Genomic DNA, 56,561 nt, shown 5'->3' with positions numbered 1-56,561 from the left:
CCAGCATGGTAACCTCTGTTTAATCTGTAATTTTATGAATTTATTTTAAAAATTATTTTTTCTGTCTGTCCGGAGCCAAAAAAAAACCCTCGGAAGAAATCTTCCGAGGGCTCTCTCTTGCATTCTGCGCGCCACTGGAAGATTAAAAAACCGTCTTCCAGCACACATCGCCTGAAAGACTAGTCAGGATGATGGTGATGATGGTGGCTGAACTGAATGCGTGTCATGGTGTTTTCTCTGTATAAAGTCGCTACAAACTCAATTGCTAATTAACCTAAACTATCCGCCGTCTGTCACGCAACCCTTTTTTACGGTCATAAATTTAATTTATTGAAACAGGTTGAGTTATTAGCTGGACGCGACTTTACCTAAGCTTAAACTGGGTGGATTGTATCACTTCACGCAGTGGCGTAGCCTTAATGGGCAAAGCGCAGCGATCTTCAAGAGAGGAAGATGATGAAAAAGGTAGCCATTATTGGTTTGGGCTGGTTGGGCATGCCGTTGGCCCTGTCGCTGATGAGCCGTGGGTTTGACGTCGTTGGCAGTAAAACGACGCCGGATGGCGTTGAGGCCGCACGGATGAGCGGTATTGAATGTTATCAGTTGGAAATGACGCCGGAGCTGATTTGCGAACCGGAAGATCTGGAGTCTTTGCTGCGCGTCGATGCGCTGGTGGTGACGCTGCCCGCGCGCCGCACCGTTGAAGGCAGCGAGAACTATTTCAATGCGGTACGCATGCTGGTGGACAGCGCGATGGCTTTCGGCGTACCGCGGATCCTGTTTACCAGTTCGACCTCGGTATACGGTGAAACTACCGGTACGGTACGCGAGGATTCGCCACTGCAGCCGGTTTCGCCTTCGGGGCGGGTGCTGGTGGAACTGGAGCGTTGGCTGCATGAACTGCCGAACACGTCGGTGGATATCTTGCGGTTGGCGGGACTGGTGGGGGGGGATCGCCACCCCGGCCGTTTCCTGGCCGGCAAAGTCGATGTGAAGGGCGGTTCGCAAGGGGTGAATCTGGTGCATCAGGATGATGTGATCGCCGCGATTCAACTGTTGCTGAAGCTGCCGAAAGGCGGTCACGTTTATAACCTTTGCGCCCTGGCCCATCCCACCAAGCGTGAATTTTACCCGGCGCTGGCCGAACAGCTGCATCTGGCACCGCCGCAGTTCGCCGTTGAGGCAGAGCAGGGAGGGCGTCTGGTGGACGGTAGCCGCATCTGCAATGAGCTGGGGTTCGAATATCAGTACCCCGATCCGGCGCGCATGCCGGTCAATTAATTGCTCTGTCTGACCCCGCGCCTGCGGGGTTTTTTGTCTGTGGCTCTCGCGCCAATCCGATCAAATCCTCTATCAGCGCCAACAGGGCTTCCTTCGGCGCCTCGGGCCGGGTCACCAGGCTCAGCGGTGCCTGGTAGGAGAGCGCCAGCCCGCCTAACTGCCTCAGTGCCCCCTGTTCTACCCAGCGTGCGGCGTAATGGGTTGGCAGATAACCGAGATATTCGCCGCTGAGCACCAGATGGGCGACTCCTTCCATATGGTGGGCGACGGCAGCGAGGTTTAACGGCGCCAACGGGCAGAGTTGCTGCGCCAACAGATAACCGCGCTTGACCCAACGGGCATTTTCAATTTGTTCGCGGCTCGGTTGCTCTGCGGTAAACAGCGGGTGATCGCTGCTGCAGTAGACCGCCTGCGTTTCGCTTATCCAGGGTTGATACTGCAATGCTTCCAACTGCTGGCCAAAATAACCGATGCCCAAATCGAGCTGCTGATTCAGCAGCCCCTGTTCTATTTCACCGGGGGCGCAAATTCGGCACTGCAACTCCACGTCCTGATGGCGACGTTGAAACTGTTTGATAGCACGGCTAAAGGGGTTGCCCGGCAGCGACACCAGATTATCCACCAACCCGATTTGCAGATCGCCGGTCAGCAGACCGTTCAGCGACTGGCTGACCCGGGTGAAGTCGCGTGCGGCGTTAAACAGGGTGCGGCAGGCGATCAATATTCGCTCCCCTTTGGGCGTCAGCATAAAGCCGGAGCGTCCTCGCTGGCACAGACGAAACCCCAGCCGGGTCTCCAGCGTCGCAAGATGGGTGCTGATGGTCGACTGATTCATCAACAGCGGCTCCTGGGCGGCGCTGACGCCATGGGCCTCCGCGACGGCGACGAATACCCGCAGCAGCCGCAGATCGATGTCGCTTAGATTAGTGAGCATCTTTTCCTCCGCAAAACTTCCCTTGTTAACCGATTGGTAACATCCATGGCGTCACCCTGATGGGCCAAAATCACTCTTTTTATGTCACAAATTACAAATAAAACCAACAGTTCAATGCGTTACCAAACATCGGTGTTTTCAATGCTTACATCACAAAGATGGAATGGTAGCTCTGTCGGGCATCGGGGTAGCCTGTATTTGTTATCTAAATGTTGAAATTAAATCATGCCTGAACGAGGAAAACACATGCTCAATCAACCCCAAAGTGGCAACGACATGCCGCGGTTTGCCGGTATCCCTACCATGATGCGCCTGCCCGTTGCCGAAAATGCGCGCGGTCTGGATGCGGCCTTCGTTGGCATTCCTCTTGATATTGGCACTTCAAACCGCAGCGGCACGCGCTATGGGCCACGGCAGATCCGTCAGGAGTCGGTGATGATCCGTCCGTACAACATGGGCACCGGCGCTGCCCCTTTCGAACGGTTGCAGGTTGCCGATCTGGGGGATGTCGCCATCAATCCCTACAGTCTGGCGGACAGCGTTAGACGCATCGAACTGGCCTATAGCGACATTCTGGCCCATGGCTGCATCCCGCTGACGCTGGGAGGCGATCACACGCTGACGTTGCCGATCCTGCGTGCCGCCGCCGGCCGTTATGGCCCGGTCGGTTTAATTCACGTGGATGCGCATTCAGACACCAATGAGGAGATGTTTGGCGAGCAACTGGCGCACGGCACCACTTTCCGTCGCGCTTTTGAAGAGGGGCTGTTGGCACCGCAACGGGTTGTGCAGATTGGGCTGCGGGGCAGCGGCTATGCAGCCGCTGATTTTGACTGGTCGCGCCGACAGGGATTCCGCGTCGTGCAGGCGGAAGAGTGCTGGCATCGCTCTTTAGCGCCGCTGATGGCTGAAGTGCGCGAGCAGATGGGCAATGCGCCAGTTTATCTCAGCTTCGATATCGATGGTCTGGATCCGGCGTTTGCTCCGGGTACCGGCACGCCGGAAGTTGGCGGGCTGTCGGTGTGGCAGGGCCTGGAAATTGTCCGAGGATGCCGGGGGCTGAATCTGATCGGCGCCGACGTGGTAGAGGTTTCACCGCCTTACGATCGTTCCGGTAATACCGCGTTGCTGGCGGCCAACCTGCTGTTTGAAATGCTGTGCGTGTTGCCTGGGCGATAAGGCACCGTCATACCTGACCGGCGGAGCCGTTGCGCCTGGATCCAATAACAATAATAAGCATGCGGAGTGACTCATGAATCTCGATCTGCTGGTAGTAGTGTTTTACTTTTTGGTGATAGGAGCGGTGGGCTGGTTAGGGGTGCGCCGGGCGACGACCAAAGAGGATTATCTGGTTGCCGGGCGTAATCTGGGGCCCTGTTTGTATCTGGGTACCTTGTCTGCGGTGGTGCTGGGCGGGGCATCAACCATCGGCAGCGTTAAACTGGGTTATACCTACGGCATCTCTGGCGTGTGGCTTTGCGGTGCGTTGGGGGCGGGCATTGTGGTGCTGAGCATGGTGTTGGCAAAGCCGTTGCTTAAGCTAAAGCTCTACACCGTCAGCCAGGTGCTGTCGCGACGTTATCACCCGGCGGCCAGGGTCACCAGCGGCGCCATTATGTTGGCCTACGATCTGATGGTGGCGGTGACGTCAATCATTGCCATCGGCAGCGTGATGCAGGTGATGTTTGACTTGTCGTTTACCGTTTCAATTTTGCTCGGCGGCGGTTTGGTGGTGCTGTATTCAACGTTGGGCGGCATGTGGTCACTGACGCTGACCGACATTATCCAGTTTATCATCATGACCGTCGGCATGATGCTGGTGCTGATGCCGATGAGCATCGTCAAAGCCGGGGGCTGGGCAGCGTTCAGCAGCCAACTGCCGGAAAGCTACTACCGGCTATCATCCATCGGCCTGGACACTATCGCGGTGTTCTTCCTGATCTACTTCTTCGGCATTTTGATTGGGCAGGATATCTGGCAGCGGGTATTTACCGCCCGCAGCAGCACCATTGCGCGCTATGCCGGGTTAGGCGCCGGGGTGTATTGCGTGCTGTATTGCGTGGCCGGCGCGTTGATCGGCATGGCCGGCAAGCTGGTGCTGCCGCAGCTGGCTAATACCGACGGGGCTTTTGCCGCCATTGCGCAGGCGGTGCTGCCGCCGGGCGTCAGCGGGTTGGTGGCCGCCGCCGCATTGGCTGCGCTGATGTCAACCGCCAGCGCCTGCCTGTTGGCGTCATCGACCATTGCGCTGGAGGACGTATTGCCGGCGATCCGCAAGCGCCCCTCGGGCGGGCTGGCAGCCGGACGATTCACTACGCTGATCATGGGTTGCATCATGCTGGGGTTGGCGTTTGTAGTTCGGGACGTGATGGCCGCGCTGACGCTGGCTTATAACCTGCTGGTGGGTGGCATGCTGATCCCGCTGATCGGCGCGATTTTCTGGCAACGGGCCACCAGCACCGGCGCGATCGCCAGCATGCTGACCGGCAGCCTGAGCGTTTTGGGGCTGATGTATTATCAGGGTATTGAAGCCAACAGCCCAATCTACGGCGGCTTGCTGGCGGGCGGCGCGGCCTTCGTGATGGGCAGCTTATTGACCCGGCCAAGCCCGCAGCCGCAGGTGCAACCCGAGTAGCCGGTCACCCGGGGCTGCCATGCGCAGCCCCATTATCGTTTACAGCCAGCCGGATCGCTTCAGTTTCTGGTAAAGGAAGAAGCAGCCGACGACGGTGATCCCCAGCGTGGTGTGGTAGGCCCAGGGGAACTTCAGCTCCGGCATATCGGCGAAGTTCATGCCATACAGGCTGAATATCACCGTAGGGATCGCCAGGATCGCCCCCCAACCGGCCAGGCGTTTCACCACTTCATTCTGTTTTACGGTGACCAGCGCCAAATTGACGTGCATCGCGTTAGTCAGCATTTCGCGCATATCGTCGATATTGCTGACCACCTGATGCGCATGGTCCTGAACATCGCGTACGTAAGCGCGCAGTTCTTTCGGGATCACTTCCTCATGCAGGCGGATCAGCTGATTGCAGATTTCGTCCATCGGCATCGCGGCATTGCGCAGCGCCAGCAGGTGCCGCCGCAGGGTATAGACGTTCTCGATGGCGGCCTGATCAAAATCCGATTTGAACATATTGGCTTCGATACCTTCGATGGTCGACTCGAACTTCGCCACCACGGTACGGTAATTATCCACCACAAAGTCCAATACCGAATACAGGGCAAAGCCCGGGCCGCGGCACATTTGCTTGCGGTTCTCTTCGGCTTTGGCGCGGATCGGGGCGTAGCTCGGTGATTCGCCGTGGCGTACCGTGATCAGGAAGTTTTTACCCACGAAGAAGTGCGTTTCGCCGTACTCAATTTCGTCATTGCCCCATTGCGCGGTTTTGACCACGATAAACAGCGAGTCACCGTAGGCTTCAAGTTTCGGCCGCTGGTGGGCACACAGCGCATCCTCAATCGCCAGATCGTGCAGCCCGAACTCCTCCTGCACTTTGCGCATAAAGGCGTCTTCCGGCTGCCACAGCCCGAGCCAGACGAAGGTATCCGGCTGTTTGACCACCTCGCTGATATCATCAATGGTCACTTCGCCCAGCCGTTCACCGGCTTTGTATGCCACGCAATTCACAACCATGGTTGCGGTTTCCATCAGGTCACCTGCTATTCAATAAGGGTTTTGGTAAGAAAGTAACATTCATGTTCCACCGGGTAATTCTGCAGCGTCATCTGCAGCTGATAACCCAGTTTTTCGTAGAACGGCCGCGCCTGAAAACTAAAGGTATCCAAACGAACATAGCGGCAACCGCGCGCTTTCGCCTCCTGTTCCGCCGCCAGCAACACTTTGCGACCCAGGCCGCTGCCGCGTTGCGAATCCGCTACCCACAGCCATTCGACGCTCAGCCAGTTGCCCCAGGTCTCGCCGGTCAGGCCGGCGACCACCTGGCCGGCGGTGTCCCGGGCGTAAACGCCAACTGGTTTACGTTGGCTGGGATCCACATAGGGGCTGTTATGGGCTCGCAGCCCCTGACGGATAGCGTCGAGGGTGTCTTCATTGAGCGTCTCGGTTACGGTGATGTTCATCTTTCCTCCTTGGTGAACCCTTAACTTAAGCACAGTCTGCTCAAAAGGCAACACGTTGAAATTTAAAACAAACGTCAAAATCAGCCTGCTGGGCTACACTGAGTAGGTTGTTTTTTGTCCAGGAGGACGCTATGCACCGATTAACTATGATGACGGCCGCTTTACTGTTGTTCAGCGGCTTGCTGCACGCCGCGCCGACGGTAACGCAATTGCAGGACAAGCTGGAACACCCGTGGTCGCTGGCATTTTTACCCGACGAACAGGGAATGTTAATCACCGAACGGCCGGGGCGTTTACGGCTGTGGCAGCCGGGCCAGGGGCTTTCGGCACCCATCGCCGGTGTGCCGCAGGTGTATGCCCAAGGCCAGGGCGGTTTGCTGGAAGTGTTGCTGGCGCCAGATTTTTCCACCAGCCGGCGCGTTTATCTCAGCTTCGCCGAAGCGGGCGATGACGGCAAGGCCGGGACGGCGGTAGGCTATGGGCAGCTCAGTACCGACAACCGACGCCTGGAGAATTTCAAGGTGATCTTCCGCCAGCTACCCAAGCTGTCGGTCGGCAATCATTTTGGGGGCAAGCTGGCGTTTGATCGTCAGGGGAATTTGTTTATCGCGCTGGGGGAAAATAACCAGCGGCCGACGGCGCAGGACCTGGACAAGTTACAGGGCAAAATGGTGCGCTTAACTGCCGACGGCGCGGTACCGCCGGATAATCCTTTTGTCGGCCAGGCCGGCAAGCGGCCGGAAATTTGGTCCTACGGCCACCGCAATCCTCAGGGGCTGGCGTTGAATCCGTGGAGCGGGGTGATGTGGGAGAACGAACACGGTCCACGCGGTGGCGACGAGGTCAATATTCCGCAGGCAGGGAAAAACTACGGCTGGCCGATAGCCACCTATGGCATCAATTACTCCGGGCTGGCGATCCCGGAGGCGAAAGGACAGAAGGTCGCCGGTACCGAACAGCCCCTGCATTATTGGCCGGTGTCACCGGGTATCAGCGGCATGGCATTCTATGATTCGCCTCGTTTCCCTGCCTGGAAGCATTCGCTGTTTATTGGCGCACTGGCCCAGGAAGCGCTGATCCGCCTGACGCTGCAGGGGGACAAAGTGGTCTCTGAAGAAAGGCTGCTGGAGGATCGTGGAGAACGCATTCGTGAAGTGCGGGTCGGGCCTGACGGCTACCTTTATCTGTTAACCGATGCAAGCAACGGCAAGCTGCTGCGGGTGGGGCTCTAGGCGAAAATGGCGCCCCAGCGGATGCGGGGCGCAGGAAACTCAGGTTAATTCGCTCATCACGCCGCGCTGATAGGCCGGGCGTTCGCTTAGTTGCTTATACCAGCGCTCCATGTTTGGGCGCGGCTGGCGCTTGATCGGCATGGAGAACCAGGCGTAGGCGAAACTGCCCAGCGGGATATCGCCGATGCCGAAGTCTTCACCGGAAAGGTAAGGCTGACGACCCAGGGTGTCTTCCACAATGTCGAAATGCTTTTCCAATGTGGCGATTGCCGCTTCGATCTTCGCCATATCGCGCAGTTCCGGCTTGGTGCGTACCATCCCCCAGAACACCACGCTAAAGTGACTGACAATGGTGGCGGTGGTCCAGTCCATCCATTTTTCGGCACTGGCGCGTGCCTGCAGATCCTGCGGATAGAAAGGTTCAGCGCCAAACTTCGCGGCCAGATAGCGCACTATGGTGTTGGACTCCCACAGCACAAAGTCATCGTCTTGCAGCAGCGGCACCAGGCCATTCGGGTTCAATGAACGGTAGAGCTCGTCGTTCACCTTGCCGAATGCGCCACCGGCGTTGATATGGCTGTAACTCAGCTCCAATTCTGCGGCGCACCACAGCACTTTCCTGACGTTGTTCGAATTTTCACGACCCCAAATGGTCAGCATAGAACGCCTCTTTTACGTGGGTTAATCAACCTAACCAATTATTCCTACTCCACAATTCAGCGCTTGTCACACTGGAAGGCATTTTTTGCCGACGTGGGCGACACATTCAGCGATCCCAGCGGCAGATCTCCCAACCGTGCTCCAGCGCCAGCGCGTTGAGCTCGCTGTCGGGGTTGATCACCGTGGCGCTATCGACATATTCCAGCATCGCTTTGTCGTTGAGGGAGTCGCTGTAGCCATGGCTGTGCTCGAAGCTCAGTTCCGGATGTTCAGCCAACCATTTTTTCAGGCGGATAACCTTGCCCTGTTGGTAGGTCATGGTGCCGTAGGTGTTGCCGGTGAAGCGGCCGTCTTGCACTTCGACGCCGATGGCCAGCGCGCCGTCAGCGCCAAGCTGGGCGGCAATCGGCGCCACCAGGTGCTCGCCCGTGGCGGAAATGACCAGAATGCAGTCGCCGCGCTCGCGGTGCCACAGCAGCCGTTCACGGGCGGCAGGGTAGACTCGCGGCAGAATATCGCGGCGAATATATCGCTGCACCCAGCCGGCCACCGTCTCGGTACTCAGGCCGGCCAGCGGTGCCAACGTGGCCTGCATATAGTCCTCCATGGACAGCTTGCCCTGATAATAGTGCTGCATCAGTTGTTGTTCCTGCTGTTCCAGTTCCGCCGGTGCAAACCCTTCAGTAACCAACCAACGCATCCATAGGCTGGCGCTGTCTTCATCAATCAGGGTTTCGTCCAGGTCGAACAAGGCTAAATCCATCAGTATTTCTCCGGCAGGCAGGGAGGGGGAATGGGGCTGTTTATAGAATAGCGGATAGCGTTAGTCGCCAGCCAGTGGCGACGACGAAATTGCGCAGAGCATAAGTAACATTGATGACAGTTTTGCGACACTTTGTTGAAGGTTTGCATAACTTAGAACGCAACAATATTGGCTCGGGCCTTTGTACGGGTGGTAACTATAGGGGCAATACGCTGGCCATCCAGGAGTTGAAGATGCTGATAATTCGCCTTTATACCGGCCCGATTTTTGTTGGGGATGAAGAGGAACAGGATAATGACACCACCACAGACGCTGAAGAGGCTGCCGCTGCTGGATCTTTCGCAGCTTGATGGCGACGCCGGGCAGCGGCAGGCGTTTCTTGACGGTTTGCGTATTGCGGCGCGTGATGTCGGCTTTTTTTATTTGCGCGGCCACGGCGTTGATAGTGACCTGAATGCGCAGCTGCAACGGCTGGCGAGGCAGTTTTTCGCCCTGCCGGAAGCCGACAAACTGGCGGTGCAGATGGTGCATTCGCCGCATTTTCGCGGCTATAACCGTGCGGCGGCAGAATTGACCCGCGGCCAGCCGGACTGGCGCGAACAGTTTGATATCGGTGCAGAGCGGGCGGCGCTGCAGCTGGCTGAAGACACTCCACGCTGGGCGCGTTTGCAAGGGCCAAATCAATGGCCGGAGGCACTGCCCGAGCTGAAACCGCTGTTATTGCAATGGCAGCAGGCGATGACCGCCATGTCGCTGCGGCTGTTGCGTGCCTTTGCCCTGTCGCTTTCACTGCCGGAACAAGCGTTTGATTCGCTCTACGGCGACAAACCCAATGAACATATCAAACTGATCCGCTATCCAGGGCGTGAAGCGACCGCCAGCGGGCAAGGGGTGGGCGCCCATAAAGACTCCGGTTTTCTCAGCTTTCTGCTGCAGGATCGGCAAAAAGGACTGCAGGTTGAAGTCGACGAAGGGCGCTGGGTTGACGCCGAACCGCTTGAGGATACCTTTGTGGTCAACATTGGCGAATTGCTGGAGTTGGCGACCAATGGCTATTTGCGGGCCACCGTGCACCGTGTGGAGACGCCACCGGCAGGGAGCGACAGGTTGTCGATTGCTTTCTTTCTGGGCGCGCGACTGGACGCGGTGGTGCCCTTGTATCAGCTTCCGGAGCCTCTGGCGGCAGAGGCGCAAGGGCCGGCCAGCGATCCGCACAATCCGCTGTTACGCGATGTGGGCTTTAACTACCTGAAAGGACGCATCCGTTCCCATCCGGACGTGGCACAGCGTTATTACCAGGACGTCGTTGCTTAAGGGCAGCGGCGCCGCATATGGCGCCCAACGGGGTGAGTCGGGTCGAACATGTTCGACCCGATTGTTTTGAATTACTCTGCCAGTGCCTGCTGCAGATCGGCGATCAAATCTTCCGCATCCTCAATCCCTACCGACAGGCGCAGCAATTGCGGTGTGATGCCGGTTTTCAGCCGCTGTTCCAGCGGGATAGAAGCATGAGTCATGCTGAACGGCTGACTGATCAGGCTTTCCACGCCACCCAGACTTTCGGCCAGGGTAAACAGACGTGAACGTTTGATTACCCGGCGCGCATAGGCGTCGTCGCCTTTCAACCGAACTGAAATCATGCCGCCGAAGCTGCTCATCTGCTTTGTCGCCAGCGCGTGCTGCGGATGGCTCGGCAGGCCAGGGTAGTAGACCTCTTCTACCTGAGGTTGGCCTTCCAGCCACTGGGCAATATGCAAGGCGCTATTGCTGTGGCGCTCCATGCGCAGCGCTAACGTGCGGATACCGCGCAGCGTCAGGAAGCTGCTGAACGGATCGAGAATGCCGCCCACCGCGTTTTGCAGGAACCCAAGCTGTTCGGCCAGCTCTGGGTTATTTCCCACCGCAGCAACCCCGGCGACAACGTCGGAGTGGCCGTTGAGGTATTTGGTGGCAGAATGCACCACCACATCAAAGCCGAGATCCAGTGGACGCTGAATATAAGGCGAGGCAAAGGTGTTGTCCGCGACGCTGATTAAACCGTGTTTTTTAGCGATGGTGGCGATGGCGCTCAGATCCGCCAATTTCAGCAGCGGGTTGGTCGGTGTTTCTACCCAAATCATTTTTGTGTCGGGTTCAATCGCCTGTTCCAGTGCGGCCAGGTCCGCCGGTGAAACATAGGTGACGCGCAGGCCGGCAGTGCGGCTGCGTACCTTCTCCAGCAGGCGATAAGTGCCGCCGTACAGATCGTCGACCGCCACCAGATGGCTGCCCTGATCGAGCAGCTCCAGCACGGTTGAACAGGCTGCCAGGCCAGAGGCAAAGGCGTAGCCGCGGCTGCCGCCTTCCAGTTCGGCGATGGCGCTCTCCAATGCGGTGCGCGTTGGGTTGGCGCTGCGTGAATATTCATAACCGGTATGCTCTCCCGGCGCCGGTTGGGCGTAGGTGGAGGTGGCATAAATGGCCGGCATTACCGCACCGGTGGCATCCGGCGTGTAACCGGCATGAACGGTCAACGTATCAAACTTGGCCATACAATCATTCCTTATTAACGTAATTTTTGGCGCCAGGCGTTAAGCACGTCTGTGCGGGTAATCAAACCGAGGAAACGCTCACCGTCGAGGACCACCGCTACGTGGCCGTGATTGAAGGTGGCAAGTAAATCCTGGTAGCTGGCTTCTTTTTGCAGCGTATTGACCGAATGGGTCATAGCGCGGGCGGCCGGCAGACTGAAGTGGCTGGCATCCGCCTGCACGGCGTTGAGCAGATCCCACTCGTCGATCAGGCCGACGACCCGATCGCCTTCCAGCACCGGCAGCTGCGAGATGTCATACAGCCTCATACGGGCATGAACGATAGCCAGCGTGTCTTCCGCCGTGACCGAAACGGCGGCCCCCTCGTCATGACGGTAGGCGATCAAATCGCGTAAATCCTGATGCTGCGGCTTGCTCAGCAGGCCTTGTTCCAGCATCCAGTGGTCGTTATACATTTTAGACAGGTATTTGTTGCCGCTGTCGCAGACGAAGGTGACCACGCGTTTCGGCTCTGTCTGCGCCTGGCAATAGCGCAGCGCTGCCGCCAACAGGGTGCCGGTGGACGAACCTGCCAGCACGCCTTCTTTGCGCAGCAGATCGCGCGCGGTGGTGAAGGCTTCGGCATCGCCGATACGGTAGGCATTGCGTACCTGGTTAAAGTCGCTCAGCGGCGGAATGAAATCTTCGCCGATCCCTTCCACCAGCCAACTGCCGGCCTCGCCGACCTGGCCGTTATCAAGATAGTCAGCCAGGATCGAACCGGCCGGATCCGCCAACACGAACTCGGTTTGCGGCGAGACTTCGGCAAAATAGTGGCTCAGACCGCCGAGCGTGCCACCGGAACCGACGCCGACCACGATGGCATCGACCTGATGATCCATCTGTTGCCACAGTTCCGGTGCGGTGGTGCGGGTATGGGCCGCCGGGTTGGCCGGGTTGTTAAACTGATCGATATAAAACGCCCCGGGGATTTCGTCGGCCAGGCGTTTGGCGTAATCCTGATAGTAAGCCGGGTGCCCCTTGCCCACGTCGGAGCGGGTCAGCACCACTTCTACCCCCAGGGCGCGCAGATGGAAAATCTTCTCGCGGCTCATCTTGTCCGGTACCACCAGCAACAGCTTATAACCCTTCAGGGCCGCCACCAGCGCCAGGCCCAGGCCGGTGTTGCCGGCGGTGGCTTCAATGATGGTGCCGCCGGGCTGCAGGCTGCCGTCGCGTTCCGCCTGCTCGATCATCGACAGCGCCACGCGGTCTTTGATGGAGCCGCCGGGGTTTTGATTCTCAAGCTTGACGAACAGGCGGCAGGGGCCGGTATCGAACTGAGTCAGTTCCAGCATCGGGGTATTGCCGATCATATCGATGACGGAATGCGGTATTGCCATGAGGATCTCCAGAATAATTCGGTTTAAAGGCCGTTATCTGGATGATAGCGCTGTCAATAAGCCTATTAAAAAGAACAAATAACCACTCAATATGCCTTTTTGGAATATATTAATTCAATTTAGATGTATGGAGGCATGGATGTTCAGCGGTGCAGATGTTCAGCCGTGTAGCCGTGAGCCGTTTAAAAAAGCGACGCACCGTCGGCTTTTCATCCAATTTGCGCGTAACAGCGTACAGTTATGTAAAAATGCTGAAAATTCACGCTAAACCCTGCAAAAATAAGATGAATCTAATAAACTCACAGCAAGGGCATTTTCGGTGCGCCGCTCAACCCGTCATGGGGCCGCAGGGAGTTTGCGGTTGGCAGGCGCGTGCCGGGCCACTCTCGCTGGTTGGCTGAAAACGTGAATATGTTTGAAAGTTAACGCTATTTCAATAATTTGAATGGACACTCTGGCGACGTCATGATGAAAAAAAACTTTTCCACTACCCTGAAAAAATTAACCTTTAGCGTCAGCATCCTGCTGTTGGCTGCGCCTGTCGTACAGGCGGCGGAAGCCCCGGCCGCCCCGCAGGTTGATGCCAAGGCTTTTGTGCTGATGGATTACAACAGCGGCAAAATTCTGACGGAGGGCAATGCCGATACCCGGCTCGATCCCGCCAGCCTGACCAAGATCATGTCCAGTTACGTGATTGGCCAGGCGATCAAGGCCGGCAAGATCAAGCCGGAAGACATGGTCACCGTAGGTAAAGACGCCTGGGCCACCGGTAACCCGGCGCTGCGCGGCTCCTCGCTGATGTTTATCAAGCCGGGCGACCAGGTGCCGGTGATGGAACTGAACAAAGGCATCGTCATTCAATCGGGTAACGATGCCAGCATCGCGCTGGCCGATTACGTTGCGGGCAGCCAGGATTCGTTTGTTGGCCTGATGAACAACTACGCCAAATCGCTGGGTTTACAGAACACCCATTTCCTGACGGTGCATGGGCTGGATGCGGAAGGGCAGTACAGCACCGCGCGTGATATGGCGCTGCTGAGCCAGGCGCTGATCCGCGACGTGCCGGATGAATATGCGCTGCATAAAGAAAAAGAATTCACCTTCAACAAGATCCGCCAGGTTAACCGCAACCGTCTGTTGTGGAGCTCCAACCTGAACGTTGACGGCATCAAAACCGGTTATACCGGCGGCGCCGGTCATAATCTGGTGGCCTCTGCCACCGACGGCCCGATGCGCCTGATCTCGGTGGTGCTGGGTGCTCCGAGCGATCGCATCCGCTTTAGCGAAAGTGAAAAGCTGCTGACCTGGGGCTTCCGCTTCTACGAAACCGCCACCCCTATCAAAACCGACAAGCCGTTTGTTACCCAGAAAGTGTGGTTTGGCGACGTTGGTGAGGTGCCGTTGGGCGTAGCGAAAGACGCGGCGGTCACTATCCCGAAAGGGCAGATGAAAAACCTGAAGGCCAGTTACAAGCTGAACCAGCCGACGCTGGAAGCGCCATTGGCAAAAAATCAGGTGGTTGGCACCATAGATTTCCAGCTTGACGGCAAAACCATCGAGCAATATCCGCTGGTGGCGATGCAAGAGGTGAAAGAAGGGAACTTCTTCAGCCGCATCTGGGATATGGTGATGATGAAACTGACCCAGTGGTTCGGCAGCGTGTTCGGTTAACTCCGCTGGCAGCAAGCTTAATGACGAGGGCGCAATGATTGCGCCCTCATTTTTTATCAGTTACAGGCGACCACCTTGATCGCCAGACCGCCCTGCGACGTCTCGCGGTATTTGGCGTTCATGTCCTTGCCCGTCTCATACATGGTTTCAATCACCTTATCCAGGCACACCCGCGGCTCGCTGGTGCGGCGCAGGGCCATACGTGCGGCATTGACCGCTTTCACCGCGGAAATCGCGTTACGTTCGATACAGGGCACCTGAACCTGGCCCGCCAAGGGATCGCAGGTCAGCCCGAGGTGGTGCTCCATGGCAATCTCCGCCGCGATGCAAACCTGAGCCGGGCTGCCGCCCATCAATTCTGCCAGACCGGCCGCCGCCATGGAGCAGGCGACGCCCACTTCTCCCTGACAGCCCACTTCGGCACCCGAAATAGAGGCATTCATCTTATACAGTGCACCAATGACGCCGGAGGTCAGGAAGTAACGGCTATAGGAATTAGGATTCACCGGGCGAATAAACTGGTCGTAATAGGCCAGCACCGCCGGGATGATGCCGCAGGCACCGTTGGTTGGGGCGGTCACCACGCGGCCACCGGCGGCGTTTTCTTCATTCACGGCGAAGGCGAACATATTGATCCAATCAACCACGTTCATCGGATCGATGTTGTTCTTGTCGCCGGTCACCAGAATACGGCGCAGAGCTGCGGCGCGGCGCTGAACCTTCATTGGGCCTGGCAGCAGGCCTTCGGTGTTCATGCCGCGTTCAATACCGGCGCGCATCACTTGCCAGACCTCGGCGAAATGCGCGTCGATCTCGGCCTTGCTGTGCAAAGCCAGTTCGTTTTGCATCACCAGACCGGACAGCGAAAGACCGGCGTCCTTGCAGTGCTGCTGCAAATCGCGCGCCGAGCTGAACGGGAAGGGCACCTGAATCGGATTGGCCTCCGACAGGCCGAAGTGTTCTTCGTCGACGATAAAACCACCGCCGGTAGAGTAATAGGTTTTGCTGTGCAGCAGACGTTCGTCGGCGAAGGCGCTAATGCGCATGCCGTTTTCATGCAGCGGCAGATTATTGCTGTGGAAGTTCATGCTGGTTTGCAGCGGAAAATCCACTTCGTGATGACCCTTGGCCATCAGCAGGCGACCGCGTTGCTCAACGTCGCGGATAAAACCGGCGATACCGTCGATATCCACGTCGTGCGGCAGGTTACCCGCCAGGCCCATGATGATGGCGATATCCGTGTGGTGTCCTTTGCCGGTCAGAGACAGCGAACCGTAGACGTCCACCACGACGCGGGTGGTATCCATCAACTGCTGGCTGGCGATCAACTCATCGGTGAACAGCTTGCCGGCTTTCATCGGACCGACGGTGTGGGAGCTGGATGGACCAATACCAATTTTAAAAATATCGAAAACGCTGACCATGGTCTCGCCTCCTTCTTCAGGTGTTAGGCGTTAATGCAGGAAAGGGGGCCGTGCAGAGAAGCCGGCGCACAAGGCGCCGGCCGGGCTGGATTAGAGGCTGTACAGGATTGCGGAGATGGCGATCAGGCCCATCACGACCACGAACACGTTGCTGATGTGGCCGCTGTACTTGCGCATGGCAGGCACTTTACGGATTGCGTACATCGGCATCAGGAACAGCAGCATGGCGATGATTGGACCACCCAGGTTCTCGATCATGCCGAGGATGCTTGGGTTCAGGGTCGCAACAATCCAGGTAGTCACCAGCATGAAGATGGCGGTGATGCGGTTCAGCTTGTTGGTGCTGATGGTTTTACCGCGGCTCTTCATCGATTTGGCGATCAGGCCGTTAAAGCCTTCACGTGCGCCCAGATAGTGACCCAGGAACGATTTGGTGATGGCGATAAAGGCGATAACCGGCGCGATGTAGGCGATCATCGGGTTGTTAAAGTGGTTGGCCAGGTAGGACAGAATGGAGATGTTCTGCGCCTTGGCTTCCGCCAGGTTTTCCGGTGACAGGCTCAGTACGCAGCTGAACACGAAGAACATGACGGTCAACACCATCATGATGTGAGCAAAGCCCAGAATGCGAGAACATTTCTTCTCGGCTTCTTCCTGGCCGTACTCTTCACGTTTAGCTACCGCAAAGGCGGAGATGATCGGCGAATGGTTGAAGGAGAACACCATGACCGGGATAGCCAGCCACAGGGTGATGATCAGGCCGTGGCCCATACCGGTACCGGCGCCAGACAGGGAAACGTTGTCGAAGATGGCAGTGGACCAGTTAGGGATCAGGTACAGGGCCAGCAGCATCAGCACGCCTACAAACGGGAACACCAGGATGCTCATGGTCTTCACGATAGCTTGCTCACCGAAACGTACGATGGTCATCAGGCCCACGATCAGGATCAGCGACAGAATGGCGCGCGGTGGCGACGTCATGCCCAACTGGTGAGTAATGAAGCTGTCGACGGTGTTGGTGATCGCCACGCTGTAAACCAGCAGGATTGGGTAGATGGCGAAGAAGTAGAGCAGGGTGATCAGCTTACCGGCGCCGATACCAAAGTGCTCTTCAACCACTTCGGTGATGTCTTCACCGGCGTTTTTACCGGAGAGCACGAAACGGCACAGGCCACGGTGGGCGAAGAAGGTCATCGGGAAAGCAATGATGGCCATGATGATCAGGGGAATCAAACCACCGATACCGGCGTTGATTGGCAGGAACAAAACGCCTGCGCCGATCGCGGTGCCGTACAGGCCCAACATCCACATGGTGTCGGTTTTACGCCAGGTACTGGTAGAGCCAGAAGCCGCAGAGGCAATGGTGCCGGTCTGTGTAGTGTCCATAAATATCTCCGAAGTGAACACGTTAATTTAAAATTAAAGGCAAAACTTAAGGTTAAAACCGAATGTCGCAACAGCAGATGGCGGCATCGGTAAGAATCAGGTGTTGCTTGCGGGGATAATTGGCGTCCCCCTGGTTGTTTATTATGCTAATTACCGTTGGCCTGCGTGGCGGGTAATTAATCAAGTGATGTTCAACCCCCGAAGGGACTCACATCGATACTGCTGCCGGAAGGTCATGGCCTGCCGATTTTCGTTGGCGGCAAGATAACGATTTACAGTAGAAACAACCGTGATCATGCTCTCAAATGCGTAATGTGTGCGGCTAATTGCTTTTTTATTGGTTTTTCATGCATATGTTGCGCGCTTGTGTAAGATTTCATGCTGAGAACGCTCTCATGGATGTTTCAGGATTTATCCGGTGTGAATAATCTGTAACCAGATAAAACGCTGCCGTTGTCAGCAAGCCGAGCAATATATTTTAAGCGTGGGTTTGGATCTAGCTAAAAACCCGGAATAAGCGGTTTTAGTGACGTAGATCACATTGTTATTTTAAGTGAATTTCTTATTATCCAATTGTTTTATTTGAATTTATTTAAAATATCCCGCTAATAACGAAGGTAAACTATTTAACTGGATAGCGGATAAAAATGCTTAACCATTCATCATATAAATGAACCGAATTGGTTATATTTAAACCGCACTGGTTACGTAATTGTTGATATTTATCTTGTGGATGTTACTGCGATTTATCATATAAAACCCCGCAGAGACTGGGAGTGAAAGTAATATTGTGTAGGATTTATCCGTGCTAAAGGAATAAGCCGGAAGAACTGTTGCAATTTATTAACCTGAGATTGGCTGTGGATAAAGAGATTTGCGCATCAATCGAAGGTTATTTGTTCAATTTTTGCAGAGGAAAGGGAGCCAGGGGAAGGGCACCGTCGGCTGGAACCGACGGTAAAACTCAGCTTAAAAACGAATGGCGATCGCGTTTTCACTGAAAAAGTCCGCAAACTGCGGCTCGGGCTGACGATCGGTAATCACCCGGTCAAACTGCGTCAGCGGGCCAATACAGGCGGGTTTGGTTTTACCGAACTTGCTGTGATCGGCCACCAGGATTTTTTGTTGTGACATGGCCATTGCCCGGTGCTTCATTTCCAGCTCATCAAAATTAAAGCAGGTGGCGCCGTGCTGCAGGCTCAGACCGGCGGCGGAGATAAAGGCGATATTCGGGCAGATATGATCCAGCTCGTTGTGCTGGCCGACGGCGGTGAAAATATAGTTGTTCGGCTTGAACTCGCCGCCGCACAGGATCACTTTGCAGTTCGGTTTGTCCTGGAGCGCCAGAAAGGTATTTAGCGAGTGGCATACCGCAGTGAACACCAGATCGTCGGCAATGGCATCGATGATCGCCGGGGTTGTGGTGCCGCAGTCGAAAAATACGGTGTCGTTTTCGTTGATCAACGCAGCGGCCAGCAGGCCGATACGACGCTTTTCCGTGACCTGTTTGGCTTTTTGATCGGAAACAAAATAGTTGGTGACGCCATTGCTGCGGGGATCGGCGACCACATAGCCGCCCAACAGCACCACGGCGGCCGGCTCCGCGCTGAGATCGCGGCGGATCGTCATTTCCGAAACGCCCAACAGCACGGCGGCTTCTTTTAAATGGATCTTGTCAGAGCGTTTTAACGCCTGGACTAACCGGTTGATTCGTTCTTCGCGCCGAGTTTCCATCTGTCTTCCCACAGGGTTAAGAGCCATTCTCCAGGGCCGAACACACAAATGCGGGGTAATAGTTGACCAGCCTAAGGCTGGACATATTACCCCGCATCAGATTATCACGGCGCGCGCCCGGTACTGAGGCGCCTCAGGTTATCAGTAGCTGCCGGCGGCAGCCTGATCACCGGAAACGATTGCTACGCCAGAGCTGGTGCCGATACGAGTAGCGCCTGCTTTGATCATCTTCTCGGCTGTTGCGCGATCGCGCACGGCGCCGGATGCTTTAACCCCCATCTCACTGCCTACCGTTGCACGCATCAGTTTGACGTGCTCTTCACGAGCACCACCGGTGCTGAAGCCAGTAGAGGTTTTAACGAAGGCCACATCGAGTTCGCGACACATTTCACAAACCTGAACGATCTGCGCATCGCTGAGCAGGCAGGTTTCCAATATTACCTTCAACGGGATCGCCGCGCAAACCTCGCGCACGGCGGCGATGTCGGCTTTGACTTGATCCAGCAGGCCGCTTTTCAGCCAACCCACGTTGATCACCATGTCAATTTCCTGCGCGCCGGCCGCAATCGCCGCTTTGGCTTCGAAAGCTTTGGCTACGGTCAGGCCAGCCCCCAGAGGGAAGCCGATCACCGAACAGATTTTCACTTCGCTTTCCTGCAGCAGATGCGCAGCCAGCGGCACGTAGCCGGAATTGACGCAAACGGCGTAGAAGTTGTGTTGTTGCGCTTCTTCACAGAGTTTGGCGATTTGCTCTTCGGTGGCATCCATCGCCAGCAGGGTGTGGTCGACATAGCGGGCGTAATCAATGTTTTCAGTCGTCATTTCGATTCCTTGTTGAGGTTTGATCAAAGCATAATGTGAATTATGTTAGAATAATAACATTCATCTGACGGTTAGGATAGCGTGATTTTTTAAAAATGAAGCACAGATCATCGTTTTTAGGCTGTGTGGTGTATAACATTGGAAGTGATGATATGTTATTTAAGTAACATTTTGGTGCTGAATGCAGGTTTGGCCTGCGAGAACACCCAGGGGAAAAACTATGGATATGCTAATAAATCTGGTGCCGCAGCGGTTTGGGGCACAACCGGATGAAGTTTTCCGCAATGCGGATTTTGTGGTTACCGCAGTTCATTGTGCTCAGGCAGGACCGATGCTGACGCTGGAAAATCGCCGTGGCTCGCTGCGGGTATTGCCCTTCCATGGCCTGACGATTTGGGATGCCGATTTTGATGGCTACTCGCTGAAGTCGGGCCGTCGTAGCGTCAAAGCGGCCCGTTGCCATCCTCAGAGCGGCATGGCTTTTCATTCACCTTGGCCGCATCAGGACGACTCGCTATTAGACATACAGCATGTAGGCCTGCAGATTGAGGGCAATACCCTGACGCTGCACGGCAGTGGGGAACTGGCCGATCGGCAGTGCAGGCTGCGCCCGGCGGTGAGCTTGACGGCGGACAGCGCACAATTCTCTATTGGTATGCAAATCACTAATCTCGCCGAGGCGCCTTTGCCGCTGAACTATGTCTGCCAACTGAACTATGGCTGCATCCCTGCGGCGGTTTTCCGACAGAATTTGCCGGCACCGGCCCTGACGCCAGACGGGGGTATCGCCGATCAGGGCGTGTTGTGTTCGGACGATTTATCGCTGTATGTCGATCAGGCCGAGTTTTTTATGCTGGCGTCAGAGGGAAGGCGATATGTCACGCGTTTTTCGACCGAACAATTCAGCTACGGTCTGCGTCCTATCACACAGCAGGGAAATCAGCGTTTGTTTCGGTTTATACAACCGGCCACCGCGGGCTTGCAGACGGGTAATAGAAGGCAGGCAATGGTCATAGAGGCAGGAAAAACGCGAGAGTTTTGCGTAATGACCGGGGTGGTGTGAAACAGGGGCGGAGCCGCCCCTGTCTGAAGAGAGATTACTCTTTAACCCACCCTTTACGGATCGGGAAGGCGAACAGGAAACGGTACAGGCGCGTCAGTTTAGCGGCAATGATGTCGCCGAACAGGTTCCACACCAGTTGGGCAAACAGGCAGCCCACCAGGCCGAGCAGGAAGCCGCCCACCATATCCAGTGGCCAATGTACGCCCAGATAAACCCGTGACCAGGCGATGCCCGCCGCGACGGCCAACAGTAAAATACCTGACCAGACGCGATGCCAGAACAGGAAAGCCAGTGCGAAGGTGAAGATGGCGGTACCGTGGTCACTGGGGAACGAACTGTCCGGCGCATGCGCCAGGAAGGTGTACCCCACACCGGCGACGAATGGCCGTTCGTGCGGCAGCAGCATACCGATAGTGGCAGCAGAAAGCAGGGCAAACAGCAGAGCAATTGTCGTCTTGGCCACCACTTCACGTTGCGACACCAATTGATTCTGCGGCCCCCACAACCATAGCCCGATAATCAGCATCGGCACGATGGCGATCAGATCGCGCGCCAAAAAGGTGGCGACATCGATTAATCCTTCGGGGGACGCCGGGGTCGCGTTGATCCAGGCGAAAAGAAGATAATTCAACTGCTCTATCATAGTTACCTCGTCTTGCGGCGGCTAAAACCGCTCACTATCGAATAAACAGCCAGTTGGCTGAGCCAAACCCACCAACCTGCCCACAGGTTATGGGTAAGAAAATGTGCGCCGCGCATCACCTGACCAAAGCCCATCAGCATGCCGAGCACAATGCCGCCGAACCAGCACCAGTAAGCCAGGCGCGGGCGTTGCGGATAAAACAGGAAAAACAGCGCCATCACGGCAAAGCCGCTGGAGGCATGGCCGCCAGGGAAGCACCGCCCGGGGCCGGATTCTGCCGGTATTGCCCCAAACAGGGGGTAGGACATCGCCTTGCCGCCGTATTCGATCAAATCCCATGGGCAAGAATGCGCGCTGGTGGCTTTCAGCACGCCGACCACCAGGGGACCGATGCCGATCAGCAGCATGGTGACGATCATGCGTGGGTTACGGCGATAAATACCCCAAAACAGCGCCAGCACCGCACCGGTAATCACGCCGATTTTCAACAAGCGGTGGTTTATCAAGTCCAGCCAGGGATCGTTCTGCCACGGAAAATGCCCGCTGGCGGCATCGAACCAGAAATTGCTGATGGCCCAGTCCAGCTGTTCATTGCGCGACAGCCAGAGGAACAGCAACCCACTGACTATCAATCCAAAAACCTGCCAACGGTAAAAGGAAGCCGGCAGGGAGTAAAGGGCGTTAGTCTGAATTTGGGGTGCTGTTGAGGATTGATTTAGTGAAGGTTTTGGATTCACGCGGGGCTCAGATTCAATGACAGTAATAGAGAGCCCCACTGTAATAATTCTGTCTTAAGAAAACCTTAATGCCAGGGCAAGCCTGCTGCGAGAAAGGGATAGGCGGGCTATCGGCTTTCAGTTAAGGTAATCGTTTGCTTTTTTATTGGGAAGCTGTGGCGATGACAAAAAAATTGAATCTTGTGCTGGTGGCGGTGTGTGGCGCGGTTTTTTCTCCTCTGACGATGGCGCAGCAGGGCGTTGTCCTCGGGCCGATTGTGGTTCAGGGCGCGATGCCGGTGGAGGCGGAACGTTTCGCCCAACGTCTGGACAACCCGCGTGAAGAACAAATTGGCGGCTGGCGCTTCTGGTGCGGCACTGTGGACGGTTATCCTGTGGTGGTGTCGGAAACGCTGAAAGGCATGTCTAACGCGGCGGCGGCTACGGCGATTGCCGCGACCCAGTTCCGCCCGGTGGCGATCATCAATCAGGGGACGGCCGGCGGCCACGATCCTGCGCTGAAAGTGTATGACATCGTGCTGGGAAAATATTCGGTCAGCCTGGGCGCGTTTAAAACGCCGAAAAAAGCACCGGGCGAAGGCAGTGATTCACGGCAGTGGCAACCGATGGATTTACTGGCTTCGAAAGGCAGCGCCGGTGAGGATAAAAATCGCCATACGATCCGCCAATTCCCGGCAGACGCTAAACTGTTGGCGGTAGCGGAGAGCGTTAAGAGCAGCTACGCTCAGGGCAGGGTGGTTGAAGGGGTGATTGGCTCCGCCGACGTCTGGAACAGCGAACTGGATCGCATTCGTCACTTCCGCGAAAACTATCATACCTCGGTAGAGGAGATGGAAACGGCTTCCGCCGCTCAGATAGCCGCAGCTTTCAATATTCCTTTTGTCGGCATTCGCGTACTGTCCAACAATATTACCAACCAGGGTAAATACGATCCGCAGACCGGGCTGGCGTGTCAGGATTATGTCTACCAGGTGGTGAAGGCTTATATCGCCAAAAACGCATCTCGCTGATTGCTTGTCCTGATTTATGGTCGGCATTCTGGTTGTTGTTGCTGACCATTGTCCATTGTAAAGAAGATTAAACTACTGGCGGGCTTGTCGGGAGTGTATTAGCTTATGGGCGAAGCATTTAATCATTGTAGGGATAAAACATGAACAAGGCATCCGTCGTATTTTCCGGCCTGCTGATGGCCGTTTCCGCCAGCGCCATTGCTGCCACCTCTGCTGAAGACACCGATATCAGCAAACAGCCGCTGGAAAAGGTTGCGCCTTACCCTAAAGCGGAAAAGGGCATGAATCGTCAGGTGATTTACCTGCTGAAACAGGAACACGAAGAGAACTTCAAGGTTGAACTGCTGATCGGCAAAACGCTGGAAGTGGACTGTAACCGCCATATGATCGGTGGCACGCTGGAAAGCAAAACCCTTTCCGGCTGGGGCTACGATTACCTGGTGCTGGAAAAACTGTCCGAACCGGCTTCTACCATGATGGCCTGCCCAGATAACACCAAACAGCAGAAGTTTATTGCTGCCAATCTGGGCGACGCGTCCATGCAGCGTTACAACAGCCGCTTGCCAATTGTGGTTTACGTGCCAAAAGACGTGGAGGTGAAATACCGCGTGTGGAAAGCCGAAGATACTGTGAGCAAGGCCGAGCATAAATAATATCGATGCGTGCTAATCATTAGCACAGCTAAGCGATTGGTGAATATGAGCCCGTTTTGGGGAGTGCATTGCGCCGTTGGCCACTGCCCCCCGGCGGGCTTTTTTTTGTTTATTGCAGCCTGGCCATTGCGCCCAAACTTCTCGCCAATGCCGTGGCCGGGATGGTGGCGTGGGGCGGGAATATATCCCTTCAAGACATGTCAAAATGGATAAGCTGCTCGCAAACGCTTTGAGTTAACCAGTATTCTTCGGATGAATGAGGAAGTGGTTTGTATTCCGCCTGTCATAGTTTAGGCACCAAAGGAGTCAATGGTTTTGCCGGGCCTGGCCACCGATTCATTTTATTTCAGGCAACAAAAAACCCGATAGTCTTGAACCTAAAAAGGCGGGACTAACGGGCTCCACAAAATGGGGACATCAAAGAAAAGCAGTGGCACTAATTCAGACTACCCCCGGCAAGGAAAGTTCTCACCGGGGATAAAAATTTCAAAATATTTTTGCCACTGATTCATCTTCGTTACTTATCGTTTAACCGAGGATCCCCGGCCACAACACCACAATCAGAGAACCTGCCAGGGTTAACAATACGTTAGCGATAGCATAGGTACCGGCATAGCCCAAGGCCGGAATGTTGCTGCGTGCGGTGTCGCTGATAATCTCCATCGCTGGCGCACAGGTACGGGCCCCCATAATGGCGCCAAACAGCAAGGCTCGGTTCATGCGCAGCACGTAGGCGCCGAACAGGAAGCAGATCACTACCGGTACCAGGCTGACGATTAGCCCGGCGATCAGCATCTGGCCGCCAACGGCCCCCAGGCTGTGGCCAATACCGGCACCGGCGCTCAGGCCGACACCGGCCATAAACACCATCAGACCGAACTCTTTCACCATATTCAGCGCGCCCTGTGGAATGTAGCCAAAGGTCGGGTGGTTGGCACGCAGGAAGCCGAGCATGATGCCGGACATCAACAAGCCGGCAGCGTTGCCGATGCCGAACGAGAAGTTGCTGAACTGGATGGTGATCTGGCCAATCAACAGTCCGATGATAAAGAAGGCGCAGAATGCCAACAGGTCGGTGACCTGACTGTGGATCGAGATAAAGCCGATCTTCTCCGCCACGCTTTTCACCCGACGGGCATCCCCGCTGACCTGCAGCACATCGCCTTTGTTGAGCACGATGCTGTCGTCGATAGGCATTTCAATCTGGCTGCGGATCACCCGGTTGAGGAAGCAGCCGTGATCGGTCAGCTTCAACTGGCTCAGGCGCTTGTTCACCGCATTGCTGTTCTTGACCACAATCTCTTCGGTGACGATGCGCATGTCCAGCAGATCGCGGTCGAAAACCTCTTTGCCGTTGCGGAAGCTGGGATCCAGTCGTGCATGAGCATCAGGATAACCAACCAGTGAAATCTCATCGCCCACCTGCAGCACCGCATCGCCGTCCGGGTTCGCCAAAATGCCGTTACGGCGGATGCGTTCGATATAGCAGCCGGTCTGGCGATAGATGCCCAGCTCGCGCAGGTTTTTGCCATCGGCCCAGGCCACCAGCTCCGGCCCCACGCGGTAGGCGCGGATAACCGGCAGATAAACCTTGCGCTGGCTGTCCGTGTCCAGGCCGCGTTCGCGGGCAATTTGCTGAGCGGAGGTAGAGAGATCCTGGTGTTGCAGCTTGGGCAGGTAACGCGCGCCGAAAATCAGACTCACCAGGCCAATCAGGTAGGTCAGAGCATAGCCGAGGCTCAGGTGATCCTGTGCCGCCAGCAGCGCCGGGCCGTTGGTGATGGTATTGCGCAGCGTATCGCCGGCACCCACCAGGACCGGGGTCGAGGTCATGGATCCGGCGAGCATGCCGGCGGTCAGGCCAATATCCCAATGGAAAAGTTTGCCGAGGCCGATGGCGATCACCATCGCGGAACCGACCATCACCAGCGCCAGCATCAGGTAGTTTTTGCCGTCGCGGAAAAATATCGAGAAAAAGTTGGGTCCTGCTTCCACGCCAACGCAGAAAATAAACAGCATAAAGCCGAGATTCAGCGCTTCGGTGTTAATGGCGAAATGTTGCTGGCCGAGCAGCAGCGAAACCACCAAAACGCCAATGGAATTACCGAGTTGAACGGAGCCCAGACGGACTTTACCGAGGCACAGCCCCAGTGCGAGTACCACGAACAGTAACAGGATGTAGTTACCGTTTAACAAACTAGCGACGTTTATGTTCACGGAGGATAACTTATTGTTTACCAGTAAGTGCTTGATATAGATAACTATAAGATATAAATTCAGTCAAAAAGCGACGTCATAAATAACTAACCAGCGGAAGGCGATTCGAACCATCGATCGGCGGCGTTTATTCTAGTCGCTATGGCGCGTGACAGCCAGCATAAAGCTGAGTTCCTGCGCCGCCGAACGCATTTATACCCGTTGTATTTCAAGCCGCAACGCCATTTTTTGCTTTCAGTAAGGTGTTCTGCCCTAAGGGCACCGCCTTCGGGGGCAAGGGCACACGGCTTGAAATGACCGGGGTAGCTCTCTTTTAGTAGCCAAGGAAAAAGTTCAGTTCAGCGTTGCCGTTTTACGGCAAGGCGTCACCGGCTTTGTGACACGGCTGATTTCTACGGTGTGGTAACAGGTTAAAGGGGAGAGATCGTATGGCGAACGAACGGTATTGGTGGGGTATTTTAAGCTGTTTCCTGCTGTTCAGCCTGGTGTATCTCGGGCAACAGAGCGGGGTCTTTGGCAGTACTGATCATGAGCATCAGGGGGAAACCGGCCTGCTGTTGTTTGTGATACCCGGCGCGGTCGCCAGCTATCTGTCGAGCAAAAAACGCATTATCTGCCCGTTACTGGGCGCGCTCTATGCACTGCCGCTGTGCCTGATCATCCGCCATTTTTGGTTAACACCGTCTTACTCGTTCTGGCAGGAATTGGCTTATGCCACCAGCGCGGTATTCTGGTGCATGTTTGGCGCGCTGCTGGCGCTGTTTATCGGCGGCTTGTTGCAGGCGTATCTGCAATGTCACCGCCGTGAACGGCAATAAAAAAAGGCGCTTTGAGCGCCTTTTTGTCGTTCTCGCCTGAAGTTTACTGGAACAGGTTCAGGTTTTCTTTGGCATAAGCTTCGAAATCGGTGCAGCCGCCGATATGTTTCTCATCGAGGAAGATCTGCGGTACGGTTTCTACCGGCTTGCCAACGGTTTTTTCCAGATCGGCTTTGGTGATGCCTTCAGCGTGGATATCAACATAACGGAAGTTGAAATCGTCACGTTCTTCAGTCAGTTTTTCCGCCAACTCTTTCGCACGGACACAATAAGGACAGCCTGGGCGCCCGAAGATAACTGCAAACATGCAACACTCCTTAGATTGATATTCAATAATATAATCGCAACTGCAATGACATTCTGTCAGTCATAAAGACTTAAGGTTGAGCATTACCCGCATTGATGGCGCCTACTATGCCCGTTGGGTCAGCGAAAAAAAAGCAGGAATTACCTGTTAGTCTGATTCATCTAACCGATTAAGTTGCCGGGGCTGTCGCCATCGGGGGGAATTCACTACACTGGAGGCAGAGCTTCTGGAGAAGAAAAATATGCGTTCATTCGGTGACTTACCTCGTACGGTGTTGGTTTTGGAAGGCTTGGGCATGCTGTCGTTAGTGCTGGCTTATCTGAGCATTCACGGTCACGTTCAATTGCCGGGCTGGTTGGCTTCCCAGCAGGCAGCGGTGGGCATGATTTTCCTCGGCGTGGCGCTGATGGTCCCGGCGGCGGCGTTTTTGGTTTGGCGCGTGGTGCAAGGATTCGGCCCGCTAATGCGTGGCGGTCAACCGCCGCAGAACGATCGACATAAGCCTCATTCGCCGGTCGATAAAAACGACAGTGAGCCGCGCGGCTAAGTGATGGCCGCCGGTGCATGCCTGCCTGACAGGTGATTGCCTTTTTGGGGTGACGAGTGAAAATTGCCATTCTTTCGCGCGATGGAACGCTGTACTCATGCAAGCGTTTGGTGGAGGCGGCAGAGCAGCGCGGCCACAGCGTGGATATTATCGATCCGCTTTCTTGCTACATGAACATTAACCCTGCCGCGCCGACCATTCACTATCGCGGTCGTCAGTTGGAGCGCTACGATGCGGTGATCCCGCGCATCGGCTCCGCCATCACTTTCTATGGTACCGCCGTACTGCGTCAGTTTGAGCTGCTGGGCAGTTACCCGCTGAATGAGTCGGTGGCGATCACTCGCGCACGCGACAAACTGCGTTCGCTGCAGTTACTGGCACGGCAGGGGATTGACCTGCCGATCACCGGTTTTGCCCATTCGCCGGACGACACCGGTGATTTGATCGAACTGGTCGGCGGCGCGCCATTGGTGGTCAAATTGGTGGAGGGCACGCAGGGCATTGGGGTGGTGCTGGCGGAAACCCGTCAGGCGGCAGAAAGCGTGATTGATGCTTTTCGTGGTCTCAACGCCCATATCCTGGTGCAGGAATATATTCGCGAGGCCCAGGGCAGCGACGTTCGCTGCCTGGTGGTCGGTGGGCGGGTCGTCGCCGCGATTGAGCGACAGGCTAAACCGGGAGAGTTCCGTTCCAATCTGCACCGTGGCGGTACAGCCCGTAAAGTGAGCATCACTGCCAAAGAGCGAGCTGTGGCGGTTAAGGCTGCCACCACGCTGGGGCTGGATGTTGCCGGGGTAGATATTTTGCGAGCGGCTCGCGGCCCGTTGGTGATGGAAGTGAACGCCTCACCGGGGTTGGAAGGGGTGGAAACCACCACGGGATTGGATATTGCCGGCATGATGATCGAGTATATCGAGCCGCGCGCCAGAGCGGGATTTCGTCTCAAGTCGGGCGGCTGATGTCGCCGACCAAAATCGGCTTTGCCATCGCCAGCTTTGCGTTTTTTTCCCGGCGATATTTGCCCAAATAGCGAATTAAGCCGCATTGATCGTGGCATCGCGGGGGAATATTCCGTAAGCTATGCGCCTTTTCGCGTTTTGAATATTGTGAGGCTGGTATTATGGATTCACTCATTGTCCCTGATTTGGCGTTGTTACGACGCTGGCTGGATCAATCGGGCATTTCATTCTTTGAGTGCGATTCCTGTCAGGCGCTGCACCTGCCGCACATGCAAAACTTCGATGGCGTGTTCGACGCCAAACTCGATCTGGTGGACAACGTTATTCTGTTCTCCGCGCTGGCCGAGGTGAAACCGACCGCGCTGATCCCTCTGGTGGCCGATCTCAGCCAGATCAACGCCAGCTCGCTGACCATCAAAGCCTTTGTCGATATCCAGGACGATAACCTGCCGAAGCTGATCGTCTGTCAGGCGCTGAGCATCGCCGTGGGCGTCACGCTGGAACAGTTCACGCACTTTATGCAGCAGGGCGAAGAGCAGATCTCCATGGTGATCCTCGAGGCGCGGGCGAACGATCTGCTGTTTATGGGTGACGAAGAAGAGAACCCGGCTAGCGCCGAACGCCTGCCAATGTTGCACTGATCCCCGCTGTAGATTATGCATGTCGCCCCTCTGGCGGCATGCTGCCGTTATTTCCTTCCACGATAATATATTCTGCGTTTTACCCTCTTTTGCCCGATATTTCTCGCCGTTTATGCCATTAATGGCGTATCACATAGAGAGAAACTGCATAAAAAATCGATAAAAGCCGTTTTTGACCCCGGAGGCTGGTGCGTTTTGGCAACAGCGGTTATGCTGCTGATTCTGCTAAGGGCTTGCGATTCCCCAGGTGACCATGCGGGCTGGGCAGTTGAAAAAGGTGTCTGCAATCAACTGCATAGCTATTCAATCCGCGGTTGCAACGATTGCGCTCGATCAGGAAAGGTTTTGTATCAGTTTGCGATACAAGTTCAATTCTATGATTCACCCCTGTTTTGGAGGAAGTTACGGATGGTCACCCAACGTAAAAAGTGGTTATCGGGTGTTGTTGCCGGCCTGCTGATGGCCGCGTCCGTCACGGCGTCAGCCGAGGAAAAAACGCTGCACGTCTATAACTGGTCCGACTATATTGCGCCGGACACCTTAGCCAAATTCCAGAAAGAAACCGGTATTAAAGTGGTGTACGACGTCTTTGACTCCAACGAAGTGTTGGAAGGCAAACTGATGGCGGGCAGCACCGGCTATGATCTGGTAGTGCCTTCATCCAACTTCCTTGAGCGCCAGTCGAAGGCCGGTATTTTCGAGCCGCTCGACAAGAGCAAGATGCCGAACTACAAAAACCTTGATCCCGAAATGCTGCAGCTGGTGGCGCACAATGACAAGGACAACAAGTACGGCATCCCTTACCTGATGGTGACCACCGGCATCGGTTATAACGTCGACAAAGTGAAGGCGGTGCTGGGTAAAGACGCGCCGGTCGACAGCTGGGATCTGATCCTCAAGCCGGAAAACCTCGAGAAGCTGAAAAGCTGCGGCGTTTCCTTCCTGGATGCGCCGAGTGAGGTTTACGCCACCGTGCTGCACTACCTGGGCAAGGATCCCAACAGCACCAACGCAGCGGATTACACCGGTGCGGCCAACGATCTGCTGCTTAAGCTGCGGCCGAACATCCGTTACTTCCACTCTTCTCAATACATCAATGACCTGGCGAACGGTGATATCTGCGTAGCGATAGGCTGGTCCGGCGACGTGATGCAGGCGGCCAACCGCGCCAAAGAGGCGAAGAACGGCGTGAACGTGGCTTATGCTATCCCGAAAGAAGGGGCGCTGACCTATTTTGACATGTTTGCCATGCCGGCAGATGCCAAAAACAAGGACGCCGCCTACCAGTTCCTGAACTTCCTGATGAAGCCTGATGTGATGGCCGGCATCAGCAACTACGTCTATTACGCCAACGCGGTGAAGGATTCTACCCCGCTGGTAAAAGCGGAAGTGCGTGATAATCCGAACGTCTACCCACCGGCCGATCTGCGTGCCAAGCTGTTCACGCTGAACGTGCAGTCGCCGAAGTTGGATCGTGTGATTACCCGCGCCTGGACTAAAGTTAAAAGCGGACGCTAGTACTCAGGGCCCAAAATGCCGGGCCCGGCTTTCAGTGTTGTCTTGACCAGCAGGCGGGGCTACCCGCCTGCATTGCCATTTTGGGCCATGGCAATCGCCGTGGTTTTTTGTACTGTTTGCACCGGAGAGCACCCCGATTGAACGACGCTATCCCTCGTCCTCAAGCCAAGTCGCAGAAGGTCTTCACCCCTCTGCTGGAAATCCGTAACCTCACCAAAACCTTTGACGGCCAAAACGCGGTCGAAGACGTTAGCCTGACCATCTACAAAGGCGAAATATTTGCCCTGCTGGGCCCCTCCGGCTGCGGCAAGTCAACGCTGTTGCGCATGTTGGCCGGTTTTGAACAGCCGACGGAAGGGCAAATCGTGCTCGACGGGCAAGACATGTCACACGTGCCGCCCTACCAGCGGCCGATTAACATGATGTTCCAGTCCTACGCGCTATTCCCGCACATGACGGTGGAGCAAAACATCGCCTTCGGCCTGAAACAGGACAAGATGCCGCGTGGGGAAATCGCCGAGCGAGTGGCGGAAATGCTGTCGCTGGTGCATATGCAGGAGTTTGCCAAACGCAAGCCGCACCAGCTTTCCGGCGGTCAACGCCAGCGTGTGGCGCTGGCCCGCAGCCTTGCCAAGCGGCCAAAGCTGCTGCTGCTGGATGAACCGATGGGCGCGCTGGATAAAAAACTGCGTGACCGCATGCAGCTGGAAGTGACGGACATTCTTGAGCGCGTCGGCGTGACCTGCGTGATGGTCACCCACGATCAGGAAGAGGCGATGACCATGGCAGGCCGTATCGCCATCATGAATCGCGGCAAGTTCGTGCAGATCGGCGAGCCGGAAGAGATCTACGAACACCCGAACAGCCGTTTTAGCGCCGAGTTTATCGGTTCGGTCAACGTATTTGACTGCGTGCTGCAAGAGCGCCAGGACGATGCCCTGATCCTGCAAAGCCCAGGTTTGCGGCATGCGATCAAGGTAGATTCCGACGCCTCGGTGGTGGACGGGGTGCCGATCCAGGTTGCGTTGCGACCGGAAAAAATCATGCTGTGCGAAGAGATCCCGGAAGATGGCTGCAATTTTGCCGTGGGGGAAGTAGTGCATATCGCCTACCTCGGCGATTTGTCGATCTACCACGTGAAGCTGCTCAGCGGCCAGATGCTCAGCGCCCAATTGCAAAACGGTCACCGTTTCCGCAAGGGGATGCCGACCTGGGGCGACGAAGTGCGGCTGTGTTGGGAAGCCGACAGCTGTGTCGTGTTGACGGTGTGAGTGGCGAAGGTGAGGAATAATCATTATGACAATGCTTGCTGAACGCACGCCGCCGGAACCGCCGGCCAAGGGACCCGGCCCGCTGAAAGCTTTTTTCCAGCGTCTGCAAATGGCCCACGGCCGCAAACTGGTGATTGCGGTGCCGCTGCTGTGGCTGACATTGCTGTTCCTGCTGCCGTTCCTGATTGTGTTCAAGATCAGCCTGGCGGAGCTGGCGCTGGCGGTGCCGCCTTACACTGACCTGATGAGCTGGGCTGACGGGAAGCTGGATATTGCGCTCAACTTTGCCAATTACCTGCAACTGACCGACGACCCGTTATATCTGGACGCCTATCTGCAGTCGCTGCAGGTGGCGGCGGTATCGACGGTATGCTGCCTGATCATTGGCTATCCGTTGGCCTGGGCAGTGGCGCACAGTAAAGCGTCAACCCGCAATATTTTGCTGCTGTTGGTGATCCTGCCGTCGTGGACCTCATTTTTGATCCGCGTTTATGCCTGGATGGGCATATTGAAAAACAACGGTATCCTTAACAATTTCCTGCTGTGGCTCGGGGTTATCGATCAGCCGCTGGTGATCCTGCATACCAATCTGGCGGTCTATATCGGCGTGGTGTATTCCTATCTGCCGTTTATGGTGTTGCCGATTTATACCGCCTTGACGCGTCTGGATTATTCGCTGGTAGAGGCCTCGCTGGATCTGGGCGCCAAACCGCTGAAAACCTTTTTCAGCGTGATTGTGCCGCTGACCCGTGGCGGCATCATTGCCGGCTCGATGCTGGTGTTTATCCCGGCGGTCGGCGAATTCGTGATCCCGGAACTGCTGGGCGGGCCGGACAGTATTATGATTGGCCGGGTACTGTGGCAGGAGTTCTTTAACAACCGCGATTGGCCGGTGGCTTCGGCGGTGGCAACCGTGATGCTGCTGTTGTTGATTTTGCCGATTCTCTGGTTCCACAAGCACCAGAACAAGGAAATGGGGGGGCAGGGATGAACAACTTGCCGGTAGTGCGTTCACCGTGGCGTATCGCTATTTTGGTGCTCGGTTTCACCTTCCTGTATGCGCCGATGCTGATGCTGGTGATTTACTCGTTCAACAGTTCGAAACTGGTGACGGTGTGGGCGGGCTGGTCGACGCGTTGGTATACCGCGTTATTCCATGATTCGGCGATGATCAGCGCCGTCGGGCTCAGCCTGACCATTGCTGCCGCCTCAGCCACCGCCGCCGTGGTGCTTGGCGCGATTGCCGCCGTGGTGATGGTGCGTTTTGGCCGTTTTCGTGGTTCAACCGGCTTTGCCTTTATGCTGACCGCACCGCTGGTTATGCCGGATGTGATTACCGGTCTGTCGCTGCTGCTGCTGTTTGTAGCGATGGGGCATACGTTGGGTTGGCCGTCGGAACGCGGCATGTTCACCATCTGGCTGGCGCACGTCACCTTCTGTACGGCCTACGTTTCGGTGGTGATCAGTTCACGCCTGCGAGAATTGGATCGCTCGATCGAAGAGGCCGCGATGGATTTGGGCGCGACGCCGTTGAAGGTGTTTTTCGTGATCACGCTGCCAATGATTGCACCGGCGCTGGTTGCCGGCTGGATGTTGGCATTCACGCTGTCGCTGGATGACCTGGTGATTGCCAGCTTCGTCGCCGGGCCGGGCGCGACCACCTTGCCGATGCTGGTGTTCTCCAGCGTGCGTATGGGGGTTAATCCGGAAATCAACGCCCTGGCCAGTTTGATATTGCTGGTGGTCGGCGTTATCGGCCTGATTGCATGGTGGTTTATGGCTCGCTCGGAAAAACAGCGATCGCGCGAATTACAAAAGGCTGCCCGTAGCTGAGTCTGATTAAACCTGCTATTTTTGCAATTATTGGTATTGCAATTGATTACCTGACTTTATATATCTCGTTTGAGTATACCCTATAGCTTTAGAGTTACAGCCAGGCGGCCAGCTCGCTCATCCCCAGGCATTGTAGGGGCGCCGCATGCTGCGCCCGCATTAATCGGGGCGAATTTATTCGCCCCCTACGGTCACTGGGGTGAGCGACAAATCTGTCGGGAACAGATTTGAACGCTGCAACTTGAAAGATGACGGGTATAGGCGGCGTTTCATTGCGGAACATGGACATGTCAGACATGCTGAACAGCAGGCAGGGAATGAGAACGACTTCAGATGCGCCAGTACCGGTGATGGTGGCCGGTACGGCGATGGTGGCTATCAAATGCATCAGCGTGCTGTTGCTGTTGGGTGAACTGGGCGTCGATGGCGCTCAGGAGTTTGTCAGCACCAGCGCCCAGGCCTGGGATTCCACCCTGATATTTTTGGCCGGTCTGGTGTTGCTGTGCCTGCAAATCAGCTGCGGTTTTGCGGTAATGCGCGGTCGCAACTGGGGACGTTGGGTCTACGTGGCCTGTCAGTGTGCGGTGGTCGGTTATTTGCTGTTGGCGACCATTGGCAGCTTTCTACCCGAGGTCTTTACCGTGGAGGGGGAAACCAGCGGCCAAATTCTGCACGTGTTGATCCTGCAGAAAATCCCCGATGTTGTCATCCTGGCCTTATTGTTTGTTCCCGCCGCCAGCCGCCGCTATTTCGCCGCGCACAATTGAGATTTTAAGGGCGTAGAGTGATAAACTCTGCGCCCTTAATTATTCACCCCGAACTCAGAGTCAACTTAATGCATTGCGCCTTGTATACGGCGGGCACCTGCCGTTCTTGTCAGTGGCTGGAAAAGCCTTACCCGCAGCAGCTGACAGACAAACAGCATCATCTGCAATCCCTGCTGGAACAACGTGACGTTGCCCAGTGGTTGGCGCCGATCGCCGGCGAGCAGAGCGCATTTCGCAATAAGGCCAAGATGGTGGTCAGCGGTAGCGTAGAGCGCCCGTTGCTCGGCATGCTGCACCGCGATGGCACGCCGGTTGATTTGAGTGCCTGTCCGCTGTATCCCGCCAGTTTTGCGCCCATGTTCGCGGTGTTGAAAAGTTTTATCGCCCGCGCCGGTTTGACGCCCTACAACGTGGCGCGTAAGCGCGGGGAACTGAAGTACCTGCTGCTGACCGAAAGCACCCACAGTGGTGGCGTGATGCTGCGCTTTGTACTGCGTTCAGAGAGTAAATTGGCACAGCTGCGGGCGGCGTTGCCGTGGTTACAGCAGCAATTGCCACAACTCAGGGTGATCTCCGCCAATATTCAGCCAGTGCATATGGCGATTATGGAAGGAGAGCGTGAGATCCCGCTGACCGAACAGCAGGCGCTGGAAGAGCAATTTAATCAGGTGCCGTTGTATATCCGCCCGCAAAGCTTTTTCCAGACTAACCCCAAAGTGGCGGCTGAACTGTACGCTATCGCTCGTGACTGGGTTCGTGCATTGGGGATCGAAAGCATGTGGGATCTGTTCTGCGGCGTGGGGGGATTTGGCCTGCACTGTGCGCAGAAGGAAACCCGCTTGACCGGGATTGAGATCAGCGCCGAGGCGATTGCCTGTGCGCGTCAGTCAGCGGAAACGCTGGGCCTGCAGCGGGTTGATTTCCAGGCGTTGGATTCCACGCGGTTCGCCACCGCCGAAGGCAGAGTACCTCAACTGGTACTGGTCAATCCGCCACGGCGCGGCATCGGTAAAGCCTTGTGCGACTACCTGAATCAGATGGCACCCGGCTATATTCTGTATTCGAGCTGTAATGCCGAGACGATGGCGAAAGACATTGAGATGTTGCCGGATTACCGCATTGAACGCGTGCAACTGTTTGATATGTTCCCCCATACCGCCCACTACGAAGTGCTGACGCTGCTGGTACGCTATTAAAGGCGTTTTTGGGATAAGGTGCTGGCAGTAGAGGGTTTGTTTGAGATAGGGCGTGGTGTTCCACGCCCTGGCGAGATCTTACTGCGGGAACCACTTGTCGTTGATGGCTTTGTAGGTGCCGTCCGCCTTGATGGCGTCCAGTGCGGTATTCAGCTTGGCCAGCAGCGCCTGGTTGTCCGGGCGAACGGCAATGCCCAGGCCGGTGCCGAAGTATTGTGCATCGGTAACATGCTCACCGACCGGCGCCAATTGCGGGCTGTTCTTCAACCACTCGTTGACGACCGCGGTATCACCGAATACGCCGTCAATACGGCCATTTTTCAGTTCGAGAATGGCGTTCTGGTAGCTGTCGTAAGAGACGGTATTAATCTCCGGGTGTTTGTCCTGCATGTATTTTTGGTGGGTAGTGCCGTTCTCCATGCCGATCTTTTTGCCTTTCAGATCCGCCAGCGAGCTGAATTTGCCTTTCTGCGCGATCACGATCGCTGAGTTGGCGTAATAAGGTTGGGTAAAGGAAACCTGCTTGCTGCGCTCTGGCGTGATGTCCATACCGGAAATCACCGCGTCGTATTTTTTGAATTTCAGGGCGGCGATCAGGCTGTCGAACGCCTGATTGGTAAAGGTGCATTCGGCTTTCATTTGTTTGCACAGCGCGGTAGCCAGATCGATATCAAACCCGACAATCTTGTTGCTGGCATCCAGCGATTCGAAGGGAGGATAGGTGGCGGAAGAGGCGAAGCGAATGGTCTCGGCTGCACTGGCGTTGAAGGCGATGCCCGCCAATACCGTAGCGGCAAGTAATAGTTTTTTCATGCGTAAAGCTCCTGTCTGCAAGTCTGCGTGTTTTTATCTCTTCACCGCTTGATTTTACTGACAATAACCCAAAGGTTTAGGCGGCTGTTTATCGACGTTTACCCTGACATTTAATGCATTAATATGCAATATAAATGATTAGAAAATTACGACGGAAATAAAAAAGCCCCGCACGATGGCAGGGCTCCGAGACTTGTAGGGGCGGGCTCAGTTGCGGCGCTCGAAGGCTAGCGCCCGACGCTCGACCACGCGCATCAACAACGTCAGCAGGCCGTTGACGCACAGATACACCAACCCGGCGGCACCAAACACCATCACGTCGTAGGTACGGCCATACATCAGCTGGCTGTATCCCATCACTTCCATCAGGGTAATGGTATAGGCCAGCGAGGTGCTCTTGAACACCAACACCACTTCGTTGGAGTAAGACGACAGCGCACGCTTGAAGGCAAAGGGCAGCAGGATACGCAACGACTGGGCACGCGACATGCCAAGCGCTTCGCAAGATTGCCACTGACCGGCGGGGATCGCCCTCACGGCACCGTAAAACAGTTGGGTAGTGTAGGCCGCGCTGTTCAGCGCCAATGCGATCATCGCACACAGCCACGGTTGTGACAGCAGATCCCACAACCACGGATATTCGCGGATCGCCGGGAACTGGCCGGGGCCGTAGTAGATCAGGAAGATCTGCACCAGCAGTGGCGTACCGGTGAACAGGGTGATATAGATTTTCACCAGCGGCGTCAGGATCGGCGTTTTCAGCGTCAGGATCACCGTCAGCACCAATGACAGCAGCAGTGCCACGATCAGGGCGGTAACGGTCAGCGTCAGGCTGGTGTGCAGCCCTTTGATAATTTCCGGCAAGAACTCAAACATCAGGCTGGCCCCCGCTCAAAGCGCGTGGTGCGCAGTTCAATACGTTTAATGATGTATTGGCTGAACAGGGTAACCACCAGATAGATTGCTGCCGCGATCACATACCAGGTAAAGGGCTCCTGAGTGCGAGTGGCGATACTCTTGGTCTGCAGCATCAGGTCGTTAACGCTGATCAGCGACACCAGCGCGGTGTCCTTCAGCAGAACCAACCACTGGTTGCCCAGCCCCGGCAGGGCGTGGCGCCACATCTGCGGCATGATCAGGCGAAAGAAAATCGCTGCGGTGCTCATCCCCAGAGCCTGACCGGATTCCCATTGCCCTTGCGGTACCGCTTTCAGCGCCCCGCGCAACGTTTGCGACGCATAGGCGGAATAGAGCAGGGCGAGGGCAATCACGCCGCACAGGAACGGGCTGACTTCGAAATTATCAATCGCCAGTTGGACGGGCAGTTGGAACAGGCCAAAGTTCAGGGTGAAGCCGTCGGACAGCATCAACAGCAGCTGCGATGAGCCGAAATAGATGAACAGCACCACCAGAATTTCCGGCAGGCCGCGTAACAGCGTGACCCAGGCGGTGCCGAGCCAACTGACCACTTTCCAGCGAGATGACTCCCAGACGGCAAACAGCATCGCCAGGATCAACCCGAGGATAAGGGCGCAAACGGCAAGGCCGACGGTCATCCCGGCGGCGCTTGCTAGAGGTTGAATTTCATTCATGGGGATAGATTACTGCTGGAACCATTTTTTGTAGATGGTTTCGTAAGTCCCATCCTGTTTGATCTTGTTGAGGGCGGCATTGAACTTGCCCTGCAGATCGGTATTTTTCTGGCGAACGGCAATGCCGAGCCCGGTACCGAAGTAGTCTTTGTCGGTCACCTTATCGCCTACCGCGGCCAGAGCGGCATTCTGTTTCAGCCATTCGTTGACCACTGCGGTGTCACCAAATACCGCGTCAACGCGACCATTCTTCAGATCCAAAATGGCGTTCTGATAGCTGTCGTAAGGCACGGTGGTGATTTCAGGGTGTTTATCGGTCAGGTATTTCTGATGCGTCGTGCCGTTCTGCACGCCCACTTTTTTGCCTTTCAGCGCCGCTACGTCGGCAACTTTGCCCTTCTGGGCGACAAACAGCGCGGAGTTGTCGTAATACGGCTTGGTAAACAGCACCTGTTTTTCACGTTCAGGCGTGATGTCCATACCGGCCATCACTGCGTCAAAACGCTTGAACTTCAGGCTTGGGATCAGGCTGTCGAAAGCCTGATTGGTGAAGCTGCACTCGGCCTGCATCTCTTTGCAAAGCGCATTGGCCAGATCGACGTCAAACCCCTGGATCTTGTTGCCGGCGTCAATAAATTCAAACGGAGGATAAGAAGCTTCGGTAGCGAAACGGATCGTTTCGGCTGCAGAGGCGGAAACGCTGATGCCAGCCAGAACGGCGGCGATTATTAGTTTTTTCATCGCAAACTCCCCAAATTACAGCAAGTAAAATTGTTAGTGTGATAAGTAATTGGCAAACTCGGTGGTCTGTGGCTGCGTGAAGTGGCTGGCATCGCCTTGCTCCACCACGTGGCCGTTTTCCATGTACACCACGCGGCTGGCGGTTTTGCGCGCCACTTCCACTTCGTGGGTGACGATCACCTGGGTGATGCCGGTGCCGGCCAGCTCGCGAATGATGCTGACGATTTGGGCGGTGATTTCGGGATCCAGCGCGGCGGTCGGCTCGTCGAACAGCAGCACCTGCGGTTCCATCATCAGCGCACGGGCAATGGCCACACGTTGCTGCTGGCCGCCGGAAAGGTGCAGCGGGAAGCGGTCGGCAAAGTCGGTCAGGCGCAAGCGCTTCAGCAACTTGTCGGCGCGCTCCATCGCCTGAGCCTTGGTCAGGCCCAGTACGCGGCACGGCGCTTCGATCAGGTTTTGCACCACGGTAAGATGAGGCCAGAGGTTGTATTGCTGGAATACCATGCCGACGTTCTGACGCAGCTCGCGAATGGCTTTTTCGCCGGGAGCCTGCTTGAAGTCGAATTGATTGCCGGCGATCTGCAACTGACCCGAACGCGGCATTTCCAGCAGGTTCAACACCCGCAGCAATGAACTTTTCCCCGCGCCGCTTGGACCCAGCAGCACTAAAGTTTCCCCTGCTGGGCAATCCAGCGTGATGTCAAACAGCGCCTGATGTGCGCCGTAGTAGCAGTTGATACCGTTAAGTTGAATGCTCATGCGCCAGAATTGAATAGATATTGATGCCGCGAATGTTAACTTCCACAGAATACTTATGCAATCTTTGTGCGTTAAAATTTATTACTGCGCGGCAGGATAGTAAAAGAATAGCACAAGATACCGCGAGTCAGGTTCGAAGGGGGGATTTGTCGTGCACGCTGTGAGGTATGTAGCGAAAATTCTCAAAGTGAACGAATGTTGAGCGGAATCAAGGCATTTTTTTACCCACCGGCATCAGGGCGATGACGGTGGGGCGTGTAAGCTTACTGGTTTTCCAATACCTGACGCAGCGTCCCGCTGGCGGCATGCGGCGGCACGTTCAGATAGCGGATATCATCCACCACCCAACAGGTGCCTTCACGCACCATCAGCACCTCATCCTGCCAGTTGACCGCGCTGCCGCCGTCCTTCTGGTAGCTGAGCTGCACGCGCAGCGGAATATTTTTGGCGTCGGTATTCGGGATGGTAGAAGCGCTGGCGACGGTGGCGCTGGTCGGACCCTGCGCGTTACCGGTAAACAGATCGCCGGTGACCTGATGTTTGCCGGGGTTCTGGTTGGCGGCCACCAGGTCCTGATACAGCACTTTACTCAGGTAAGGTTGCAGCTGCGCCAGACGGTTGCTGTCGGGCAGGGTGGTAGCGGCACCCTGTTGCAGGCGCAGATCGTAAAATTTCTGTGCGACCGTATCCGGGCCGCCTTCCACACAACCGCCGGTACGGGAGCCGATATCCTTGAATGCCGGTTCGACGGTGGTGCAGGCACTCAGTAACAGCGCTAAGGGCAAAACAGCCGCAATCGTTTTTGTTTTCATCTCATTACCTTATGTGAAAGTCTCTACCATGAAGACCATTAGCCTACAGTATAAATGCGATTTCAGGCCTTGCATTCGTACTGCGTGCCATTTCAATACAGAACATAATGCCAAATCAATGGTCAGATAAGTGCGATGAATCAATCAAGCAAGGAGTTTTCATGCAGCTTTCCACTACCCCGACCCTGGAAGGGTTTACTATTACCGAGTACTGCGGCGTTGTCACCGGCGAGGCCATTCTGGGCGCCAATATTTTCCGTGATTTTTTTGCCGGCGTGCGTGACATCGTGGGTGGCCGTTCGGGCGCTTATGAGAAAGAGCTGCGTAAAGCGCGCCTGATTGCCTTCCGGGAGTTGGAAGAACAGGCGAAAGAGTTGGGGGCCAACGCGGTGGTCGGCATTGATATCGATTATGAAACCGTCGGTAAAGACAGTAGCATGTTAATGGTGACCGTCAGCGGTACCGCGGTGAAAGTCAGCCGCTAATCCTTTCTTTGCCCCCGGCCATGACCGGGGGCATTCGTTTAGCCTACCTTGTGTTCTTCCACTTTTAGCGGGCGATGTTCCTGCGGTTTGGCCGCTGGGGCCGGACGATGTTGCGCCTGTTGAATCTGCGGCTGATGGAACGGTGTCGGTGCGTTATGCGGCATCATGGCATTTGGCCGTGGTTGAACCGGCTGCGGGCGAATAACGTTAGCCTTGGGCGCGACGTGTTCGACAGGTTTGATGGTCGGCAGCGGCGCCCTTTTCTGTATGGTGACAGGGGCCGGCAGGCGTTGTTCAGGCTCACGAACCGGTCGCACGTCGGTCTGATGAACGGGGGCTGAAACTGTCGCTGAGTGTGGGTGCGTGGTCGCCGGTGTTGAATGGGCGAAACTCGGCAGGGTCATTGGCTGCTGAAGATGGGCAACTGGCGTCACCACATGGGATGCCGACGTTCCCGCATGGGTAAAGTTCGGTGCCGTCATCGGCTGGCGTTCATTGGCTGCGACGGGCGGCGTTAAATGTGGCTGTTGCAAGCTGGCAATCTTGGGTGCTGCATAAGGGGTTGGCGCAGAAAAATGCGGCACCTGATTGACTGGCGTGTTGTGGTAGTTATTCACCGTGGTGCTGCGATTCACATTATTGTATTGGTTGATATTGGTGACACGGTTAATCACCGTGGTGGAGTGCGAGATATAAGGCGCATTGTTATAAACCACCGGTTGACGCCGATCATTCCAGCGCACGTCCCAGCTATGCCAGCCGTCATTATGCTGGTTGATCAATGCCCCGACCGCGACGCCCACGCCAAAACTGATCGCGCCTGCCGCCAACAAATCGCCACTGCTGTAGCCTGAGGCACTCTGATAGTGATAGCTCGGGTAGGCAGGGACGGGCTCGCCATAGGCCACCCAGGGATCGTAACGCGGCACGTAAACCACATCCGGCTGGCTGGGCTCAATGACAATGGTTTGCGCCGGCGCAACCACTACCCTTTGCGGATAGGGTTGCGGTTCAACGTATCGGGTCGAGGGGGTGACGACCACCCTTTGCTGTGGCGACGTTTTCAGCGAGCCTTTGGCGGCGGCGCGTTGGCGCATGACCTGAATGGCGTTCATCACGTCGCTAGGGTCGTTGAGATAAGCGCTGCCCAGCGCGGTGGTCCAGGGAATATTTTTAGCCATCTGATCCAGCACGTCAGGAAATTGTACCAAACCGCGTACGCTGGGGTCCCAGGGTTGAGCGTCAGCGGCCGCGGTGAGCGCCGCCGGTTGCAGGTCGCGGTTTTGCGCCAGCCAGCCATCCGCCACGCTGATTTGATCGGGATAACCCGCAGCGGCCAGCACCTGCGCCAACAGTTTGTCAGGAAAAAGCGCCACCGGACTGACCAGTTGATACAATTGATCGGCACTCAGTGGCGTATAGGTTGATGCTGCCGCGGGCGTGGCCACAGCAGGTGCGGTTCCCCCCATGGTATTGGCCACCGTTTTTTGGTCACAGCCGCTGAGCGGCAGCATGGCGATGCAGATCAGCCAGGCGACAGGGTTGAGCTTAAACATGAGCGACTCACTTTTATCAGCGCAGGTAATACTATGAAGCTATCATCTGCCATGGAGTCCGCCAGCGCGGCGCAACACTCACTTGCACATCTGGCCTCTCTGTCATCATTTATTGATCAACTTGATTATTGGATACAGATTAATCAATTTGAGTTACAAATTTGAGCCGCTATCCGGCAGGAGGGATTCGTGAAAATTTGGCCAGGGATATTTGCTGCTGCATTGCTTGCCGGCTGCCAAAGCGCGCCGCAAAGCACCACCATTGACCGGGGCGACTATCAGTTGGAAACCCTGCATCAGGCGCAGGGAGCAGACCAGCGCATTCGTTTTCTGGTGATGCATTACACCGCAGAAGATTTCCATTCCTCGCTTAAAACCCTGACGGATGAGCACGTCAGCGCGCACTATCTGCTGCCCGCGCACCCGCCATTGGTACAGGGCAAACCGGTGGCGTTTCAACTGGTGCCTGAAGCCCTGCGCGCATGGCATGCCGGGGCCAGCACCTGGCGCGGCAGAACTAACCTGAATGATACCTCGATAGGGATTGAAATCGTCAATCGCGGGTTCAACCACACCCTGCTGTTTACCCATTGGCAGCCCTATACGCCGCAGCAAATCGCCCTGTTGATCCCGCTGAGCCGCGACATCATTCAGCGCTATGGCATTCAACCGACCGACGTAGTGGGGCACAGCGATATAGCGCCTCAGCGCAAGCAGGACCCGGGGCCGTTATTCCCCTGGCGGCAACTGGCCCAGGCCGGTATTGGCGCCTGGCCGGACGAGCAACAGGTGCAGAAGCTGCTGGCCGGGCGCGACAGGCGGGCGACCGTGCCCTTGGCGCCCTTGATTGAAAAGCTGGCGCGTTACGGTTATGGCATTGACTCTCAGTGGGATGTCAGGCAGCAGAAGAACGTGCTGGCGGCGTTTCAGATGCATTTCCGGCCCAGCGATTATCGCGGTGAGCCGGATGCGGAGACAGAGGCGATCGTTGATGCCTTGCTGTTGAAGTACGGTGCGGCTCGCTAATTAAAGGCCGTGCAGTTTACCGTGTTCTTTCAGCCAGCGAGCGGTGCGGGAAATGCCTTCATCGAGCGAAACGATGGGCCGGTAATCCAACTCCTGCTGGGCACGGGTGGTGTCCAGCGTCAGATCAAAATTGAGCTTGGCGACCCCATAGTGGGTCAGCACCGGCTCTTTCTCGCTTTTGCTGCCGAGTTTCTCCATGCCGCGCGCCATCATATCGAGCATGGGGTAGGGCACTGAGCGGATCCGGCACTTCATTCCCAGTTCGTCAATTAACTGCTGCACCACGCTGCGCAACTGACGTGGCTGCTGGTTGGTGATGTTATAAGCACGGCCGGACGGGGTATTTTCTTTCTGGGTGGCCAGCCACATGGCATGCACCGCATTTTCCAGATAGGTCATGTCCACCAGTGCCGCGCCGCCGCGTGGCAGCAGCAGGTTGCCGTAGCGTTTGATCATCTGCAACAGGCGCGGCAGCATCACTTTGTCATGCGGCCCGAACAACCCCTGAGGACGCAGGATGGTGAAGTGGGTTTGCGGGTTGGACATCGCCAACTGCTGGATCACCTGTTCACCGGCGGCTTTGCTGCGCGCAAACTCGTTGGCATAGCGCGCGGGGCGGAAGTCTTCGGTAATGTTGCGATGGTGATGGTAATCGAAGTAGATCGCCGGCGAAGAGATATGGATAAACTGCGAAACGCCGTAGGCCGCTGCCCATTCGCCCAAGCGACGGGTAGCGCGCACGTTGGCCAGTTCGAAGGCTTCTTCGGTGCCCCATGGCGAGGTGAAGCTGGAACAGTGCCACAGCACGTCCACGTCGGCCAGCATGGCTTTGGCCTGCGATGAGATCAGGTTGGTGAGATCGGCATGAATGAATTCCGCGCCCATTTTTTCCAGCAGACTGCCCATGGCCTGGTTGCGGCCGGTGGCACGCACTTTAATGCCTTGGCGGCGGAGATATTCAACGGCGTTACGGCCTAACCCACTGGTTGCACCGGTGACCAATACCTTCATAACGAACTCTATTCTCACCAAAAATCAGAATGCTGACGGCCTTCAGCGGCGTTCCAGCAAATAAGATGCCATTCTTCCGTTATTTCGTGCGCTATGCAATCGGAAAGGCCCTAACCGCAGCAGTAAACTGTGCGGTTGATCGACAAATAAACGATGTTCAGGACATATTGCGCGGGTTCTCTTCGGCCAGCCTGGCGATACGGCGTGCCATACCGCGAAAAATGAACAGGTGAGCGGGCATCATGGCGAACCAATACAGCAGCCCGCTAAAACCGGCAGGGTGCCACCAGGCACGCACATCCAGGGTGCGGTGGTCGCCATGATCTTTGATGGTGAAAACCAGCCGGCCCAACCCCGGCGCTTTCATGCCGAACAGCAACGCCAACTGCCGCAGCGGTTTGATGGTAATGACCTTCCAGCCATCGACCAGGTCGCCAATGGCCAACGTATCACGCTGGGGGCGGCCATAAACCACGCGATTGCCGATCATGTCGTCCATGCGGGCCCGGATTTTCCACAGGATATTGGCGTAAAAATAGCCCTCTTTCCCGCCCAGTTGCTGCACCGTATGCCACAGTGCCTGGCTGGATGCCTGGGTTTCCAGCGAACAGCCCGCCTGTTTCGGGTAGAAGCCATAGCCTGGTCGCCAGCGGGCCCGTGCTTCCGGATCGTAGCCCCAGTCGGCGGAGTCGACCACTTCTTCCTCGCGCCGCAGGGTAGCCGTCACCGCCTGATCGAAGGTTTGCAGCGTCTGCGGAATCAGCGCCTGTAGCGGTTTACCGTCGGCGGGAAGATCGTGGTTCAACCCCTGGATCAACGCATTGGCGATCGAGGTGGGTACCGAGGTGATCATGCTGATGAACCATACCGAGATAAACCGGGTGGGCAAGGGGATGGGGATCAGCCAGCGTTTTTTGCCGCTGATGGCAATGAAGCGTTCAAACATGGTTTGATAACTGATGTACTCCGGGCCGGCGACGTCAAAAATGCGGTTTTCTTCCGCCGGGTGCGCCAGCAGATCGGCCAGATACACCAGCAGATTTTCCAACGCGACCGGTGAGGATTTGGATCGCACCCAGCGTGGCGGGGTCAGCACCGGCAGGTTGTAGACCATATCGCGCATAATTTCGAAGGCCGCTGAACCGGGGCCGACAATGATGCTGGCGCGCAACTCGGTGACCGGTACGCCGCTCTGGCGCAAGATCTCCCCGGTCAGCTTGCGTGCCACCAGGTGCGGTGAACTCTCGCCTTCCGGTTGCAGCGCACCGAGAAAAATGACCTGTTTTACGCTGGCGTTACGTAGCGCATCGCGCAGGTTTTCCGCCGCCTGGCGTTCTTTTTCGATAAAGTCATCACCGTCGCCCATGCCGTGGATCAGATAATAAACGGCGTCGATCTCCCACAGCGCGGCGGTCAGGGTTTCCGGTTGGTAGACGTCCACGTACTGGCAGTTGACCTGCGGCCAATGCTGCTCCTGAAGCCATTCGAGGCGGCGCGCGGCGGCGGTAATGCTGTGTCCCTGTTCGATCAGGTGGGGGATCAGATTCTGGCCAATATAGCCGCTGGCTCCAAGAACCAATACGCGTTGAGGTGTCATTAGCGCTGCCTTATGCAGTGGAAGTCGATGACAGCATGCCAAACTCAGGGTTTAAATGCACTTTTTGTGTGGTTATGCGGGCGTTGCATCCACCGTCAGGCAGCGTCACACTATGCACCGTTTGTCTGTGCTAAGCCGAAACAACATGAAACTCAATGCCGTTTGTTATGCCCTGTTAGGTCTGGCGCTGATCGCCAGTTTATTTTTCCTGCATCCGATTTGGATGTGGTGGCTGTTGGCTAACCTGCTGACGTTATTGGTGTACGGTGTCGATAAACTGGCCGCGCGCAAGGGATGGCGTCGGGTGCCTGAAAGCACGTTATTGGTGTTCGGGCTGGTGGGGGGCTGGATTGGGGCGATTGTCGCGCAGCAATTGTTCCGTCACAAAACCCAGAAACAGCCGTTCAAAAGTTGGTTTATCTTCAGCGTAGTGTTGAACGTCGCGGCGACGCTGGCGATTTGGTACTGGGTTTATGGCCGCTGGATCCTCTAAAGCACGGGGCGTGTTAGCGCCCCGTTGAGGCAATGCATCAGGCATGCTGCTTGAGGAATTGTTGCCACAAATCGACGACCCGCTGTAAATCCTGACGGCTGACGTCGAGGTGGGTCAGAATGCGCGTCAGCGGCCCGCTGCTGATCAGCACGCCGCGTTCCCGCATCCAGGGGCCCAGTTTAGCCGCCAATTCGGCGGATTGACGCAGGTATAACACGTTGGTTTGCGCGCCCGGTTCGGCGATCTCCACGCCAATGTTTTGCAGCTGCTGCTCCAGCCACCTGGCGTTATCGTGATCTTCCCGCAGCCGTTCGACATTATGCTCCAGCGCATAGAGTCCCGCTGCGGCCAGAATACCGGCCTGGCGCAGGCCGCCGCCGGTCATTTTGCGCCAGCGTATCGCTTGCTGAATAAAGGCTTCGCTGCCGCACAGCAACGAGCCTACCGGAGCGCCCAGCCCTTTTGACAGGCAAATGGTGAAGGTGTCGCAATACTGGACGATCTCTTTCAGCGGCACATTCAGCGCGACGGCGGCGTTGAAGATGCGCGCCCCGTCGATATGCAGTGCCAGCTTGTGTTCACGGCTGAACTGCCAGGCCTGTTGCAGGTAGGCCAGCGGTAACACGCGGCCGCTGATGGTGTTTTCCAGGCTCAGCAGTCGGGTTCTGGCAAAGTGAATATCATCGGGTTTAATGGCCGCCGCAACCTTGTCCAGCGGCAGGGTACCGTCTGGGTTGGCTTCAATCGGCTGCGGTTGGATGCTACCCAGTACCGCGGCACCGCCGGCTTCGTATTTATAGTTATGCGCCTGCTGGCCGACAATGTATTCGTCACCGCGCTGGCAATGGCTCAGCAGCGCCACCAGATTTGCCTGGGTGCCGCTCGGCAAGAACAGCGCCGCCTCTTTACCGGACAGGCGAACCGCTTCCGCCTCCAGTGCGTTGACCGTGGGGTCATCGCCGTAAACATCATCACCGACTTCGGCCTGGGCCATGGCTTCGCGCATAGCGGTGCCGGGGCGGGTGACTGTGTCGCTGCGTAGATCAATAAGCATAAAAATCCTTAGCGCCAATGAGATGAACGGTTTCTATCATAGCGGGATTATTGCGTGGCAAAAGCGGAAAGTGAGAGGCGCGGCGGTAGCCGCGCCTGCAGAAGGGTTAACGCAACCAGTTGGTTTTCGCCAGTTCGACCACTTCATCGCCGCGGCCGTTGATGATCGCCCGCAGCATATACAGGCTAAAGCCCTTGGCCTGCTCGAATTTGATCTGCGGCGGCATCGCCAGCTCCTGCTTGGCGGTGACGACATCCAGCAACGCCGGGCCGGGGTGCGCCAGCATTTCCTGCAGTGCGCCGTCCAGATCCGAAGCTTTCTCCACGCGAATGCCCTTGATGCCGGCGGCGTTGGCTATTGCCGCAAAGTCAGGGTTGTGCAGGTCGGTACCGTCGGTCAGATAGCCCCCGGCCTTCATTTCCATGGCCACGAAGCCCAAAACGCTGTTGTTGAAGATCACAATCTTGACCGGCAGTTTTAGCTGGGCTAACGACAGGAAGTCGCCCATCAGCATAGTGAAACCGCCGTCGCCGCACATGGCGATCACCTGTTTGTTCGGTTCGGTTGCCTGTGCGCCAATCGCCTGCGGCATGGCGTTGGCCATCGAACCGTGGTTGAACGAACCGAGCAGGCGGCGTTTGCCGTTCATCTTCAGATAGCGTGCAGCCCAAACCGTCGGCGTGCCGACGTCGCAGGTGAAGATGGCGTCGTCGCTGGCGTACTGACTGAGCTGCTGTGCCAGATACTGCGGGTGAATAGGCTGGTCGTCGTTGGCGGTGGCCAGGCCGTCCAGATCCTTGCGCGCGTTGTGGTAGTGCTCCAGGGCCTTGTCGAGAAAGGCACTGTCGCTCTTGGGTTCCAACTGCGGCAGCAGGGCGGTGAGGGTGGTGTTGATGTCGCCCACCAGCGCCATATTGACCGGGCAATGTGCCCCGATGCTGCCAGGGTTGATGTCGATCTGAATGATATTGGCATTGGTTGGATAAAACGCGCGGTACGGAAATTGGGTGCCGAGCAGCACCAGGGTATCGGCGTTCATCATCGCGTGGTAGCCGGAAGAGAAACCGATCAGGCCGGTCATGCCGACGCTATAGGGGTTGTCCCATTCGATATGCTCTTTACCGCGTAAAGCATGCACCACCGGTGCCTGCAACAGTTCGGCCAGCTTGACCACTTCATCATGAGAACCGGCGCAGCCGCTGCCGCACATCAGCGTAATATTTTTCGCCTTGTTCAGAGTTGCAGCCAGCTTGTTCAACTCGCTCATGGGCGGCTGCACCAGCGGTAGCGCAGGGGTGTGCCATACCATGCTGGCGTCTTCCGGCGCCATGCGCAACGCCACGTCCCCCGGCAGCACAATCACCGACACGCCGCGATTGAGGATCGCTTTGCGCATGGCAATCTCCAGCACCCGCGGCAGCTGTTCCGGATTGGAAACCAGTTCGCAGTAGTGGCTGCATTCGCGGAACAGTTCTTGTGGGTGAGTTTCCTGGAAGTAGCCGCTGCCAATCTCGCTGGAGGGAATATGGGCGGCAATGGCCAGCACCGGCACGTGGTTGCGGTGGCAGTCGAACAGACCGTTGATCAGGTGCAGGTTGCCGGGCCCACAAGATCCGGCGCAGACCGCCAGTTGGCCGGTAAGCTGGGCTTCGGCACCGGCGGCAAAGGCGGCGACCTCTTCGTGGCGTGTGCCCAGCCATTCGATGGTGCCCATACGGTGCAGGCTGTCGCTGAGGCCGTTAAGCGAATCGCCGGTGACGCCCCAAATGCGTTTCACACCGGCCTGTTCCAGAGTTTTGGCGATCAGCGTGGCTACAGTTTGCTTCATAATTCCCCCAAGCGTTGTAAAGGCCCCTTCATCTTTCAAGCCACAGCGTTGTTGGCTGCACGTGTGCACCCCAGTCACTGACCTGAGTCAGCTCCTGGGGATACCCACGCTTGCCGCCTAGCTGTGACTTGAAATCTATTGGGTATGATTTATCAGTCTTTCTCAAATAAACGCAGTAATACGCATGGAACCGGGAAAGTGTAGAGGGGGAAGGGAAAACCTGCTTGCCGATAAATGCCCCATCATTGGCGATGGGGCGGCAAGCGTCAGGCGAGGGTGACGTCGCCCTGGAGCTGGCAACTGCAGGCCAGTACGTAGCCTTGGGCGATTTCAGCCGGGGTGAGCGTCATGCTGCTGCTGGTGGTGTAGTCGCCTTCGAGGATACGCGTTTTGCATGAGCCGCATACCCCGGCGCGACAGGCCGCGTTGACCGGCAACGCGTTCGCTTCCATGGCCGCCAGCAATGTGCTGCCGACCGGAACACGGAATTCACGCAGCGGTCGGGCGGTGCGCAGCGTTAATCCTTCGCCCTGGCCAATATCGGCTTCTGCTGGAGTATGGAACTGCTCTTTGTGGAAGCGGGGGGCTGGTACGCCAAGCTGCAGGCAAAGTTGCTCCGCCTGCGCCATATAAGGTGCCGGGCCGCAGGTCATCACCCTGCGTTCGGTGATATCCGGCGCGACCTGGCGCAGCACTTCGGCACTGATCCGCCCGCTGAGATAACCTGGCTGGATATCTCGCTCCGCCATCAGCGTCAGCCGCAATTGCGGATGAGCGGCGCACAGCTCGCGCCATTGCTCGGCGAAAATGGTGTCGGCAGGGGTGCGGACGTTAAAGATCACAGCGATATCACAGGTCGGGCGATTGGCCACCAGCCAACGGCACATGGAGATGATTGGCGTGACGCCGCAGCCGGCGGCCAGCATCAGGTAGCTGTCGGCCGGGTGTTGTTCACAGCTGAACTCGCCCTGAGCATCGGACAGCCACAGGGTGTTGCCAGGTTTAACCTCACGCGTCAGCCAGCGGGAGCCTATACCGTCCGGCAGACAACGTACGCTGATGCTGAGAAAACGGCTCTGGCCGGGTGAAGAAGATAACGTATAGGCGCGCAGCGTCTCTTCGCTATTGCGAATGCTGACCAGCGCAAACTGACCGGCTTGATAAGGGTAAAAAACGTCGCAGATCAGGTTTAACGTCCAGACGTCGGCGGTTTCCTGCCGGATCGAATGGACCTGCATACGGTTAGGGCAAAGTGGGCTGGGTTGGGTCATAGGGCACCTCAAAAGCAAAGGGGCCGGCATCTGCGGCCCCAAAAAAACGGGATCAACCAAGCAGGGCGTGCAGGTCCTGCTCAACGGTAGTAATCGGACGCATGCCGAACTTGTCGTTGAGGATCGCCATCAGGTTATCGGTCAGGAAACCCGGTGCCGTCGGGCCAGTGACAATATTTTTCACCCCTAACGACAGCAGCGTCAGCAGGATGACGATCGCTTTCTGCTCAAACCACGACAGGACCAGGCTGAGCGGCAGTTCGTTGACGGTACAACCGAGCGTATCGGCGAGTTTGACCGCCAGCATGATGGCAGAATAGGCGTCGTTGCACTGGCCGACGTCCAGCAGGCGCGGCAAGCCTTCCAGGGTGCCGAAATCCAGCTTGTTGAAGCGGTATTTGCCGCATGCCAACGTCATGATCAGGCAGTCTTGCGGGACGCTGCGGGCAAAATCGGTGAAATAGCTGCGTTCATCGCGGCTGCCGTCACAGCCCCCCACCAGGAAGACGTGACGCAGTTTCTTTTGCGCCACCAAATCGATCACCGTATCGGCGGCATTGAGCAGCGTCTGGCGGCCAAAGCCGACGGTGATCATATGTTCGATTTCGGTATACGGGAATCCCTTCATGTCTTGTGCCTGGGCGATCACCTGGGTGAAGTCATCCCCTTCCAGGTGGTTGACGCCCGGCCAGCCGACGATGCTGCGCGTCCAGATGCGATCGCCGTAGTTGCCGACGTTAGGATCGATAATGCAGTTGGAGGTCATCACGATAGGACCGGGGAATTTGGCAAACTCGGTCTGCTGGTTCTGCCAGCCGCTGCCGTAGTTCCCCACCAGATGTTTGAATTTTTTCAGCTCCGGGTAGCCGTGTGCCGGCAACATTTCGCCGTGGGTGTAGACGTTCACGTCCTGCCCCTCGGTTTGCTCAAGCAGCATGCGCAGATCTTTCAGATCGTGACCGGAGATCAAAATGGCTTTACCTGCCACCGGGCGGACGTTAACCGCGCTTGGCAGCGGATCGCCATAGGTCTGTGTCTCGCCATGATCGAGAATGGCCATCACGTTGAAGTTCATTTTGCCGATGCCCATGGCGTTGTTCAGCAGGGTATCCACATCGCTTGGTTGGGTGCCGAGCCAAGCCATAAAGGCGTGGTAATCGGCGTAGATCTGGTCGTCATATTGGCCCAGCACGTGGGCGTGCTCCATGTACGCCGCTGCGCCTTTGAGGCCGTACAGGCACAGCATGCGCAGGCCGTGCACGTCGTCGCCGACCTCGGCTTTATCGGTATTCAGGGCAAACTGTGCCGCCTGTTGCAGCAGTGTCGACATATCGTCACCGGCCAACTGCATCGTGGCTAATGGGTGATCCACGCGTACGCTGGCATCCAGCAGGCGACAGCGGGCGGCCAGTGATTCACGCAGAGCAATGGTTTCGCGTGCATAACCGATGATGCGGTCAGAATCGAAGTTGACGTTGGTCAGGGTGGAGAAGAAGGCGCGTGGGGCAAAACTGTCGATATCATGATCGACGATCCCAATAGCCCGTGCCTGCAGCGCCCAGGCTGACAGCCCTTGTAATGCTGCTACCAGCAGATCCTGCAGGTCTGAAGTTTCCGCCGTTTTACCACACATACCCTGGGCATAAGAGCAGCCGTTGCCTGCCGGGGTACGAATGGTTTGTTCACATTGCACACAGAACATAATCGCTTCCTTTTTTAAAGTTGCATTTAAAATGCTTGTTTAAGAGCATAGATCGGCAACCGAGGCTTAAAAAGGCTTTTGTGGCGTAACCAAGGGGAAGTTTGATTTAGCGCAATTTTGCTGTGCGGATGGGAATTATTACGCTTTCCGGGGGCGCGCCCCCCGGAAAAGAGGTCAGGAGAACAGGGCGATCAGTACCGGTGCCAGCAGGCTTAGCAGGAAGCCATGCACAATCGCCGGCGGCACCATTTCCAACCCGCCGCTGCGCTGCAACACCGGCAAGGTAAAGTCCATGGAGGTGGCACCGCACAGGCCCAGTGCAGTGGAACGGCTGCGTCGCACCAGGCTTGGGATCAGCATAATCGCCACCAGTTCGCGTGCCAGATCGTTAAAGAAGGCTGCGCTGCCCAACACCGGACCGTAGGCATCGGTGATCAGAATGCCGGAAAGGGAATACCAGCCAAAACCGGAGGCCATGGCCAGCCCGGCTTTGATCGGCAACCCCAGCAGTTGCGCTGCCAGCGCGCCGCCGGCCAGTGCACTGATCGTCACCACCACGGCCACCATCATGCCGCGTCGGTTAAGTACGATTTGGCGCAGGGTCATGCCGCTGTTGCGCAATTGGATGCCGACCAGCAGCAGCAGGAAAATCAAAGCGTACTCGCTGCCTTTATTGGCAAACTGCAGCCATTGCCACTGGGTCAGGCCGAGCAGGAAACCGCCGAGCACCACGCCACAGAGTTTGAGCGATTCCAGCGCCATATGCAGGCGCGAGGGCAGCTTTTCCTGTTTATGGTTGTTACGCCACGGCATTTTATGTTCCAGCAGCGCCAGCATCAGCAGGCTGGCCGCGATAATGCACAGGAAGAACACCGAGGCATACTGGAAAATCAGCACCAGATTACTGCTCAGATCCTCCAGAAATGCCAGGCTGATACCCATGAAAAACAGGATCACGTAAACCATCCAGCTCAGCAGACGGTTAATGGTTTGCAGTAACGTTCTGCTGCGTAATGGAACCAGGTAACCGGCAATCAGCGGTAAGAGAATAATCAGCAGTCCTGAATACATGGTGAAGCTTGCGTCCTTTGTTCGGCAGATGGCGCCAGGATGACCGGCGTGGCCCCACACGCTAACCAAAACGGCGACCGGAGTAAAGCGGCAGATTTGACCTCCCCCTCTTGACCTGCAAGGGGTTTTTTGACCATGCTCAGAGAAGGTCACCCCATTAAGGACGGTGGCAGCGCGCACGGGAGGCGACAGATGTTCTTAGAGCGTATCGAGATTGCAGGTTTTCGCGGCATTAACCGGCTGTCGCTGATGCTGGACGATAACACGCTGCTGCTGGGCGAAAACGCCTGGGGTAAATCCAGCTTGTTGGACACCTTGACCCTGCTGTTGGCGCCGGAGCAAAAGCTGTACCGTTTCGAAGGGCATGACTTTCATTTTCCCCCTGGCGAGGAAGAGGCCAAAGAACGGCATTTACAGGTGGTCTTTACCTTTTGCGAGAAAGACATCGGCCATGCTCACCTGCCCCGTTACCGCCACCTTTCGCCACTGTGGGTCAAAGGCGAGGATAACCTCAACCGAATTTATTACCGCTGCGAAGGCGAACTGGCCGATGACGGTACGGTTTGTACCTGGCGCGGCTTCCTGGATGCCGACGGTAACGCGATGCAGTTGCATCATATTGAGCAACTGGCGCATGCCATTATCCGCATCCATCCGGTGTTGCGCCTGCGCGATGCGCGTTTCATCCGCCGCCTGCGGCCCAGCACGCTGAACGATGAAAACCCGGCTGACAATAAAGCCCTGTCCCAGCAGTTGGATCAGTTGACGCGAGAACTGGTGCGCAACCCGCAAAAGCTGACTAACGCCGAGCTGCGGCAGGGGTTGGCGGCAATGCAGCAACTGCTGGAGCACTACTTCGCCGAGCAGGGATCGCAGGTATCGCGGCCGCGCCGACAGCGGCTGGATCAAGATCAGGATCAGCAGGCGTGGCGCTCGTTGGACAGCATCAACCGTATGGTGGCAGAGCCTAACAGCCGTAGCATGCGGCTGATCTTGCTGGGGATGTTTTCTACTCTGCTGCAGGCCAAGGGCAGTATCAAGTTGGATCCGCACGCCCGGCCGCTGCTGTTGGTGGAAGACCCGGAAACCCGTCTGCATCCGATTATGCTGTCGGTGGCCTGGGGGCTGCTTAACCAGTTGCCGCTGCAACGGATCACCACCACCAACTCCAGCGAACTGGTGTCGCTGGTGCCGGTAGAGCACGTCTGTCGGTTGGTGCGTGAGTCTGGGCGCGTTGCCACTTACCGCCTGGGACCGCGTGGGTTGAGCCCGGAGGATGGGCGTCGCATTGCTTTTCATATTCGTTTTAACCGGCCATCCTCGCTGTTCGCCCGCTGCTGGTTGCTGGTGGAAGGTGAGACTGAAGTTTGGCTGTTGAGCGAGCTGGCGCGCCAGTGTGGGTATCACTTTGAGGCAGAAGGCGTACGCGTGATCGAGTTCGCCCAATGCGGATTGAAACCTTTGCTGAAGTTCGCCCGCCGCATGGGCATTGAATGGCATGCTTTGGTGGACGGTGATGAAGCGGGGAAAAAGTACGCCAACACCGTACGCAGCATGCTGGATAACCACGATGATAACGAACGCGACCGACTGACCGCGTTACCGGCACCGGATATGGAGCATTTTATGTTCCGCGAAGGCTTCAGCCCGGTCTACTACCGGGTGGCATCGGTGCCGAAGAATACCCAGATGCCGGTGCGTAAGGTGATCCTCAAGGCGGTGCATCACTCCTCAAAACCCGATTTGGCGATCGAGGTGGCGATGCAAGCCGGCCAGTGGGGCACGGATTCGGTGCCGCCTCTGTTGAAGAAAATGTTTTCGCGGGTGACCTGGCTGGCGCGTGGCCGCGCCGATTAGACCGGAGTAAAGCGGGGCAGGGCACGAAAGTGCTCTGCCATACCCTGTTCCAATTCGTCCAGCAACTGATAGCGGCGGCGGTATTCGGCCCGCTTCTTGCTGACCACTTCATCGATCGGTTTGCGGGTGATGTGTTCCGGCAGCAGGAAATAGCCGCTTTCAAGCATCTTGCCGCCCATGGACGTCCAGAATTGATCGTAATCGGCATGCAGCTTGTCTTTCTTTTTACTGTGATAACGCCAGTTCTGGTAGATATGGGTGGCGTTGCCGACCGCCACAATTTGTTGAATCCCCAGATGATGAGCCAGTGCGCAAATCCCTTCCAGCGCCAGGCGTTTCGGGAACAATCCGTGACACTCCTTGGTAGCCTGCTGGATTTCGGCATGCGGAACCTGATGATTCGCTCCCTGTAACCCACCGATAAACAGCGTCGGTTGCTGCTGATAGTGCATCAGCGAAAAGGTAATCTCCGCCAGCATAATGCCGTTGGCGTTACGCAACAGCAGGGTGGCTTCGCCTTCCTTATTCAGGTTATCGATGGCCGCCAGCTCCAGTGAAACCGAGTCGCCGCTCTTGCCGTTGGCACAGGCTAGCACAAAGGGCTTTTTCAGATGACCGAGCAGCATTTTCATCGGCATGCGTTGCGTGCTGAGATCGTAGTGATCGCGCAGGGCGAACAAGCACTCGATTTTGCTCATGTTTGCTGCCAGATACGGGCGATGCAATTTGCACGGCAGATTGGGCTGTGCGTTCAAGATCTCATCCAGCAGGGGATTGGACGCCAGCATATTGAGCAAGCCGCTG

The 56,561-nt window shown here is 56.4% G+C and carries 56 protein-coding genes and 1 other annotated feature (2 of these 57 cut by a window edge); of the genes, 24 read left to right on the top strand and 32 right to left on the bottom strand.

Features of this window, described 5'->3' with window-relative positions:
• Positions 1–7: the 5' end (the start) of an ATP phosphoribosyltransferase gene (hisG, locus tag H5P17_RS04905; RefSeq protein WP_041414374.1), read on the bottom strand. 893 nt of this gene lie to the left of the window's left edge; the window shows 7 of its 900 coding nt (coding positions 1–7); its start codon is at positions 5–7; its stop codon lies beyond the left edge, outside the window.
• A 70-nt stretch (positions 8–77) separates the two neighbouring features.
• Positions 78–204 (bottom strand) — a sequence feature (His leader region).
• Positions 180–227, bottom strand: coding sequence for a his operon leader peptide (hisL, locus tag H5P17_RS04900; protein ID WP_101495319.1), 48 nt, complete (start codon positions 225–227; stop codon positions 180–182). It overlaps the preceding feature by 25 nt.
• A 229-nt stretch (positions 228–456) precedes the next feature.
• Here hisL and H5P17_RS04895 point away from each other — a divergent pair, with 229 nt between their 5' ends.
• The gene (locus H5P17_RS04895; protein ID WP_182821636.1) at positions 457–1,281 is read left to right on the top strand and encodes an SDR family oxidoreductase; all 825 of its coding nucleotides are present in this window, start codon (positions 457–459) and stop codon (positions 1,279–1,281) included.
• Here the strand turns inward: H5P17_RS04895 and H5P17_RS04890 are convergent.
• Positions 1,274–2,215, bottom strand: coding sequence for a LysR family transcriptional regulator (locus H5P17_RS04890; protein WP_182821591.1), 942 nt, complete (start codon positions 2,213–2,215; stop codon positions 1,274–1,276). The two genes, H5P17_RS04895 and H5P17_RS04890, sit on opposite strands and share 8 nt — an antisense overlap.
• 246 nt (positions 2,216–2,461) lie before the next feature.
• Between H5P17_RS04890 and speB the strand changes: the two genes are divergently transcribed.
• A complete protein-coding gene (gene speB / locus H5P17_RS04885) occupies positions 2,462–3,394 on the top strand; it encodes an agmatinase (protein ID WP_044549407.1) in 933 nt (310 codons plus the stop codon).
• Between the two features lie 73 nt (positions 3,395–3,467).
• Positions 3,468–4,850, top strand: a complete 1,383-nt coding sequence (locus H5P17_RS04880) for a sodium:solute symporter (RefSeq protein ID WP_182821589.1) — start codon at positions 3,468–3,470, stop codon at positions 4,848–4,850.
• Positions 4,851–4,889: 39 nt separating this feature from the next.
• Here H5P17_RS04880 and H5P17_RS04875 read toward each other — a convergent pair whose 3' ends face one another.
• Both H5P17_RS04875 and H5P17_RS04870 read right to left on the bottom strand, forming a co-directional pair.
• Positions 4,890–5,870, bottom strand: coding sequence for a magnesium and cobalt transport protein CorA (locus H5P17_RS04875; RefSeq protein WP_044549410.1), 981 nt, complete (start codon positions 5,868–5,870; stop codon positions 4,890–4,892).
• A gap of 11 nt (positions 5,871–5,881) precedes the next feature.
• A complete protein-coding gene (locus H5P17_RS04870) occupies positions 5,882–6,301 on the bottom strand; it encodes an N-acetyltransferase (RefSeq protein ID WP_044549412.1) in 420 nt (139 codons plus the stop codon).
• Positions 6,302–6,432: 131 nt separating this feature from the next.
• On the opposite strand from H5P17_RS04870, the gene H5P17_RS04865 reads away from it, so the two are divergent.
• Positions 6,433–7,533, top strand: coding sequence for a PQQ-dependent sugar dehydrogenase (locus H5P17_RS04865; protein WP_182821587.1), 1,101 nt, complete (start codon positions 6,433–6,435; stop codon positions 7,531–7,533).
• A 39-nt stretch (positions 7,534–7,572) separates the two neighbouring features.
• Here H5P17_RS04865 and H5P17_RS04860 read toward each other — a convergent pair whose 3' ends face one another.
• Complete coding sequence (locus H5P17_RS04860) at positions 7,573–8,193, bottom strand: glutathione S-transferase family protein (RefSeq protein ID WP_044549418.1); 621 nt, start codon at positions 8,191–8,193, stop codon at positions 7,573–7,575.
• Positions 8,194–8,299: 106 nt separating this feature from the next.
• Entirely contained in the window at positions 8,300–8,956 is a 657-nt protein-coding gene (locus H5P17_RS04855) for an HAD family phosphatase (protein WP_182821585.1), read from the bottom strand.
• A 113-nt stretch (positions 8,957–9,069) separates the two neighbouring features.
• Here H5P17_RS04855 and H5P17_RS04850 point away from each other — a divergent pair, with 113 nt between their 5' ends.
• On the top strand, positions 9,070–9,306 hold the full coding sequence (locus H5P17_RS04850) for a hypothetical protein (protein WP_182821640.1): 237 nt from the start codon (positions 9,070–9,072) through the stop codon (positions 9,304–9,306).
• Positions 9,251–10,270: an isopenicillin N synthase family oxygenase gene (locus H5P17_RS04845; RefSeq protein ID WP_182821583.1), complete on the top strand. Its 1,020-nt coding sequence runs from the start codon at positions 9,251–9,253 to the stop codon at positions 10,268–10,270. The genes H5P17_RS04850 and H5P17_RS04845 overlap by 56 nt, the downstream gene beginning before the upstream one ends.
• Before the next feature lie 71 nt (positions 10,271–10,341).
• On the opposite strand, the gene H5P17_RS04840 is transcribed toward H5P17_RS04845, so the two are convergent.
• Positions 10,342–11,487, bottom strand: coding sequence for a PLP-dependent aspartate aminotransferase family protein (locus H5P17_RS04840; RefSeq protein ID WP_182821582.1), 1,146 nt, complete (start codon positions 11,485–11,487; stop codon positions 10,342–10,344).
• Between the two features lie 14 nt (positions 11,488–11,501).
• Positions 11,502–12,869, bottom strand: a complete 1,368-nt coding sequence (locus H5P17_RS04835) for a cystathionine beta-synthase (protein ID WP_182821580.1) — start codon at positions 12,867–12,869, stop codon at positions 11,502–11,504.
• 465 nt (positions 12,870–13,334) lie between these two features.
• Between H5P17_RS04835 and H5P17_RS04830 the strand changes: the two genes are divergently transcribed.
• The gene (locus H5P17_RS04830) at positions 13,335–14,540 is read left to right on the top strand and encodes a serine hydrolase (RefSeq protein ID WP_044549426.1); all 1,206 of its coding nucleotides are present in this window, start codon (positions 13,335–13,337) and stop codon (positions 14,538–14,540) included.
• 56 nt (positions 14,541–14,596) lie between these two features.
• Here H5P17_RS04830 and H5P17_RS04825 read toward each other — a convergent pair whose 3' ends face one another.
• The 4 genes from H5P17_RS04825 to deoC all read right to left on the bottom strand — a co-directional run bounded on the left by H5P17_RS04825 (position 14,597) and on the right by deoC (position 19,906).
• Positions 14,597–15,964 carry an L-serine ammonia-lyase gene (locus H5P17_RS04825; protein ID WP_182821578.1) on the bottom strand — a complete coding sequence of 456 codons (1,368 nt, stop codon included), beginning with the start codon at positions 15,962–15,964 and terminating at the stop codon, positions 14,597–14,599.
• Positions 15,965–16,054: 90 nt separating this feature from the next.
• A complete protein-coding gene (locus H5P17_RS04820) occupies positions 16,055–17,350 on the bottom strand; it encodes an HAAAP family serine/threonine permease (RefSeq protein ID WP_020826064.1) in 1,296 nt (431 codons plus the stop codon).
• A 969-nt stretch (positions 17,351–18,319) separates the two neighbouring features.
• Positions 18,320–19,084 (bottom strand): DNA-binding transcriptional repressor DeoR, encoded by a 765-nt coding sequence (gene deoR / locus H5P17_RS04815; protein WP_044549429.1) that lies wholly within the window; start codon positions 19,082–19,084, stop codon positions 18,320–18,322.
• A gap of 141 nt (positions 19,085–19,225) precedes the next feature.
• A complete protein-coding gene (gene deoC / locus H5P17_RS04810) occupies positions 19,226–19,906 on the bottom strand; it encodes a deoxyribose-phosphate aldolase (RefSeq protein ID WP_182821576.1) in 681 nt (226 codons plus the stop codon).
• Positions 19,907–20,126: 220 nt separating this feature from the next.
• On the opposite strand from deoC, the gene H5P17_RS04805 reads away from it, so the two are divergent.
• Positions 20,127–20,969, top strand: coding sequence for a hypothetical protein (locus H5P17_RS04805; protein ID WP_182821574.1), 843 nt, complete (start codon positions 20,127–20,129; stop codon positions 20,967–20,969).
• 34 nt (positions 20,970–21,003) lie between these two features.
• Here H5P17_RS04805 and ybjG read toward each other — a convergent pair whose 3' ends face one another.
• Positions 21,004–21,609: an undecaprenyl-diphosphate phosphatase gene (gene ybjG, locus H5P17_RS04800; RefSeq protein WP_182821634.1), complete on the bottom strand. Its 606-nt coding sequence runs from the start codon at positions 21,607–21,609 to the stop codon at positions 21,004–21,006.
• 5 nt (positions 21,610–21,614) lie between these two features.
• Positions 21,615–22,349: a phosphatase PAP2 family protein gene (locus H5P17_RS04795; RefSeq protein ID WP_182821572.1), complete on the bottom strand. Its 735-nt coding sequence runs from the start codon at positions 22,347–22,349 to the stop codon at positions 21,615–21,617.
• Positions 22,350–22,510: 161 nt separating this feature from the next.
• Between H5P17_RS04795 and H5P17_RS04790 the strand changes: the two genes are divergently transcribed.
• Together H5P17_RS04790 and eco are read left to right on the top strand one after the other, a co-directional pair.
• Entirely contained in the window at positions 22,511–23,359 is an 849-nt protein-coding gene (locus tag H5P17_RS04790) for a 5'-methylthioadenosine/S-adenosylhomocysteine nucleosidase (RefSeq protein WP_182821570.1), read from the top strand.
• Positions 23,360–23,499: 140 nt separating this feature from the next.
• Positions 23,500–24,012: a serine protease inhibitor ecotin gene (gene eco / locus H5P17_RS04785; protein ID WP_182821568.1), complete on the top strand. Its 513-nt coding sequence runs from the start codon at positions 23,500–23,502 to the stop codon at positions 24,010–24,012.
• 528 nt (positions 24,013–24,540) lie between these two features.
• Here the strand turns inward: eco and H5P17_RS04780 are convergent.
• Positions 24,541–26,229, bottom strand: a complete 1,689-nt coding sequence (locus tag H5P17_RS04780; RefSeq protein WP_041414378.1) for an aspartate:alanine antiporter — start codon at positions 26,227–26,229, stop codon at positions 24,541–24,543.
• Positions 26,230–26,657: 428 nt separating this feature from the next.
• On the opposite strand from H5P17_RS04780, the gene H5P17_RS04775 reads away from it, so the two are divergent.
• A complete protein-coding gene (locus H5P17_RS04775; protein WP_044549445.1) occupies positions 26,658–27,047 on the top strand; it encodes an inner membrane protein YbjM in 390 nt (129 codons plus the stop codon).
• A 43-nt stretch (positions 27,048–27,090) separates the two neighbouring features.
• On the opposite strand, the gene H5P17_RS04770 is transcribed toward H5P17_RS04775, so the two are convergent.
• Positions 27,091–27,354 carry a GrxA family glutaredoxin gene (locus H5P17_RS04770; protein WP_012006074.1) on the bottom strand — a complete coding sequence of 88 codons (264 nt, stop codon included), beginning with the start codon at positions 27,352–27,354 and terminating at the stop codon, positions 27,091–27,093.
• Positions 27,355–27,595: 241 nt separating this feature from the next.
• Between H5P17_RS04770 and H5P17_RS04765 the strand changes: the two genes are divergently transcribed.
• From H5P17_RS04765 to rlmC, 9 genes are all read left to right on the top strand, one after another.
• Complete coding sequence (locus H5P17_RS04765; RefSeq protein ID WP_044549449.1) at positions 27,596–27,901, top strand: YbjC family protein; 306 nt, start codon at positions 27,596–27,598, stop codon at positions 27,899–27,901.
• A 56-nt stretch (positions 27,902–27,957) separates the two neighbouring features.
• A complete protein-coding gene (rimK, locus tag H5P17_RS04760; RefSeq protein WP_182821566.1) occupies positions 27,958–28,860 on the top strand; it encodes a 30S ribosomal protein S6--L-glutamate ligase in 903 nt (300 codons plus the stop codon).
• A gap of 161 nt (positions 28,861–29,021) precedes the next feature.
• Positions 29,022–29,501, top strand: a complete 480-nt coding sequence (locus H5P17_RS04755) for a YbjN domain-containing protein (protein ID WP_044549453.1) — start codon at positions 29,022–29,024, stop codon at positions 29,499–29,501.
• Between the two features lie 408 nt (positions 29,502–29,909).
• Positions 29,910–31,019 carry a spermidine/putrescine ABC transporter substrate-binding protein PotF gene (gene potF, locus H5P17_RS04750; RefSeq protein ID WP_020826078.1) on the top strand — a complete coding sequence of 370 codons (1,110 nt, stop codon included), beginning with the start codon at positions 29,910–29,912 and terminating at the stop codon, positions 31,017–31,019.
• Positions 31,020–31,156: 137 nt separating this feature from the next.
• Complete coding sequence (gene potG, locus H5P17_RS04745) at positions 31,157–32,290, top strand: putrescine ABC transporter ATP-binding subunit PotG (protein ID WP_044549457.1); 1,134 nt, start codon at positions 31,157–31,159, stop codon at positions 32,288–32,290.
• A gap of 25 nt (positions 32,291–32,315) precedes the next feature.
• Positions 32,316–33,281 (top strand): putrescine ABC transporter permease PotH, encoded by a 966-nt coding sequence (potH, locus tag H5P17_RS04740; protein WP_370570025.1) that lies wholly within the window; start codon positions 32,316–32,318, stop codon positions 33,279–33,281.
• Entirely contained in the window at positions 33,278–34,123 is an 846-nt protein-coding gene (gene potI, locus H5P17_RS04735) for a putrescine ABC transporter permease PotI (RefSeq protein ID WP_182821564.1), read from the top strand. Before potH ends, potI begins: the two co-directional genes overlap by 4 nt.
• Before the next feature lie 287 nt (positions 34,124–34,410).
• Positions 34,411–34,890: a YbjO family protein gene (locus H5P17_RS04730; protein ID WP_044549458.1), complete on the top strand. Its 480-nt coding sequence runs from the start codon at positions 34,411–34,413 to the stop codon at positions 34,888–34,890.
• Positions 34,891–34,958: 68 nt separating this feature from the next.
• Positions 34,959–36,086, top strand: coding sequence for a 23S rRNA (uracil(747)-C(5))-methyltransferase RlmC (gene rlmC / locus H5P17_RS04725; RefSeq protein WP_182821563.1), 1,128 nt, complete (start codon positions 34,959–34,961; stop codon positions 36,084–36,086).
• A 78-nt stretch (positions 36,087–36,164) separates the two neighbouring features.
• On the opposite strand, the gene artJ (H5P17_RS04720) is transcribed toward rlmC, so the two are convergent.
• From artJ (H5P17_RS04720) to H5P17_RS04695, 6 genes are all read right to left on the bottom strand, one after another.
• Complete coding sequence (gene artJ / locus H5P17_RS04720) at positions 36,165–36,899, bottom strand: arginine ABC transporter substrate-binding protein (protein ID WP_182821560.1); 735 nt, start codon at positions 36,897–36,899, stop codon at positions 36,165–36,167.
• 207 nt (positions 36,900–37,106) lie between these two features.
• Entirely contained in the window at positions 37,107–37,775 is a 669-nt protein-coding gene (artM, locus tag H5P17_RS04715) for an arginine ABC transporter permease ArtM (protein WP_020826085.1), read from the bottom strand.
• Entirely contained in the window at positions 37,775–38,491 is a 717-nt protein-coding gene (gene artQ / locus H5P17_RS04710) for an arginine ABC transporter permease ArtQ (RefSeq protein WP_041414381.1), read from the bottom strand. Before artQ ends, artM begins: the two co-directional genes overlap by 1 nt.
• A gap of 9 nt (positions 38,492–38,500) precedes the next feature.
• Positions 38,501–39,232, bottom strand: coding sequence for an arginine ABC transporter substrate-binding protein (gene artJ / locus H5P17_RS04705; protein ID WP_182821558.1), 732 nt, complete (start codon positions 39,230–39,232; stop codon positions 38,501–38,503).
• Between the two features lie 33 nt (positions 39,233–39,265).
• Positions 39,266–39,994 (bottom strand): arginine ABC transporter ATP-binding protein ArtP, encoded by a 729-nt coding sequence (gene artP / locus H5P17_RS04700; RefSeq protein ID WP_044549466.1) that lies wholly within the window; start codon positions 39,992–39,994, stop codon positions 39,266–39,268.
• Positions 39,995–40,257: 263 nt separating this feature from the next.
• Complete coding sequence (locus H5P17_RS04695) at positions 40,258–40,806, bottom strand: lipoprotein (protein ID WP_182821556.1); 549 nt, start codon at positions 40,804–40,806, stop codon at positions 40,258–40,260.
• Between the two features lie 161 nt (positions 40,807–40,967).
• Between H5P17_RS04695 and H5P17_RS04690 the strand changes: the two genes are divergently transcribed.
• Positions 40,968–41,291: a heavy metal-binding domain-containing protein gene (locus H5P17_RS04690; protein WP_020826090.1), complete on the top strand. Its 324-nt coding sequence runs from the start codon at positions 40,968–40,970 to the stop codon at positions 41,289–41,291.
• Positions 41,292–41,329: 38 nt separating this feature from the next.
• Here H5P17_RS04690 and H5P17_RS04685 read toward each other — a convergent pair whose 3' ends face one another.
• Positions 41,330–42,847, bottom strand: a complete 1,518-nt coding sequence (locus H5P17_RS04685) for a DUF3300 domain-containing protein (RefSeq protein WP_182821554.1) — start codon at positions 42,845–42,847, stop codon at positions 41,330–41,332.
• A gap of 189 nt (positions 42,848–43,036) precedes the next feature.
• Between H5P17_RS04685 and H5P17_RS04680 the strand changes: the two genes are divergently transcribed.
• Positions 43,037–43,873, top strand: a complete 837-nt coding sequence (locus H5P17_RS04680) for an N-acetylmuramoyl-L-alanine amidase (RefSeq protein ID WP_182821552.1) — start codon at positions 43,037–43,039, stop codon at positions 43,871–43,873.
• Here H5P17_RS04680 and H5P17_RS04675 read toward each other — a convergent pair whose 3' ends face one another.
• Positions 43,874–44,884 carry an NAD(P)-dependent oxidoreductase gene (locus tag H5P17_RS04675; RefSeq protein WP_182821550.1) on the bottom strand — a complete coding sequence of 337 codons (1,011 nt, stop codon included), beginning with the start codon at positions 44,882–44,884 and terminating at the stop codon, positions 43,874–43,876. It abuts the gene before it with no gap.
• Positions 44,885–45,041: 157 nt separating this feature from the next.
• The gene (locus H5P17_RS04670) at positions 45,042–46,481 is read right to left on the bottom strand and encodes a DUF2867 domain-containing protein (RefSeq protein ID WP_182821549.1); all 1,440 of its coding nucleotides are present in this window, start codon (positions 46,479–46,481) and stop codon (positions 45,042–45,044) included.
• A gap of 145 nt (positions 46,482–46,626) precedes the next feature.
• Between H5P17_RS04670 and H5P17_RS04665 the strand changes: the two genes are divergently transcribed.
• Positions 46,627–46,974 carry a DUF1294 domain-containing protein gene (locus H5P17_RS04665; RefSeq protein WP_182821546.1) on the top strand — a complete coding sequence of 116 codons (348 nt, stop codon included), beginning with the start codon at positions 46,627–46,629 and terminating at the stop codon, positions 46,972–46,974.
• Positions 46,975–47,011: 37 nt separating this feature from the next.
• Here H5P17_RS04665 and ltaE read toward each other — a convergent pair whose 3' ends face one another.
• The 5 genes from ltaE to H5P17_RS04640 form a co-directional block, all read right to left on the bottom strand.
• A complete protein-coding gene (ltaE, locus tag H5P17_RS04660) occupies positions 47,012–48,028 on the bottom strand; it encodes a low-specificity L-threonine aldolase (protein WP_182821544.1) in 1,017 nt (338 codons plus the stop codon).
• 106 nt (positions 48,029–48,134) lie between these two features.
• Complete coding sequence (gene poxB, locus H5P17_RS04655) at positions 48,135–49,856, bottom strand: ubiquinone-dependent pyruvate dehydrogenase (RefSeq protein WP_182821542.1); 1,722 nt, start codon at positions 49,854–49,856, stop codon at positions 48,135–48,137.
• Between the two features lie 266 nt (positions 49,857–50,122).
• A complete protein-coding gene (gene hcr / locus H5P17_RS04650) occupies positions 50,123–51,127 on the bottom strand; it encodes an NADH oxidoreductase (protein WP_182821540.1) in 1,005 nt (334 codons plus the stop codon).
• Between the two features lie 52 nt (positions 51,128–51,179).
• Complete coding sequence (gene hcp / locus H5P17_RS04645) at positions 51,180–52,829, bottom strand: hydroxylamine reductase (RefSeq protein ID WP_182821539.1); 1,650 nt, start codon at positions 52,827–52,829, stop codon at positions 51,180–51,182.
• A 174-nt stretch (positions 52,830–53,003) separates the two neighbouring features.
• A complete protein-coding gene (locus H5P17_RS04640) occupies positions 53,004–53,900 on the bottom strand; it encodes a lysine exporter LysO family protein (RefSeq protein WP_182821536.1) in 897 nt (298 codons plus the stop codon).
• A 192-nt stretch (positions 53,901–54,092) separates the two neighbouring features.
• On the opposite strand from H5P17_RS04640, the gene H5P17_RS04635 reads away from it, so the two are divergent.
• Positions 54,093–55,757: an ATP-dependent endonuclease gene (locus H5P17_RS04635; protein WP_182821535.1), complete on the top strand. Its 1,665-nt coding sequence runs from the start codon at positions 54,093–54,095 to the stop codon at positions 55,755–55,757.
• Here H5P17_RS04635 and H5P17_RS04630 read toward each other — a convergent pair.
• A protein-coding gene (locus H5P17_RS04630) for a VirK/YbjX family protein (RefSeq protein ID WP_182821533.1) crosses the window boundary here: on the bottom strand, positions 55,754–56,561 show its 3' portion. Its footprint extends 161 nt past the window's final position; only the last 808 of its 969 coding nucleotides appear in the window; its start codon lies beyond the right edge, outside the window — the gene reads right to left on this strand; it ends in the stop codon at positions 55,754–55,756. The genes H5P17_RS04635 and H5P17_RS04630 overlap by 4 nt on opposite strands.

Source organism: Serratia sp. OS31, from assembly GCF_014164835.1.
Taxonomy (GTDB): Bacteria; Pseudomonadota; Gammaproteobacteria; order Enterobacterales; family Enterobacteriaceae; genus Serratia; species Serratia liquefaciens_A.
The sequence above is the reverse complement of the archived record's forward strand: the minus strand, read 5'-3'. Positions and strand labels throughout refer to the sequence as shown.

Bases quoted from the DNA above. Each gene is read 5' to 3' on its own strand.
- H5P17_RS04895 (WP_182821636.1), top strand. From the start codon at position 457: ATGAAAAAGGTAGCCATTATTGGTTTGGGCTGGTTGGGCATGCCGTTG.
- H5P17_RS04890 (WP_182821591.1), bottom strand. From the start codon at position 2,215: ATGCTCACTAATCTAAGCGACATCGATCTGCGGCTGCTGCGGGTATTC.
- speB (WP_044549407.1), top strand. From the start codon at position 2,462: ATGCTCAATCAACCCCAAAGTGGCAACGACATGCCGCGGTTTGCCGGT.
- H5P17_RS04880 (WP_182821589.1), top strand. From the start codon at position 3,468: ATGAATCTCGATCTGCTGGTAGTAGTGTTTTACTTTTTGGTGATAGGA.
- H5P17_RS04875 (WP_044549410.1), bottom strand. From the start codon at position 5,870: ATGGAAACCGCAACCATGGTTGTGAATTGCGTGGCATACAAAGCCGGT.
- H5P17_RS04870 (WP_044549412.1), bottom strand. From the start codon at position 6,301: ATGAACATCACCGTAACCGAGACGCTCAATGAAGACACCCTCGACGCT.
- H5P17_RS04865 (WP_182821587.1), top strand. From the start codon at position 6,433: ATGCACCGATTAACTATGATGACGGCCGCTTTACTGTTGTTCAGCGGC.
- H5P17_RS04860 (WP_044549418.1), bottom strand. From the start codon at position 8,193: ATGCTGACCATTTGGGGTCGTGAAAATTCGAACAACGTCAGGAAAGTG.
- H5P17_RS04855 (WP_182821585.1), bottom strand. From the start codon at position 8,956: ATGGATTTAGCCTTGTTCGACCTGGACGAAACCCTGATTGATGAAGAC.
- H5P17_RS04850 (WP_182821640.1), top strand. From the start codon at position 9,070: ATGACAGTTTTGCGACACTTTGTTGAAGGTTTGCATAACTTAGAACGC.
- H5P17_RS04845 (WP_182821583.1), top strand. From the start codon at position 9,251: ATGACACCACCACAGACGCTGAAGAGGCTGCCGCTGCTGGATCTTTCG.
- H5P17_RS04840 (WP_182821582.1), bottom strand. From the start codon at position 11,487: ATGGCCAAGTTTGATACGTTGACCGTTCATGCCGGTTACACGCCGGAT.
- H5P17_RS04835 (WP_182821580.1), bottom strand. From the start codon at position 12,869: ATGGCAATACCGCATTCCGTCATCGATATGATCGGCAATACCCCGATG.
- H5P17_RS04830 (WP_044549426.1), top strand. From the start codon at position 13,335: ATGATGAAAAAAAACTTTTCCACTACCCTGAAAAAATTAACCTTTAGC.
- H5P17_RS04825 (WP_182821578.1), bottom strand. From the start codon at position 15,964: ATGGTCAGCGTTTTCGATATTTTTAAAATTGGTATTGGTCCATCCAGC.
- H5P17_RS04820 (WP_020826064.1), bottom strand. From the start codon at position 17,350: ATGGACACTACACAGACCGGCACCATTGCCTCTGCGGCTTCTGGCTCT.
- deoR (WP_044549429.1), bottom strand. From the start codon at position 19,084: ATGGAAACTCGGCGCGAAGAACGAATCAACCGGTTAGTCCAGGCGTTA.
- deoC (WP_182821576.1), bottom strand. From the start codon at position 19,906: ATGACGACTGAAAACATTGATTACGCCCGCTATGTCGACCACACCCTG.
- H5P17_RS04805 (WP_182821574.1), top strand. From the start codon at position 20,127: ATGGATATGCTAATAAATCTGGTGCCGCAGCGGTTTGGGGCACAACCG.
- H5P17_RS04790 (WP_182821570.1), top strand. From the start codon at position 22,511: ATGACAAAAAAATTGAATCTTGTGCTGGTGGCGGTGTGTGGCGCGGTT.
- eco (WP_182821568.1), top strand. From the start codon at position 23,500: ATGAACAAGGCATCCGTCGTATTTTCCGGCCTGCTGATGGCCGTTTCC.
- H5P17_RS04775 (WP_044549445.1), top strand. From the start codon at position 26,658: ATGGCGAACGAACGGTATTGGTGGGGTATTTTAAGCTGTTTCCTGCTG.
- H5P17_RS04770 (WP_012006074.1), bottom strand. From the start codon at position 27,354: ATGTTTGCAGTTATCTTCGGGCGCCCAGGCTGTCCTTATTGTGTCCGT.
- H5P17_RS04765 (WP_044549449.1), top strand. From the start codon at position 27,596: ATGCGTTCATTCGGTGACTTACCTCGTACGGTGTTGGTTTTGGAAGGC.
- H5P17_RS04755 (WP_044549453.1), top strand. From the start codon at position 29,022: ATGGATTCACTCATTGTCCCTGATTTGGCGTTGTTACGACGCTGGCTG.
- potF (WP_020826078.1), top strand. From the start codon at position 29,910: ATGGTCACCCAACGTAAAAAGTGGTTATCGGGTGTTGTTGCCGGCCTG.
- potH (WP_370570025.1), top strand. From the start codon at position 32,316: ATGACAATGCTTGCTGAACGCACGCCGCCGGAACCGCCGGCCAAGGGA.
- potI (WP_182821564.1), top strand. From the start codon at position 33,278: ATGAACAACTTGCCGGTAGTGCGTTCACCGTGGCGTATCGCTATTTTG.
- H5P17_RS04730 (WP_044549458.1), top strand. From the start codon at position 34,411: ATGTCAGACATGCTGAACAGCAGGCAGGGAATGAGAACGACTTCAGAT.
- rlmC (WP_182821563.1), top strand. From the start codon at position 34,959: ATGCATTGCGCCTTGTATACGGCGGGCACCTGCCGTTCTTGTCAGTGG.
- artJ (WP_182821560.1), bottom strand. From the start codon at position 36,899: ATGAAAAAACTATTACTTGCCGCTACGGTATTGGCGGGCATCGCCTTC.
- artM (WP_020826085.1), bottom strand. From the start codon at position 37,775: ATGTTTGAGTTCTTGCCGGAAATTATCAAAGGGCTGCACACCAGCCTG.
- artQ (WP_041414381.1), bottom strand. From the start codon at position 38,491: ATGAATGAAATTCAACCTCTAGCAAGCGCCGCCGGGATGACCGTCGGC.
- artJ (WP_182821558.1), bottom strand. From the start codon at position 39,232: ATGAAAAAACTAATAATCGCCGCCGTTCTGGCTGGCATCAGCGTTTCC.
- artP (WP_044549466.1), bottom strand. From the start codon at position 39,994: ATGAGCATTCAACTTAACGGTATCAACTGCTACTACGGCGCACATCAG.
- H5P17_RS04695 (WP_182821556.1), bottom strand. From the start codon at position 40,806: ATGAAAACAAAAACGATTGCGGCTGTTTTGCCCTTAGCGCTGTTACTG.
- H5P17_RS04690 (WP_020826090.1), top strand. From the start codon at position 40,968: ATGCAGCTTTCCACTACCCCGACCCTGGAAGGGTTTACTATTACCGAG.
- H5P17_RS04685 (WP_182821554.1), bottom strand. From the start codon at position 42,847: ATGTTTAAGCTCAACCCTGTCGCCTGGCTGATCTGCATCGCCATGCTG.
- H5P17_RS04675 (WP_182821550.1), bottom strand. From the start codon at position 44,884: ATGAAGGTATTGGTCACCGGTGCAACCAGTGGGTTAGGCCGTAACGCC.
- H5P17_RS04670 (WP_182821549.1), bottom strand. From the start codon at position 46,481: ATGACACCTCAACGCGTATTGGTTCTTGGAGCCAGCGGCTATATTGGC.
- H5P17_RS04665 (WP_182821546.1), top strand. From the start codon at position 46,627: ATGAAACTCAATGCCGTTTGTTATGCCCTGTTAGGTCTGGCGCTGATC.
- ltaE (WP_182821544.1), bottom strand. From the start codon at position 48,028: ATGCTTATTGATCTACGCAGCGACACAGTCACCCGCCCCGGCACCGCT.
- poxB (WP_182821542.1), bottom strand. From the start codon at position 49,856: ATGAAGCAAACTGTAGCCACGCTGATCGCCAAAACTCTGGAACAGGCC.
- hcr (WP_182821540.1), bottom strand. From the start codon at position 51,127: ATGACCCAACCCAGCCCACTTTGCCCTAACCGTATGCAGGTCCATTCG.
- hcp (WP_182821539.1), bottom strand. From the start codon at position 52,829: ATGTTCTGTGTGCAATGTGAACAAACCATTCGTACCCCGGCAGGCAAC.
- H5P17_RS04640 (WP_182821536.1), bottom strand. From the start codon at position 53,900: ATGTATTCAGGACTGCTGATTATTCTCTTACCGCTGATTGCCGGTTAC.
- H5P17_RS04635 (WP_182821535.1), top strand. From the start codon at position 54,093: ATGTTCTTAGAGCGTATCGAGATTGCAGGTTTTCGCGGCATTAACCGG.